The following is a 52,617-nucleotide window of genomic DNA, read 5'->3' on the forward strand; positions in this document are numbered from 1 at the left end:
TGGACCGTACCCACCGGCAGCAGGCGTTCATCTCTTCTGTCATGCGGGAACTGCAGGACTCGGGAACGTTCACCAACATCGACAAGCTCAAGGGTCTGATGGCGGTGGCGCGCAAAGATGTTGTGCTGTCGACCGGTTGGGATGAGGACCTGTTCCGCCGCATGGGTGAACTGGCGGGCGGCGGCAACGTCGAGTTCCGGACGCTGCCCGTGGTGCGCTACGACAACATCGGCGGCCAGGACGTCAACATCATCGACCAGGCCGCCATCAAAGCCGAAGTGGCCCAGGCGATCGGCGCCGCGCCAGAGACGACCACGCCCGCTACGACGGCAAGCAAGCCCAGTCCGTCCACGGTCGTCGACGTCATCAACGCGGGCAGCATGAGCGGCGCCGCCAGTGAGGTATCCCGCGCGCTGAAAAAGCGCGGCTACACCGCGGGTCAGGTCCGCGACCGCCAATCGGGCGATCCGACGTCCACCACGATCCAGTACGGCACGGGCGCCGAAACCGACGCACAGAGCCTCGCCACGCTGCTCGGCCTCGACGCCCCCAAACAACCCGATCCAAACGTGCAGCCCGGACACATCCGCGTGACCGTGGATACCACTTACTCGATGCCCGCCGCCGACGACACCAGCACTACCGACGAGACCACCACCACGACGACGACGACCACCAAGACCAATCGCTACGGGTACGCCACGAGCACCTATCCCACACCCGATCAGGGCAAGCCCATCGGCGGCGGCGGGGTGCCCTGCGTTAACTAGCCGCGATCGGGCTAGGCGTGCGTGCCGCCGTCGATGCGGATTTCGGTGCCGGTGATCCAGGCGCCGTCGTCGGAAACCAGCATGGCGATCACGCCGGCGATCGCGGAGGGCTCGGCCATCCCGGCCCCACTGGATTCGACCGTCGTGGGCAGGATCGGCATGAGGCGGGGGAACAACGACCAGTCAGCGTCTTTGGGAATGTATCCCCCAGTCGCGTCGGTGATTCCGGACTTGATGCTGCCGGGCGCCACGCAAGCCGCACGCAGACCATCCTTGGCGTATTCGAGGGCCAAAGAATGGGTGAAGGCCTGGATTCCGCCCTTGCTCGCGGCGTAGGCCGCCATGTAGGGATGGGCGAACGAGGCCGACGTGGAGCTGAAGTTGACGATCGCGCTGCGCGAGTTCCCCAGCAGCGCCGGAAGCGCCTCGCGCACCACCAGAAACGTTCCGGTGAGGTTGATACCGACGATCCGGTTCCACAGTTCCAGGCTGGTCTCGTGGGTGTGCGCGGCCCGCAGGACGCCGGCCGCGTTTACGAGCGAATCGAGGCCGTCGAGTGTCTGGACGGCCCAGCACACGCCGTCGATCACCGAATCTTCGCTACCGACGTCCATCGGCATAGTGGTGAGGCGGTCGGCCGTTCCGGCCTTCTCCGCCTGGCCCTGGGTGGCGGCCAGCCCGTCTTCGGCGACGTCTGAGGCCACGACCCTGGCCCCCTCGTCGAGCAACCGCAGCGCGGTGGCCTGACCGATGCCTGACGCCGCGCCGGTCACCAGGATCCGCTTGCCCTCGAGTCGGTTCATCTAGCACATCTTTCACCAAGTCCCTGCAAACGCGGCATGGTGGACGGTATGGAGATCGGATTCATCGGTCTGGGGAACATGGGCCACGGCATGGCGACGAACCTGCTGGAGGCCGGCCACCGGATCACCGTCTACAACCGCTCGCCGGACAAGACGGAGGCGCTCGTCCAGCGGGGCGCGACCGCGGCGCGCAGCGTGGCCGAAGCCAGCACCGGTGAGGTCGTGTTCACGATGCTCTCCGACGACGACGCCGTCGAGGAGGTCGCGTTCGGAGCGAACGGAGTCGTGGCTTCGCTGGCCCCCGGCGCCACTCACGTCTCGTCGAGCACCATCAGCGTCGCGCTGTCGGAGCGCCTGGCGGCCGCGCATGCCGAGGCCGGACAACGCTATGCCGCGGCACCGGTGTTCGGTCGGCCCGAAGCCGCTTCTGCCGCAAAGCTTTTCGTCATCGCCGCGGGCGCCCCGCAGGTTCTGGAGCCGTTGGTTCCGCTGTTCGAGACCATCGGGCAGCGGACCTTCGTGGTGTCCGATCAGCCGCACACCGCCAACCTGGTGAAGCTCAGCGGCAACTTCCTGCTTGTGTCGGCGATCGAGTCCATCAGCGAGGCCGTCGCGTTGGTCGCCAAGGCGGGGGTCGACCGGCAGCAGTACGTCGACATCCTCACCTCGACGTTGTTCACCGCGCCGGCCTATCAGACCTACGGCGGGCTGATCGCGCGTCGGGAATTCGAGCCGGCGGGGTTCGCGTCGCGTCTCGGTCTCAAGGACGTCCGGCTGGTGCTCGCCGCGGCCGAGGCCCTCCAGGTGCCGCTGCCCGTGGCCAGCGTGCTGCGCGACCGTCTGCTCACGCTCGTGGCAACCGGTGGCGGGCACCTGGACTGGTCGGCACTGGCCACCCTCGCGGACCGCGACGCGGGCCTGACGTCAGACGACTCCGCGTAGCCCGTCGGCGCCGAACGCGGGTTCCAGCATCGCGGAATAGTCGGGTCCGCGGCGCAGCATCATGCCGCCGTCGGCGTTGATGACCTGGCCGGTGATATAGCTGGCGGCATCGCTGAGCAGAAACATCGCGAGGTTGGCGATGTCCTCGACCTCACCGGGCCGAGGCAGCGGCGTGCACACGCGATAGTCCTCGCTGACCTCCGGCACAGCGAACACGGGCGCAACCAGATCCGTGCGGATCAGGCCAGGGCGGATGCTGTTGACCCGCACCCACGAGGCACCGAGTTCATCGGCGGCCAGTTGCATCATGTGGTCGATGGCGGACTTGCTGACCCCGTAGGCGCCGAACCACCGGTGGGTGTTGCTCGCCGCGATCGACGAGATCCCGACGAACGAACCCCCGCCGCCGCGCACCAGTTCACGCGCCGCGTGCTTGAGCACGTACATAGTGCCGTTGACATTGAGGTCGACCGTGCGCCGCCACGCCTCCGAGTCGATCTGGGTGATCGGCCCGATGGTCTCCGAGCCGCCGGCGCAGTGCACCACACCGTGTAGCCGGCCGTGCCAGGCCGTCGCCGCGTCCACCGCGCGGGCGGCCTCGTCCTCGCTGGTGACGTCGGTGGGTTCATATCGGATGGAGCCGTCGGCGTGGAGCGCTTCGATGTCTTCGACGGCGCCTGCCAGCCGGTCGGGATTGCGGCCGACGATCATGACCGAGGCACCGGATTTGACCAGCCCCGCCGCGACGCCCTTGCCGATTCCGCTGCCACCGCCGGTGACCAGATACGTCCGGTTTTCGAAAGAAAGCTGCACGCCGCGCCCCTTCACGCCAAAACTGAAACACGTTCTAGCAATAGAACCATGCGGGCGGACGAGCTGTCCGCTAGGGCGTATCGCGGCGGGCCAGTTTCGTCGGTTTCGCGTTGCGCCAGTCCTCGACATCGGGCGGCTGGCCGACCGCGTACCTGTTCTCGTTGTGGGCGGCCCAGTGCGCATGGCCCAGCTCGTGAATGTGGAACGCGTGCCGCAACGCCTCGGTGAATCCCATTGCGTCGGAGGCGGCGTTGACCGAGTCCTTGACGAGCAGCGCCGCCATCGTGGGCCGGTCGGCGATGCGCCGGGCGAATTCCAAAGTCTTGTCCGCTAGCTCATCGACCGGGAATACCTTCGACACCATGCCGAGTCGATAGGCGTCGTCGGCGTCCAGCGCATCACCGGTCAGCAGCAGCTCTTTGGCCTTACGGGGGCCGAATTCCCAAGGGTGACCGAAATATTCGACGCCCGGCATCCCGAGGCGCGCTGCGACCACATCGCTGAACTTCGCATTATCGGCGGCGACTATCAGATCGCACGCCCAAATCAGCATCAGGCCGGCCGAGATCGCGTTGCCCTGGACCTGGGCGATGGTGATCTTGCGCAAATCGCGCCAGCGGCAGGTGTTTTGGAAGAAGTAGTGCCACTCCTGCAGGTAGATCTTCTCCGCGATGGGGTCGCGGGTCCCGCCGTTGATGCGGAAGCTCGGCAGCTGGCTGCGCTCGGCGATGGCCAACTCCGAGCCCAGGTCGTGACCGGCGGAGAAATTTTTGCCGCGCGCCGCCAGGATCACCACCCGCACGGTGTCGTCGGCCTCGGCACGCAGGAACGCCTCGTCGAGTTGCACCAACAGGCCGCGGCTCTGTGCGTTGTGGGCCTCGGGCCGGTTGAGCCAGATCCGCGCGATGCGGCCCTCGTCGAGGGTTTCATAGGCCACCAGATCGTCGGCGCCGGCATCGGCCGCGTTGGGGCCCGCTTGCGCGTCGGCTTGATCGGAGACAGTCATTCCGCCCACCTACCTTGTCGTCGGGCTCGTTACAAGTTGGCGTGGATCCGTAAATCCCGTGCCGACCCTTTGCACATTACGTCCATTGCCGAAGGCGCTGATCACTGGGTCGATACCAGTACGAACCGGCGCCAGGCCAGTGGGCAGCATTCCGAGAGACGCCTGCGGGCGAATATTCGCGTCGCATAGAGTTATGTCATGCCTACGAAATCTGACCCTGGCGAACTCGGCGATGTGGAGCCGCTGGCTGACAGCACCGCCAGCCAGGCCAGGCGTGTCGTCGCGGCCTATGCCACCGACGCCGACGAGTGCCGCATTTTCTTGTCCATGCTCGGTATTGGACCGGCGAAACTCGACACCTAAATGGCTCCCAAGGGAGGCCAGAACTCGAAAACTAGGCACTACGGCGATTCCGACTTCGTGGTGGTCGCCAATCGGCTGCCCGTCGATCTCGAGCGGCTCCCCGATGGCACGACCTCGTGGAAACGCAGTCCCGGCGGATTGGTCACCGCGCTAGAGCCGCTCCTGCGCCGCCGGCGCGGGGCCTGGGTCGGCTGGCCGGGTGTGGTCGACGATGTCGTGGACGTGGTCGACGAGCCCGTCGCCCAGGATGAACTGCAACTTCATCCGGTACGCCTGTCCGCCGACGACGTCGCCCAGTACTACGAGGGCTTCTCCAATGCCACGCTGTGGCCGCTGTACCACGACGTCATCGTCAAGCCGATCTACCACCGCGAATGGTGGGAGCGCTACGTCGACGTCAACCGTCGCTTCGCCGAGGCGGCCTCGCGCGCCGCCGCCGAGGGCGGCACGGTCTGGGTCCAGGACTACCAACTGCAACTGGTCCCGAAAATGCTGCGCACGCTGCGGCCCGACGTGACCATCGGTTTCTTTCTGCACATCCCGTTCCCCCCGGTGGAGCTGTTCATGCAGATGCCGTGGCGCACCGAGATCATCGAAGGGCTGCTGGGCGCCGACCTGGTGGGCTTCCACCTGGCCGGCGGTGCCCAGAATTTCCTGTTCCTGTCCCGCCGGCTGGTCGGGGCCAACACCTCGCGCGGAGCGGTCGGCGTGCGGTCGCGGTTCGGTGAGGTGGAGCTGGAATCCCGTACCGTTCGCGTGGGCGCCTTCCCGATCTCCATCGACTCCGGCGCGCTCGACCACACCGCCCGCGACCGCAACATCAGGCACCGCGCCCGCGAGATCCGCGCCGAACTCGGCAACCCCCGCAAGATCCTGCTCGGCGTCGACCGGCTGGACTACACCAAGGGCATCGACGTCCGGCTCAAGGCCTTTTCCGAGCTGCTCGCCGAGGGTCGCGCCAAACGCGACGACACGGTGCTGGTGCAGCTGGCGACGCCGAGCCGCGAACGCGTGGAGAGCTACCAGATTCTGCGCAACGACATCGAACGCCAAGTTGGGCACATCAACGGCGAATACGCCGAAGTCGGCCACCCGGTGGTGCACTATCTGCACCGCCCGGTGCCGCGCGAGGAACTCGTCGCTTTCTTCGTGGCCAGCGACGTCATGCTGGTCACGCCGCTGCGCGACGGGATGAACCTGGTGGCCAAGGAATACGTCGCGTGCCGCAGCGACCTCGGCGGCGCGCTGGTGCTGTCCGAATTCACCGGAGCGGCATCCGAACTCCGGCAGGCCTACCTGGTCAACCCGCACGACCTCGAAGGGGTCAAGGATGCGATCGAGGCGGCACTGAACCAGCCGGTCGAAGATGGTCGACGCCGGATGCGCGCGTTGCGGCGCCAGGTGCTCGCCCACGACGTGGACCGCTGGGCGCGGTCGTTTCTCGATGCGCTCGCCGAGGCGAATCCCCATGACGCCAAATAGCGGCCAGGGACCCATGGTGTTGCCACCCAAACGCTGTGATACTCGATGCAGCGTGAAGGGAGGGACACTGTGAATCTGCGTCGCGGGCTGGCGGCCGGCGCCGGCATCGTCTCGGCAGTTGCAATCGGGATCGCGCTGGAGTCCGGCGACCCCGCGCACGCGGTCGGTCCACCGGCGGATGGCAACTACAGCTTCAATGAGGCCGGTGTCTCGGGGGTTACCTGGACGATCACGGCACTGTGCGATCAGCCATCCGGCACCCGGAACATGAACGACTATTCCGACCCGATCGTTTTTGCGATGAACTGTGCTCTGAATGTCGTGAGTGCGACGCCCGAACAGATCAGCCGCGCGGACAAGTTGCAGAACTTCAGCGGCAGGGCGCGCTACTCCAGCATGCTGTGGACCTTCAAGGTGGACAAGAGCGACGGCGTGTCATGTCCGGGAGGCGGCACCGCGCCGTCCACCGAAACGTATGCGTTCAGCGACGAAACCATGAGCGGCACCCACACGAGTCTGCACGGTCCCGTCTGTGGGCTGCAGCCGGAGATGAAGAAGCAACCGTTCTCGCTGCAGATGACCGGGCCGCCACCCAGCCCGATCCAACGTTATCCGTTGTACTGCAACGGCATTGCGATGTGCTACTGAGCTTTCGTCGTTAGCGGCGCGGCCGAGCGGGTGTGCTCTGTTTCAAAATTTGATAGCGCATGTGCTATCAAATTCGGGCGCGACTTGCCCGTGCCCTTCAGGACGGCCGCCCCGGCGGCCGACCGGACGTCCAGGTGACATGCATCGTGGTACGGGTGATTCGCCACCCTGCGGGAATTTGCACAAAATCGGCCTCACTCCAGGTGCCCGAGCTGAACAGATCGCCTTCGGGGTGGACGTGGTGATTGACCTGGTTCCAGCGGGCCGATGCTCCAGAGCCGCTGGGGCTCGCATCGACCAGGTAGTTCAGGCCGAGGTGTTGGGTCCGGGCGAAGCGCAGCACGCCGTGGCGTGTATTCGCCAGGATCTCGTCGATCCCCTCGGCATTCCCGATCGGAAATGCAACGGCCGCATCCTCGGTGAAAAATCGACGCGCCCAGTCCTCGTCGAAGTTGCGCTCGTCCAGTGAGCACAGGTATCGGTCGACCAATTCGGCGATCTCGCTCTTGATCCCAATGTCCATGCGCCCACGCTAAAACCTCAACAACACTTGAGGTCAAGTCGCAGCGCTAAATCGGCGTGATGTAGGCGATCAGCCATTGCTTGCCGATCTTTTTGAAGTCGACGCGCAATCGGCTGCCGTCGTACAGCGGTTGGCGTGACTTGTCATTCACGGTGCGGTTCATGTAGACCATCACCGATCCCGAGTCCCGCGTGGCGGTCATGACGCCGACGCCGACGACGTTGGCCTGGACCACCACCTCTCGCTTCTTGGCCTCGGGAATGATCTGCGTGTTGGCGCTCTTCTGAAACTCCGCGCGATATTCGGGAGTCAGCAACGGGTAAGCGGCCGAGAGGCTGCGTTCGACGGTCTGGTAGTCGTAGGCGAAGACCTCGGGTATCCGCTTGGCCGCCAGGCCGGGCAACTCCGCGCGCGCCGCCGCCTCGCCGCGGGTCTCCACCCGCTCCCAGTAGAACCACCCGGCCGCCGCGGACAAACCGACGACGAGCGCGATCGACAGCGAGACCGCGACGGCCGTCAGCCACCTCCGAAAGCGGGGCCAGGGCACCCGACGCATCTAGTTGCCCCCGTCGGGATACTTCAGGTCGTAGCCGGTCATGCGGCCCTGCTCATCCTCGTGCACGATCACCCGCAGCCGATAAGGCATGGACGGCTTGTTGTTTCCGTCGATGTCGGCCACCGTCACCCGCACCGATACGAGCACCGAGGCGTTGTCGGTGACCGCGTCGACACCTTCCAGGGCGGCGCCGTTGACGACGGCCTCCGACGTCGCGTTGGTCGAGCGGAAGATGCCCTTGAGGTTCTCGATGTTGTTGTTGGCGCCGAGCATGCCGCGCAGCGGGCCGCTGGTGCCGTTGTAGAAGCGGTTCACGCTGTCGTCGATGTTGTCCTGCTTGTAGCTGAACATGTTGACCACCGTCTGCGTGGCGGTGTCGACGAAGCGTTGGTCGCGGGCTTGTGCCGCTTCGGCGTGCCGCTGCTGGACGAGCATGAAGGCCAGGCCGCCCGCCAGCGCCGCGATCGCCAACAGCGCGGCGGCGAACGAGATCCATCCGACCAGGACGCGGTTCGGCCGCCGCCGCGGTGGCGGCTTGACCGACTTGAGGGCCCTGACGGATTTCGCTGGCCGCTTCGGCCCCTCCGGAACGTCGACCCGCGCGGTAAAGCCCTCGTCCGACGCGCCCTTCGCCGGGCCCGCTGCGCGCGATGCGCGCCGTCGAACGCGTTGAGTCGTTTCGGTCACTGCAGCCCCACTAAAGAGGCCTTGGATCAAGCATGAGGTCCACCCAATTCTCGGCGCCGGATGTGCCACTGGCGCCGGGCGCGAAGATACCAGTGCCGCCGGCCGGGTCCACGAAGGCTCCGGTGCGTTGGTCATAGGTGGCGTAGGCCGGGCCGCTGGCCTGCGGCGCCGGCTGCCCGGGCGGCGGCCCCCACGGCTTCTCCGGTCCCGGGCCCGCCGGCGGAGGATTAATCCCCTCCGGCGGTGGCGGCGGCGGCAGCCACTTCGGATACTGAAGCTGCGGCGGCACAGGCGGTATCCCGGGCGGCTGCCACGACGTGAACGGCGGCGGCGGCCCGTTGTCATTGGGCGGCGGCGGGTCGTACGCCGGCTGGTGCGGCGCCGGCCCAGGCCCGGGGACTACCCCGGGAGGGGGCGGGCCGACGATCGGAGTGCCGGGATCGGGATCTGCGCCCGGTGGGACGTACGGGAACTTGTTGGGCGGCAACGTGTTCAGCCCGTTCGTCACCGGCGTGTCGTAGGGCACCGGCGGACCGCGCCACGGGTTGCGGCCAACCGGCACGTAGCCCCTCGGGTCGCGGCAGAGCTGGATCGTCGGCGCCCGCTTGCCGGGGAATTCCTGACACGGATAGTTGCGGGCGCCGCGCACGGTGCTCGGATCGTTCTGAGCGACCTTGCAGTACATGTCCCTCGGGAGCTCCCGCAGCGTCTCGTCGGCGGGTGTGCGCATCATCGGCGGGGGCAGGAAGCCGACGGCGCACGGCGGCGGGTCGTTCAGGTCGAGCTTAAAGTCCAGCTTGGCGCCCTCGTCTTGCGGAGCGCCGCCGGCCGCGGTGGTGATCGCGGCGAACAACGGGGGCAGCACCACCAGCAGCTGCTCGATCGACTTGTGGTAGATGACGCCCACCCGGCCCAGGTTGGCGAGGCTGGCGGCCAGCGCCGGGAAGGAGGGGCGGATACCGGAGAACGCGGTGCTGGCCTCGTCGGCCGCGCTCGGGGCGTTGGCCAGCGTCGAGCGAAGCTGCGGGTCGGCCTGCCGCACATCGGAAGTGAACCGCGCCAAGCCATCCGACAGCGTCTTGATGTCGGCGCCGGCACGGATCTGCGATTGCAGGAACGGACCCGCCTGATCGATCAACTGCGACACCTGCGGATAGTTGACGTTGGCCTCGTCCACCAACAACCGGGCCGACTCGATCAGCCGGGCCAGTTCGGGTCCCGAACCGTTGGCGGCGATGAACGTCTCGTGCAGCAGCTCACGCAACCGCGTGTCGCCCAGGCTGTTGACCAGTGTCTCCGCCCGCTTCAGGAGGTCGGCGACCTCCTGGCCGATCCGGGTGTTCTGCCGCTCGATGCGAGATCCGTTGCGCAGCTTGGCTGATGACGGGCTGGCCGGCGGCACCAGGTCGATGTATTGCTCACCGACGGCCGACACGCTCTTGACGGTGGCGGTGACGTTCGACGGAATCGGCGTGCCGCTGTTGAGCCGCATCTCGGCGGTAACCCCGTTGGGGTTCAGCCCAACGGACTCCACCCGACCCACCTCGACGCCCCGGTAGGTGACGTTGGCGTTTTTGTACAGGCCGCCGCCCGCGACGAAGTCGGCGCTCACACCGTAGGTCCCGATGCCGAACGTGGCCGGGAGCCGCAGGTAGAAGATCGCCATGATGGTCAGCGTGACGGCGGTGATCACCGCGAAAATCCACAGCTGGATCCTGGTCAGTTTGTCGATCATCTGCGCCGCCCCTCAGTGCCCTTCAGAACCCGAAGCCGTGCCGGGCGGAATAGTGAACGGGTCGGCCGCCTGCCCCGACAGGTTCGCCAATTCGCCGGTCAAGAAATCGGGCGGGTTGAGGATCTCGTTCATGTGAGCCATATTCGGGTCGAAATACGCTGTGGTGAAGAACGTTTCACCGAGCCGGCGCAGGGTGAGATCGAAGGTGGTGAAGACGTTGAGGTAGTCGCCGCGGACGGCTTGCTTGATCCCGAAGTTGGGGAACGGGAACGTCAGCAGCAGCTGCAGCGAGGTGACGAAGTTCTTCCGGTTGTCGTTGAGGGCCTTGGCAACCGAATACAGCCCTTTGAGGTCCTCGGCGAAGTCGACCTTGGTTTTCGACAGCACATGGGATGTCACCGTTGCCAGCTGTTTGAGTGCGGCGAACGCATCGACGATGTGGTCCCGGTTCTTGTTGAGCACGCGAAGGGCTTCGGGCAGCGTGTCGATCGCCCGGCCCAGGTTGTCCTTGTCGCGCGCCAGGGTCGCGGAGAATCGGTTCAACCCGTCGACCGCATCGATGATGTCGTCGACCTGCCGGTTGAGTCCGGCGGTCAATTCGGCCAGCCTGGGGATCAAGTCGACGAACTGGTCTTGCCGGCCGGCGAAGGCCTGGTACGTCTCGTCGGTGATCTCTTGCAGCGCACCGAGATTGCCTTTGTTGACCACCACACCGAGCGCCGACAGCACCTCTTCGGTGGTGGGATACCGGCCCGTGTTGGACTCCGCGATCTTTGATCCGTCCTTCAGCCTGCCGGTGGCCGGTTTGCCCTTGGGGGCGGCGAGGTCGATGTGCATCGAGCCCAGCAGCGACGTCTGGGCGACCGTCGCGGTCGCGTTGGCCGGCAACACGACGTTCTTGTTCAACGCCAACTTCACTGCGGCGTAGAAGGATCCGTCGGCTCGCTGCTCGGCCGAGATGCCGGAGACGCTGCCGACGGTGACGTCGTCGACCATGACCGGCGAGTTCTGTGGGAGTGTCGCCACGTCGGGCATCTCAACGGTGATCGAATACGCGCCCGCGCCGTGGCCGGCGGTTCCGGGCATCACCAGAGAGTTCAGCCCGCTGAATTGGCAGCCGGCCAGGAGCACGCTGCCCGCCGCTAAAGCGCCCCCGCGCAACACGATCCGGTTCATCCGCCACCGCCCTGGTCGGTCGGCGCCGGCGCTTGGTTCGGCGGGGGCCCGGGCAGCGGACCGAACGCGGAGCCCGGGGCAGGTCCGGGCGCGGGACCCGCGCCGGCGGCGGCCGGTGCGGGGCCGTTCTGCGGGGCCGTCGGCAGCAGCAGGCTCTGCAGATCCGCCGGGTTCTGGGCGGGCGGCGGCGGGTGCGAGCCTTGGGCGGGTATCCAGGTCAGCTGCGGAATCGGAGTCGCGGCCTTGGCCTGGGTCTCCGGGGTGTCGTAGATGATCTGGCCCTTGTACGCGGTGATCGTGTTGAGCGGGTGGAACATCACCGGCGGGTAGTTCACGGCGAGGCGGCGCAGCACCGGCCCCAGTCGCTCACGGCAGAGCTCCGCGCGCCTGAAGTAGTCCGGCGCTTCCGGCCCGCCGGCGGTCTCGAAGGAGCCACCGCAGATGAACTGCACCGGGTTGGCGAACTCGGGTATCGACAACAGGCCGTTCAGTGTGCCCTGCGCGGGGTCATAGATGTTGTAGAAGTTCGCGATCCCGGGACCGGCGACGTGTAGCACCTGCTCGATATTGTCGCTCTGGTCACTCAGCGTCTGCGCAAAGTCGTTGAGGTTGTTGACCGTATCGACGATTGTCGAGTTGTTTTCGTGCAGGAATCCGCGGATATCCGAGAGCGCCTGGTTGAGCGTGCCCAGGGTGTTGTCCAGACGGCGCGAGCTGTCGGCGAGCACCTGCGACACCGACGCGACGTTTCCGGCGAACTGCACGATCTGTTCGTTACTCGACGACAGCGCGTTGACCAGGACCTGCAGATTCTTGACGGTGCCGAATATGTCGCTGCGCGAATCCCCAAGCCGCCCAGCGGCTTGCGAAAGTTCACGCAGCGCGTTGTGGAACGATTCGCCCTTGCCGTCGAGCGTGTCGGCGGCCTGGTTGATCGCTCGTCCCAACGGACCCTGCGCCGACGCCGCCGTGGGACCGAGCTGGACGGCCAACTGGGTCAGGGCCTGTTTCACCTCGTCCCATTCCACCGGGACCGCGGTGTGATTCAGGTCGATGCTTCCGCCATCGGGCAGCGCCGCCCCACCGGTGTATGCCGGCGCGAGCTGAATGAACCGCGCCGACACCAGGTTGGGCGAGATGATGACGGCCTTGGCGTCCTTCGGGATTTTCACGTCCTTGGACACCGACATGGTGATCTTCACGTCGGACGGCCGCGGTTCGATCGTGTCGATCGAGCCGATCGGGACGCCGAGAACGCGCACCTGATCGCCGGGATAGAGACCGACGGCAGAGGTGAAGTAGCCGACGATCGTTCGGTTATTGCCTTGCGACGAAAGGACATACACGCCCCCCACCAGCACCGCGACGAGCGCGATGACGGTGGCGTAGCGCAGCCCCCGGCTGCCAGCGATCCGAGTGGTCATGGTGACTTCGGCCTGATCACCCAGCGTTCTTGAATCAGTCCACGCAGGTAGTCCGACAGGCTGGCCGGCAGCTTGCCGGGCTGGTAGAAGAAGTCGAACACCATCGCCATCATCGGCGCGGGGAGCACGCTGTAGACGTTGACGTTGAACCCGGGCCCGGAGCCGACCACCTCACCCAGTTCGGTGGCGTAGGTGGGCAGTCGTTTGAGGGCTTCGGTGATGTAGTCGCGGCGCTCGTTGAGATTGGAGAGCACCTGGTTCAGCTTGCTTAGGGCCGGGCCGAACTCTTTTCGGTTGTCGGCGACGAAGCCGGAAATCTGTTGTGCCAACGGGCCGATACCCGCGATCAGCTGACCGATCGCGGCGCGCCGCTCGTCGAGCGCGGCGAACAACTCGTTACCGTCGTCGACCAGCCTATTGACCTGATCGGCGCGCTGCGCCAGCACCGACGTCACCGACTTCGCGTGCGCCAGCAGTCCCTGCAACGCTTCGTCACGGCGGTTCAGGGTACGGGACAGCGACGTCACCCCGTCCAGCGCGCCGCGCAGCTGCGGGGTGGCGTCGCGCAGCGTGTCGCTGAGCACGTTCAGGGACTGCTCGAACCGCGGCTTGTTCAGATCGTTCGCGTTTTGACCCAGATCCTCGAGCGCGCCGGCCAATGTGTAGGGGGTGGTCGTCCGGCTCAGCGGAATGGTGGTGCCCTTACCGGTGCCGGCCGGGGTCACGGAAATGGAGCGCTCGCCGAGGATGGTGTCGGTGCGGATGGCCGCGAGTGACTGGTCACCGACGGCGACGTGGCGGTCGACGCTGAAGGTCACCTTGGCGCTGTCCCCGGCCAGGCCGACGGACTGCACTTTGCCGACCTTCAAGCCCGAGACGTATACGGCGTTGCCGGGTGAGATGCCGCCGGCGTCACTGAAGTAGGCGTCATATGTCTTGCCCTGCGGCCAAAACGGCAGCCCGGCGTAGCCGAAGGCGAGCAACACGACGCAGACCACCAGCACCACGCCGAAGATGCCGGTGCGCAGCGGATCGCGGTCGCGCTTTCCACTACTTGACAAACGAGCACCTCCCCTTGCTGGGATCCACCTGGCCACCCATGTTTATCAAGATGTCACTGCCCGCCGGTCCGTTGATCTTGAGCGAGACCGAGCAGAAGTAGATGTTGAAGAACGACCCATAGGCGCCGAGCGCCGCCAGCCGCAGGTAGTCCTCGCCCAGCTGCTCAACGTCGTTGTTTACCTCGGCCTTTCGGTTGTCGAGCTCGGTCGCGAGCGGCCGGGTATTTTCCAGGATGCCCTGCAGGGGCCGGCGCGAATTCTTCAGCAGCTCCGTCAAATCCGTCGTGGTCGCCGCCAGCGGCGGGATGGCGCCGGCGATCACGTCCTTGTTCTTGGCCAGTCCGCTGATCAATTGCTGCAGCTGGTCGACGCTGGCGGAGAACTGTGCGCTCTTTTGGTCGACGGTTCCCAGCACCGTGTTGAGGTTGTTGATGGTGTCACCGATGAGTTGGTCGCGCTGCCCCAGCGCCGTCGAGAACGCACTGGTATCGGCCAGCACGTTCGACAACGCTCCACCCTGGCCCTGCAGCAACTGGATGACCGCGCTGCTGATGGTGTTGACCTTCTCGGCGTCCAGGCCCTTGACCAGCGGCCGCAGCCCGCCCAACAGCGCATCGAGATCCAGCGCGGGTTGGGTGTGTTGGGCATTGATCGTGCCGCCCGGCGCCAGCTTGCGCAGTTCCCCGGGCCCGGAGGTGATTTCGAGGAACCGGTCACCGACCAGGTTTTCGTACCGGATCACCGCACGCGTCGACGAATACAGGGTGTAACGCTGGTCGACACCGAATTTCACGTCAATGGTGTTGTCGGGGTTGAGCTTTACGCCGGACACCGAGCCGACTGGCACGCCGGCGATGCGCACCTTCTGGCCGGCCTTCAGCTTGGTCACGTCGATAAAGGTTGCGTGGTAGGTGTTTTCGGAACCGAACCGCAAATCACCGAAGATCACCACCAGACCCGAGGCCACGATCAGCATCGCCACGGCGAAGATGCTGACCTTGATCACCATCGACCGGTGCGACGGCATGCCCGCGGTGGCCGCCATCAGAAGTCATCCCGTTCCGCGAAGGCGCCATGGAACAAGAACTGCAGCGTCGAGGGTGCGTCGAACTGAAGTTCGGTGAACGGCTCGTACGGGACGTTCGCATTGTCGGTGACCAAGAACGGCGCGCGGTAGAACGATCCGCCGGTCTGCTTGGTCGGGATGTCGGGCAGACCGCGGCAGTTCGGGCCTCCGGAGGCGTTGACGATCGGCAGCGACTCCGGATAGGTGTACGAGGGCGCGCCCAACACGAAGCTCGAGGACGTGAACAGACCCGCCTTGCGGACACCGAGCAGCGGGGCGAATTCCTTGATACCGCGCTCGATACCGGCGAACAGGCAGCCGAATTCCGGCGAGTAGTCGTGGGCCACCTTGATCGGCGCCCGCAGCCTGTTGATGGCGTCGATCAAGTTCTGCTCGGCCGGCGCCAACGTATCGTAGGCGTTGTTTGCCAGACCGATCGTTGCCAGCAGCGTGTCGTTGAGGTCCTTCTGTTTGTCGACGACCGTCCGGTTGATCGTCGGCAGGTTGTCGAACACGGTGTTCAGGTCGGGTGCGGCGTCGGCGTAGTTGTTTGTGACGATGCCGGTCTTGCGGAAGTCCTCTTGCAGGGCGGGCAGCTTCGGGTTCGATTGCCGCGCCAGCGTATTCAGTCCGGAGAGCAGCGAGCCGAAGTCGTCACCGTGACCGCGCAAGCCTTCGGCCAGCGCGCTGAGCGTCCCGTTCAACTCGACCGGGTCGATCTTGTGCAGCAGGTTGATCAGCGACTGGAACAAGGTGTTGACTTCCAGCGACACCGCCGAGGCCTCCACATGCGCGTCGGGGCGCAGCGTCGTCGGCGAGGGCGTCTGGGGCGGAATGAATTCCACCGACTTGGCCCCGAAGATGGTGTTGCCCGCGATGTGTACCACCGCGTTGGACGGGATGAAGTGCATCTGGTCGCTGTTGATGGCCAGCGTCAGCCGGGCCTGGTCGCCGCTGTAGCTGATGTCGGAGACCTTGCCGATCTGAAGGCCCCGGTATTTGACCTTGGCGCCCTTGTCCATGACCAGTCCGGCCCGCGGCGCCGAGACGGTGACCGTGTCGATCGAGGCGAAAGCCGCCGTGTAGGAGAGGTAAGTCCCGACGGTGAACGCCACTATCAAGCCGGCCAGCAGCGCTGCTGCCAGCCGGACGGTGCTACGTCGCGATTCGCCTTCTGCCATGTCTTTTAAGCGGTCCTCTTATCCGGAGAGGTTGAAGTTACCGGACGCGCCATAAACGGCGAGCGAGATGAACAAAGTAATGACGACGACGACGATCAGCGAGGTGCGCACGGCCTGGCCGACCGCGATGCCCACGCCGACCGGTCCGCCATGGGCGTTGTAGCCGTAATAGGTATGGACGAGCATCACCGCGATGGACATCACGATCGCCTGCAGGAACGACCACAACAGGTCCGACGGGATGAGGAAGGTATTGAAGTAGTGGTCGTAGAGGCCTTTGGATTGCCCGTTGATGTACACGGTGGTGAACCGGGCGGCAAAGAACGCGGCGAGCACCGACAGCGAGTACAGCGGAACGATCGCGATGAGACCGGCGATCAAGCGTGTCGACACCAGGTAGGAAACCGAGTGCACCGCCATGCACTCGACGGCGTCGATCTCTTCGGATACCCGCATGGCACCCAGTTGCGCGGTGGCGCCGGCACCGATGGTGGCCGCCAGCGCGATGCCCGCGATCACCGGGGCGACGACGCGGACGTTGAGGAATGCCGAGAGGAAGCCGGTCAGCGCCTCGATACCGATGTTGCCCAGTGACGCATAGCCTTGCACGGCGATGACCCCACCGGAGGCCAGCGTCAGGAAGGCCGCGACGCCGACCGTGCCGCCGATCATGACGAGCGCGCCTGCGCCCATCGTCATCTCGGCAACGTTGCGGATCGTCTCCTTGCGGTAGCGGGTGAGCGCGTTAGGGACGTAACGAATGGTTTCGCCGAAGAACAGGGCCTGCTCGCCGAAGTCGTCAACCGGCCCTTGGAGCACCCGCGACACCGCATTGCGTAACCGGTAAGTGATGTCGTAGCTCATCGGTTGCCCACTCGTCTCATCACTTAGCCGTAATCCGCACGCCGATGGCGGTCATGACCACGTTGATGACGAACAGGCAGATGAACGCGTAGACGACGGTTTCGTTGACGGCATTGCCGACGCCCTTGGGCCCGCCCTTGACGGTGAGGCCGCGGTAACACCCGACGAGGCCGGCCATCACACCGAACAGCAGCGCCTTCACTTCGGCGAGCACCAGCTCGCGCAGGCCGGTGAGAACCGTCAGCCCGTTGATGAACGCGCCGGGGTTGACGCCCTGAAGAAAGACGGAGAACACATAGCCGCCGGACAAACCGATCGCGCACACCAGACCGTTGAGCAACAGCGCGACCACGGTGGACGCCAAAACCCTTGGGACGACGAGCCGTTGGATCGGGTCGATGCCCAGCACCCGCATCGCGTCGATTTCCTCGCGGATGGTGCGGGCACCCAGGTCGGCGCAGATCGCGGTGGCCCCGGCCCCGGCCACGACGAGGACCGTCACCACCGGGCCCAGCTGGGTGATGGTGCCGAATGCCGTTCCGGCGCCGGATAAGTCGGCCGCACCGATTTCGCGCAGCAGGATGTTGAGGGTGAATGCCACCAGGACGGTGAAGGGGATGGACACCAGCAGGGTGGGGACCAGTGAGACGCGGGCGATCATCCACGTCTGGTCCAGAAACTCGCCGAATTGAAACGGCCGGCGGAAAGCCGCGCGGCCCGTATCGATCATCATCTCGAAGAACCCGCCGACAGCGCGAGCGGGCACCGCAAGTTGCTCTCTCAACTCAGGCACCCCCCTCTGCTGCTCGCGGCGAAGCCTATGTTTCGCCTTAGCGCGGCCTTCGGACACAAGCGGCTCGGAGTGAGCCGGATCATATTAACTCAGAGAAAGTGCACGCTGTCAATGAACAGCATTTCTCTATCCAAAACGTTAATTTGTCCAGGTCAGGCCGTTGCGCCGTTATCAATCTGACACATGTTCTACTGGCCGATTCCCCCCCGTCGACTAGCCCTACATCGCTATTGCTCCATCAGCCCAGTCGCGGAAAAATTCTTTTCCGAATCACGTCCAGCAAAGTAATCCTGCAACGTGTTGCTCAGTGCAGCCGGGTCCCAGGCCGCTCCCTCGGCGATGAACCTGTGCTCAGCGGTCGGTGCCGCAACCAACGTCACCTGAGGACCGTAGACGATGAACACCTGCCCGTTGACCTCCGCGGCGGCGGGCGATGACAGGAACTGGACCAGGTTCACCACGTGCTCCGGCGACAGCGGGTCGACGCCGCCTTCCTCTATATCTGGTGCGTCGCCGAACACGTCGGCCGTCATGGCGGTGCGGGCCCGCGGACAGATCGCGTTGGCGCAGACCCCGTAACGGCCCAGCGCCCGGGCGGCCGTCAAGGTCAGCGAGATGATGCCCGCCTTGGCGGCCCCGTAGTTGGCCTGCCCTACGGGCCCCACCAGGCCCGCCTCTGACGCGGTGTTGACGATCCGGCCGAAGACCGATCCGCCCGCGTCCTTGGCCTTGGAGCGCCAGTAGGTGGCCGCGTTGCGCGTGAGCAGGAAATGGCCGCGCAGATGAACCGCGATGACGAGGTCCCATTCCTCGTCGGACATGTTGAACAGCATCCGGTCGCGGGTGATCCCGGCGTTGTTCACCACGATGTCCAGGCCGCCCAGGCCGTCGGCCGTGGCCACCAGCTCGTCGGCGGTCGCGCGCTGGCTGATGTCGCCGGCAACGGCGACGGCTTTGGAGCCGGCGGCGCTGATCTCGTCGATGACGTCGGAAGCGTCCAGCGCGGTGGCGATGTCGTTGACGACGACGGTGGCGCCCAGCCGGGCCAGGCCCAGCGCCTCGGCCCGTCCCAGGCCCGCGGCCGCACCGGTCACCACCGCGACCTTTCCGGATAGATCGGTCGCGTTCGTGCTGCTAGTCAATTTATGAATACCTCTAGTTTCGGGTTACCGGTGCCGGTCGCGGCCTAGCCCTCGCGCAGCAACGCAGCGCGCGGGCATTCGGCGATCGCCTGCTCGGCCAGTTGTTCTTGGTCGGAGGGAATCGGATCGGTCTTCACGACCGCATAGTCCTCATCGTCCAGGTCGAAGATATCCGGCGCGATTCCCAAGCACACCGCGTTACCTTCACACCGGTCACGATCGACGATCACCCGCACGGCACCCTCCTTGAACCTGGCCTTCAACCTGAGCACGCGCCCCATCGGTAGGTAGTTCCACCATAGGGCCCCGGTGCGTCTGGCGAAATGGTCGCTGGATTCCCAGACTAGAACGTGTTACAACCGGGAAGACGAACGGGTAGCCGTTGGTCGAGCCGCGGCCGCCAGAATGGCCGGTCACGTTGAACAAAGGACGGCTGGAATGCGCATCAGTTACACCCCTGAACAGGAGGAGCTGCGTCGCGAGCTGCGGTCGTACTTCACCACGCTGATGACCCCGGAGCGCCGCGAGGCGCTGAGCTCGACGCAGGGCGAAATCGGCGTCGGCAACGTGTACCGGGAGACGGTCGCGCAGATGGGCAAGGACGGCTGGCTCACCCTGAACTGGCCCAAGGAGTACGGCGGCCAGGACCGGTCCCCGATGGACTCGTTGATCTTCACCGACGAGGCCGCGATCGCCGGGGCGCCGGTGCCGTTCCTGACCATCAACAGCGTGGCGCCGACGATCATGGCCTTCGGCACCGACGAGCAGAAGAAGTTCTTCCTGCCCAAGATCGCGGCGGGCGACCTGCACTTCTCGATCGGTTACTCCGAGCCGGGCGCCGGCACCGACCTGGCCAACCTGCGCACCACCGCGGTCCGCGACGGCGACGACTATGTGGTCAACGGCCAGAAGATGTGGACCAGCCTGATTCAGTATGCGGACTACGTCTGGTTGGCGGTGCGCACCAACGCCGAGGCGAAAAAGCACCGGGGCATTTCGGTGCTGATCGTCCCGACGACCGCGGACGGCTTCTCCTGGACGCCGGTACACACCATGGCCGGCCCCGACACCAGCGCCACCTACTACTCCGACGTCCGAGTGCCGGTGACCAACCTGGTCGGCGAGGAGAACGGCGGCTGGAAGCTGGTGACCAACCAGCTGAACCACGAGCGGGTCGCCCTGGTGTCGGCGCAGCCCATCATCGTGGCCCTGCGCGAGGTCCGTGAGTGGGCGCAGCACACCAAGGACGCCAGCGGGGCCCGGCTCATCGACTCGGAGTGGGTGCAGCTCAACCTTGCCCGCGTGCACGCCAAGGCCGAGGTTCTCAAGCTGATCAACTGGGAGCTGGCGTCGGCGGCGAGTGAGAACCTGGGGCCGGCCGACGCGTCGGCGGCCAAGGTGTTCGGCACCGAGCTGGCCACCGAGGCCTACCGGCTGCTGATGGAGGTCCTGGGCACCGCGGCGACGCTGCGTCCGGACTCGCCGGGTGCGCTGTTGCGCGGCCGCGTCGAGCGGATGCACCGGGCGTGCCTGATCCTCACCTTCGGGGGCGGTACCAACGAAGTGCAGCGCGACATCATCGGGATGGTCGCGCTGGGATTGCCCCGAGCCAGCCGCTGAATTAAGGACGAACATTCATGGATTTCACGACTACCGAAGCGGCGAACGACCTAGGTGGGCTGGTCGACACCATCGTGGACGCGGTGTGCACACCGGAACACCAGCGCGAGCTGGACGGGCTTGACCAACGGTTCGACCGCGAGCTGTGGCGCAAGCTCGTCGATGCCGACATCTTGACCAGCGCGGCGCCGACGGCGCTGGGCGGCGACGGTTTCGGCGTGCTCGAGCAAACGGCCGTGCTGGTCGCGCTAGGCCACCAACTGGCCGCGGTGCCCTACCTGGACTCGGTCGTCCTGGCCGCCGGGGCGTTGGCCCGGTTCGGCTCCGAGGAACTGCAGCAGCAGTGGGGCGCGCCGGCGGTCAGCGGGGAGAAGATCCTCACGGTCGCCCTCGACGGCGAGATGGGTGAGGGGCCGGTCCAGGCCGTCGCCGCCGGCGATGGCTACCGCCTCACCGGCACTCGCACCCAGGTCGGCTTCGGGCCGGTCGCGGACGCATTTCTGGTTCCCGCCCAGACCGATTCCGGCGCCGCCGTCTTTCTGATCGCTGCCGACGACCCGGGCGTCACGGTGACCGCGCTGCAGACCACGGGCTTGGGCAGCGTGGGGCAGCTGACGCTGGACGGGACCGAGGTGGGCGCGGGCCGGAAGGTCGGCGGCGCCGAGGTAGTGGTCTGGCTCGAGACGCTTGCCACCCTGGGCCGCAGCGCGTTTCAGCTCGGCGCGCTCGAGCGGGGACTGCAGATGACGGCCGAATACGCGCGCACCCGCGAGCAGTTCGACCGGCCGATCGGCAGCTTCCAGGCCGTCGGACAGCGGCTGGCCGACGGATACATCGACGTCAAGGGACTGCGGCTGACGCTCACGCAGGCGGCCTGGCGCGTCTCGGAAGATCTGCCGGCCGACATCGACGTGGCCAGTGCGGCGTTCTGGGCCGCCGATGCCGGACATCGGGTGGCGCACACCATCGTGCACGTGCACGGCGGCGTCGGCGTCGACACCGATCACCCGGTGCACCGCTATTTCCTGGCCGCCAAAGAGACCGAGTTCGCGCTGGGCGGCGCGACCGGCCAGCTGCGTCGGATCGGCCGTGAGCTGGCGGAAACCCCTGCCTAGCGCCGCGGGTGACCTCACGGTCACCAACCTGCTGGTGCCGCTGGCTGAGATCGACGACCGGGGTGTCTACTTCGAGGATTCGTTCACCAGCTGGCGTGATCACATCCGGCATGGCGCCGCGATCGCGGCAACGCTGCGCGAACGTCTCGACCCCGCGCGACCGCCGCACGTCGGCGTGCTGCTGGAAAACACGCCGTTCTTCTCGGCAATGTTGGTCGCGGCCGGGATGTCGGGGATCGTGCCGGTCGGCCTCAATCCCGTGCGCCGCGGCGAGGCGCTGGCCCGCGATATCGATCGCGCCGACTGCCAGCTGGTCCTCGCCGATGCGAAATCGGCTGCCACACTGGGCGATACCGAGCACCTCAACGTCGACTCCGCCGAATGGGCCGACGAGGTGGCCGCGCACCGGGACGCCGAACCCAGCTTCCAGTCCGCCTCAGCCGCCGACCTTTTCATGCTGATCTTCACGTCGGGCACCAGCGGTGATCCCAAGGCGGTGAAGTGCAGCCACGGCAAGGTCGCGATCGCCGGCGTGACGATGACACAGCGATTCGATCTCGGCCGCGACGACGTCTGCTATGTGTCGATGCCGTTGTTCCACTCCAACGCGGTGCTGGTGGGCTGGTCGGTGGCGGCGGCGTGCCGGGGGTCAATGGCCTTGCGGCGCAAGTTCTCCGCGTCGAACTTCCTGGCCGATGTTCGCCGGTACGGCGCCACCTACGCCAACTACGTCGGCAAGCCGTTGTCGTATGTTCTTGCCACGCCCGAGCGGCCCGACGATGCGGACAATCCGCTGCGGGCGGTGTATGGCAACGAGGGCGTGCCCGCTGACGTCGAGCGCTTCGGACAACGGTTCGGCTGTGTGGTGCAGGACGGATTCGGTTCCACCGAGGGCGGGGTGGCCATCGCGCGCACGCCCGATACCCCGCCCGGCGCGTTGGGTCCGCTCACCGAGGGGCTCGACATCGTCGACCCCGACACCGGCAAGCCGTGCCCGGCAGGAGTGGTCGGCGAGCTGGTGAACACGGCCGGGTCGGGCCGTTTCGAGGGGTACTACAACGACGAGGCCGCCGAGGCCGAGCGGATGGCCGGCGGCATCTATCACAGCGGCGACCTCGCCTACCGCGACGAGTCCGGCTACGCCTACTTTGCTGGGAGACTTGGCGATTGGATGCGGGTCGACGGCGAGAACCTCGGCGCGGCGCCGATCGAGCGGGTGCTGCTGCGCTATCCTGATGCGACCGAGGTGGCGGTGTACGCGGTGCCCGATCCGGTCGTCGGTGACCAGGTGATGGCGGCGCTGGTGCTGGCGCCCGGGAGCGAGTTCGACCCCGAGAAATTCCGGGCCTTCCTGGCCGAACAACCGGACTTAGGACCCAAGCAGTGGCCGTCGTACGTCAGGGTCAGCGCGGAGCTGCCGCGGACGGTGACCTTCAAGGTGCTGAAGCGCCAGTTGTCGTCCGAGGGTGTCGACTGCGGCGAACCCGTCTGGCCGATCCGCCGGTAAGCACATGACGTCCCGCCCCCTCGAGCTCGCGCTGGAAGCGAGTTTCGAACAACTTGCCGCCGCGGTGCCCGCGAGCGTCGGCATCGCGATCGCCCGCCCGGACCGCACGTACTCGCTGGGCCGGTGGTGGTCCGGTGTCGCGTGGTCGACGATCAAAGTGCCGCTGGCGATCGCGGCGTTGCGCAGTGACTGGTTGCGCGCCAAAGACCTGGCCGTGAAGGCCATCACGGAATCCGACAATCGCGCGTCCGAGCAGTTGTGGTCCGGCCTGGGCGATCCGGCGGACGCGGCACGGCTAGTGCAGGGCGTCATCGCCGAGGGGGGCGACACCGCCACCGTGGTCGAATCGCGCCGACTTCGCCGCGGCTACACGGCATTTGGCCAAACACCGTGGACCCTGCAGCGGCAGGCGCGCTTCGCCGCCGAGCTGACGTCTATCCCCGACGCGGGCGACGTCGTCGACCTGATGCAGCGCCTTACCGCTAGCCAGCAATGGGGCCTGGCCGCCAAAGGCCTTGCGGCGAAGGGCGGTTGGGGCCCGGGGGTAAATGGTGACTATTTGGTCCGGCAGTTCGGGATCGTCCCCACACCGTCCGGGCAATGGGGCGTCGCGCTGGCGGCCGAGGTCCACGATGGGGTGTTCGAGACGGGCGTCGAGGTCCTCAACGCGCTGTCGGAATGGCTCCTCAGCCGAATCCCCGGGCTAGCGCGTTATTGACGGGACGACGGCGTCGATCAGGTGCGGCCCGGGTTCGGCGAAGGCCGCTTGCAGGGCATCGGCGAATTCCTCCACGGTGGTGACGCGGCGAGCCGGAACACCCATCCCTTCGCTGATCTTGACGAAATCCATTGTCGGACGCGATAAGTCGAGCAGGTCCAGCGCTCTGGGGCCGGGCGCAGACCCGGCGCCCACCCGGGCCAGCTCGATCCGCAGGATGTCGTAGGCGCTGTTGTCGTAGACGACGGTAGTCACGTTGAGGTTTTCCCGCGCCTGGCTCCACAGGCCCGAAATCGTGTACATGGCCGACCCGTCGGACTCCAGGCACAGCACCGGACGCTCGGGCGCGGCGACCGCGGCGCCGATCGCGGTCGGGATGCCGTAGCCGATCGCCCCACCGGTCAGCGTCAGCCAGTCATGGGCCGGCGCGCCGGCGGTAGCCTGCGGCAGCAGCACGCCCGAGGTGTTCGCCTCGTCGACGACGATCGCCCGTTCCGGCAGCAGCGCGCCGATCACGTCGGCCGCCGACGCGGAGGTCAGCTGCCCGGTTGGCAGCTGCGGGCGCGACGGGGCCGCCACTTCCGCGACGGTCCCGGGCGCGATCTCGTCGGCCAACGCGGCCAGCGCGCCGGCCGCGCCGCTGTGTGCGGCGAGCGTGTGAACCTCGCAGCCCGCCGGGACCAGGTCGCTGGGCATCCCCGGGTAGGCGAAGAAGGACACCGGCGACTTGGCGCCGGCCAGCACCAGGTGTTTGGCGCCGTCCAGCTGGGCCGCGGCGGCCTCGGCGAAGTACGCGAGCCGCTCGACGGCGGGCACGCCGGCGCCTCGTTCCAGCCGCGTCGGGAACGTCTCGCAGAGCAGGCGCGCGCCCGTCGCCGCGGCGATCCGTGCGGCCGCGGCCAGCCCGGGTCCGCGGGTGGCGTCCCCGCCCAGCATGATCACCGCGGGCTCCCCCGACCGCAGCACCTCCAGCACCCGGCGCGCCAGGAGCGGATCGGCGCCCGCGGGTTGCGCGGGCACCACCTTGGCGGGCTGGGCGCCGTCCGACCAGGACGCGTCCGCGGGCAGGATCAGGGTGGCAATGCACGAGCCCGACCGGCTGGCCGCGATGGCCTCGGCCGCGTCGGCGGCGACATCGCCGGCCCCGCCCGTCCGGCGCACCCATCCCGAGACGCTGCCGGCCAGCGCGTCGATGTCGGATTCCAATGGCGCGTCGTACTTCTTGTGATAGGTGGCGTGGTCGCCGACGACGACCACCATCGGCACCCGGGCCCGGCGCGCGTTGTGCAGGTTGGCCAGGCCGTTGCCCAATCCGGGACCCAGATGGAGCAGCACCGCCGCCGGCCGGTCGGCGATGCGCGCGTAACCGTCGGCCGCGCCGGTGGCGACGCCTTCGAAGAGGGCCAGCACACCGCGCATCCCCGCGACGTCGTCGAGAGCGGCAACGAAGTGCATTTCCGAGGTGCCCGGGTTGGCGAAGCACACGTCGACGCCCCCGTCGACCAGGGTGTTGATCAGGGCCTGGGCACCGTTCACTTGACTGCCTCCAGTTTGAAGACCCGTTCGGCATTGCCGCGCAGAAAGTCGCGGCGAGCCTCGTCGTCGAGCCCGAGTTCGTCGAGGCCCGCGAGCGCGTGGGCGTGGCCGATCATCGGGTAGTTGGTGCCGAATAGGACTTTGCGTTGTCCGGTAGGAGTTTTCATGAAGCGGACGAGCTCCTCCGGGAGCCGCTTGATCGTGTAGGCCGAGGTGTCGATGTAGACGTTCTCGTGCTTGCGGGCGACGGCGACCATCTCCTCGGTCCACGGATAGCCGACGTGCCCGCACACGATCACCAGCTCTGGAAAGTCGAGGGCCACCTGGTCGATGTATGGGATGGGGCGTCCGGTCTCCGACGGACGCAGCGGGCCGGTGTGACCGACCTGCGTGCAGAACGGCACGCCGGATTCGACACATTCGGCGAACAGCGGGTAGTAGCGCCGATCGGTGGGCGGCGCGTTCCACAGCCAGGGCACTACCCGCAGGCCCACGAATCCCTCGCTCACTCGGCGCCTCAGCTCGCGGACCGCCTCCATCGGGTGATCGAGATCGACCGCGGCCAGGCCGGCAAACCGGCTCGGGTGCAACCGAATCCATTCGGCGACCTCGTCGTTGGAGACGAGATCCAGGCCCCCGGGCCCGCGCCATGCGCTGAGCAGGCCCAGCCCCACGTCGGCGGCATCCATCGATGCGATGGTCGCGTCGATCGGGATGTCGCCGTCCGGGATGGTGCCACCGGTCCAGCGTCGCAGCGAGGCCAGCATGTCGCTGCGCAGGAACCGCGCGGTCGGATGCTGCATCCACACGTCGATCGTCATCGAGATTTGACTCTAGACCGGCGTTCAGGCGGCCAGCGCGTCGCGGGCGGCGGCGCGCGTCTGCTCCGCATATCCGCCGCCGTAGAGCACGACGTGCGCCAGCAGCGGAAAGAGCTGGTGCAACCCAATGCGGTTGCGCCAGCCGGGTTTCAGCGATCGCACCTCCTGGTAGCCCGCGAGGACGATGTCGTAGTGCGGGCAGCCGAACAGCGCAAGCATCGCCAGGTCGGTCTCGCGGTGCCCCGCGTGCGCGGCCGGATCGATCACGACCACCCCGCCGGGCGTCCACATCACGTTGCCGCTCCACAAATCACCGTGCAGCCGGGCGGGTGGGTCGTCGTCGTCGAAGTCGCCGGCACGGCAGCGCGCCGCCACGGAATCGACCGCGTCGCGCGTCGATGCGTCCAGCCGGGGCGCCGCGAGTTCGGCCATCGGGGCCAATCGCTCGTCGGCGTAGAAATCACCCCAGCGCCGGTGCCGTCGCAGCGACATCGGCAAGGGCTGGGATAGCGGCCCGAAGAACCCGGGCCCCTCCCACCCGTCGGGACCCGCGCCGAACGCCGCGCCACCCGCGTCGTGCGTGACGGCGAGCCGGTTGCCGAACACGCGCGCCGCCTCGCGGCTCGGGGCCGCCGACTCGAGCCGCCGCAGGGTCAGGCTGGTCGCGTCGACAGAAACAACCTGCGCGCTCGGCACGCCGCCGTCGACGCTCGCAAGCCAGCGCAGTCCGGCCGCTTCCCAGCCGAAGTAGCCGGCCGGCGCCGCCGGGTGGCGCTTGACGAAGTCGGTCAGGGCGTCAGGCAGTTACGTGAGCGGCATGCACGTCGTCGGCGGGCCGCGCCTCGGTCTGTTCCTTGGCCCAGCGGTAGTCGGGTTTGCCGGCCGGTGAGCGCTTGACCTCGTCGACGAGCCAAAGGCTGCGCGGCACTTTGTATCCCGCGATCTCGGAGCGCACGAAGCCGTCCAGCTCCGACAGCGTCGGCCGCGAGCCCGGCCGGGCCTGCACAACGGCGGCGACGTGCTGGCCGTAACGGGGGTCGGGAACCCCGACCACCAAGGCGTCGAAGACGTCGGGGTGGGCCTTGAGCGCCGCCTCGACCTCCTCGGGGTAGATCTTCTCGCCGCCGCTGTTGATCGACACCGATCCGCGGCCCAGCATCGTGACGGTGCCGTCCTCCTCGACCAGCGCCCAGTCTCCGGGGATGGCGTAGCGCACGCCGTTGATGGTCTTGAACGTCTCGGCGGTCTTCTTCTCGTCCTTGTAGTAGCCGACGGGAATGTTGCCCTTCTTGGCGATGAAGCCCCGCACGCCCGAGCCCGGCTTGACCTCGTTGCCCTCCTCGTCGAGGACGACGGTGCGGTGGTCGATCGTCACCCGCGGGCCGCCGCTGTGCGGCGCGTCCTTGGCGACGATGCTGGTGCCGCCGAAGCCGGTCTCCGAGGAACCGATGGAATCGGTGATCACCCGGTTGGGCAGCAGCTCCACCAGCTTCTCCTTGATGCTCGGCGAGAACAGCGCCGCGGTGCTGGCAAGCACGAACAGCGACGACAGGTCGTAGTCGTTGTCCTTCTCGAGCGCATCGAGCAACGGCCGCGCCATCGCGTCGCCGGTGAAGAACAACATGTTGACCTTGTGTTTGTGAATCGTGCGCCACACCTCGTCAGCGTTGAATTCCGGTGCGAGCACGGTGGTTTGGCCGGCGAAGAGCGCCATCCAGGTGGCCGACTGGGTGGCACCGTGGATCATCGGCGGAATCGGATACCGGACCATCGGCGGGTTCTCGGTGGCGCCCTTGGCGAGGTCGTACTCGTCCTTGACGAATTCGCCTGTGGCGAAGTCGGTTCCGCCGAGCAGCACCCGGTAGATGTCCTCGTGGCGCCACATCACGCCCTTCGGGAAGCCGGTGGTGCCGCCGGTATACAGCAGGTAGATGTCGTCGGCGCTGCGTTCGCCGAAGTCCCGCTCGGGCGCGCCCTGCGCGATCGCCGCGTAGAACTCGACGCCGCCATAGCGCTGGTAATCGTTGTCGCTGCCGTCCTCGACGACCAGGATCGTCTTGACGTTCGGCGTCTCCGGCAGCACGTTGGCCACACGGTCGGAGTACTGGCGCTCGTGCACCAGCGCGACCATGTCGGAGTTGTCGAACAGGTAGCGCAGTTCGCCCTCGACGTAGCGGTAGTTGATGTTCACCAGGATCGCGCCCGCCTTGACGATGCCGAGCATCGCGATGACGATCTCGATGCGGTTGCGGCAGTAGAGCCCGACCTTGTCGTCCTTCTTCACCCCCTGGTCGATCAGGTAGTGCGCCAGGCGGTTGGCCTTCTCCTCGAGTTGCGCGTAGGTCAGCTTCTCGTCGCCGCAGATCAGGGCGACACGGTCGGGCACAGCGTCAATGGCGTGCTCTGCGAGATCGGCAATATTCAGGGCCACGGCCACCAAATTAGAACGTGTTACATTTCTTGACAAGCTCATGCCCCATGTCGACGGAAAGGCGGTAGCCGTGGCCGACGCTCCAGCAAACGAACAGACGGGTCCCGACGCGCTGGTCGAGCAGCGCGGCCACACCCTGATCGTCACGTTGAACCGGCCGCACGCCCGTAACGCGCTGAGCACGGAAATGATGGAGATCATGGTCCAGGCCTGGGATCGCGTCGACAACGACGACGACATCCGGTGCTGCATCCTCACCGGGGCGGGTGGCTATTTCTGCGCGGGCATGGACCTCAAGACAGCAACCAAAAAGCCGCCGGGCGATTCATTCAAGGACGGCAGCTACGACCCGTCGCGGATCGACGCCCTGCTGAAGGGCCGCCGGCTGACCAAACCACTGATCGCCGCCGTCGAAGGTCCCGCGATCGCGGGCGGAACCGAGATCCTGCAGGGCACCGACATCCGCGTCGCCGGGGAAAGCGCCAAGTTCGGCATCTCGGAGGCCAAGTGGAGCCTGTACCCGATGGGCGGGTCGGCCGTGCGGCTGGTGCGGCAGATCCCGTACACGGTGGCGTGCGACCTGCTGCTGACCGGGCGCCACATCACCGCCGCCGAGGCGAAGGAGATGGGCCTGATCGGCTACCTCGTCCCCGACGGGCAGGCGCTGACGAAGGCGCTGGAGATTGCCGAGCTCATCGAGAACAACGGTCCCCTGGCCGTGCAGGCGATTCTGCGAGCGATCCGCGAGACGGAGGGCCTCAACGAGAACGACGCCTTCAAGATCGACACCCAGATCGGCATCAAGGTGTTCCTGTCCGACGACGCCAAGGAAGGGCCGCGGGCTTTCGCCGAGAAACGCAAGCCCAACTTCCAAAACCGCTAACCCGTTGCGCCGAACGTGTACTCAGGGCGGTTTTTTGGCCATTTCCTCGCCTTGAGAACACGTTCGGCGAGGTTGTCGGTGCCGATAGGCACACTTCGCGCATGCAGGGACCATTCGTCGGCAGCGAGGCGCTCGCATCGGGCGCACTGACGCGTCACCAGCTGCGCAGCCGATATGTCTCGCTGCATCCGGACATCTACGTGGCATGCGGCACAAACCTCACCGCGGTACAGCGAGCCCACGCTGCCTGGCTGTGGTCGCGGCGGCGTGGGGTCGTCGCCGGCCTCTCGGCATCGGCACTGCATGGCGCCAGGTGGGTGGATGATCGGGCGCCGGCGCAGTTGCTGTACGAGCACCGTCGTCCGCCGGCCGGCATCCACGCCTGGTCGGACACCATCGCGGACGACGAGACCCAAGCCATCGGTGAAATGCCCGCAACCACCCCGGCCCGTACCGCGTTCGACCTGGCCTGTCGTTATCCCGTCGGCAAAGCCGTGGCCGCTACCGATGCGCTGGCCCGAGCAACCGGGCTGAAGGTTGCCGATGCCGAATTGATCGCCGAACGGTACAAAGGCCACCGAAACATCCGGCGCGCGCGGCGTGCGCTGACCCTCGTCGACCCCGGAGCGCAGTCACCGCAAGAAACGTGGCTCCGACTACTGGTCATCGAGGCCGGTTACCCACCCCCGCAGACCCAGCTACCGGTCCAAGGCGAGTATGGAGAGCTTGTCGCCGTTGTCGACATGGGTTGGGACGACATGAGAATCGCGCTCGACTACGAGGGACTTCACCACTGGACCGATCCCGAGCAATTCCGCAGGGACGTCGAGCGCTTCGAAGCGCTAGCGGAGCTGGGTTGGATCGCAATCCGGGTCACGGCCGGAAACACGCGCGGCGGCATCCTGGGACGGTTGGCGGCGGCCTGGGCCCGCCGAACGTGAAGTCACGGTGAAAATTTGGCCCGATTCTCGCCCTGAGAACACGCTCGGCGCGCGGGGCTTAGCCCAGGGCTGCGCTCGGGGTGAACGCGACCGGCATCTTCTCGAGGCCGGACACGAAGTTCGCGGGCCGCAGGGGCAGCGCGGCATCGGATGCCAGCCGCAAATCCGGAAGCCGTTGCAGCAGGCGGGATTGCATGATCGACAGCTCCAGCCGGGCGAGCTGGTTGCCGAGGCAGAAGTGCGTCCCGAAGCCGAACGCGAGGTGGTTGTTCGGGTAGCGCTCGATGTCGAAGCTCTCCGGGTCGTCGAAAACCTTCTCGTCGAAGTTCGCCGACTCGAATAGCAGGATCATCTTCTCGCCCTGATGCAGCGGAGTGCCGTGGAACTCGGTGTCGGCGGTGATGGTGCGCGCCATATTCTTCACCGGCGCCGTCCAGCGCAGCATCTCTTCGATCGCGTTGGGCAGCAGCTCCAGGTCGTTGACCAGACGGCGGTGCTGATCGGGGTGCAGCAGCAGCTGCCTCGTCCCGCCGGACAGCGTGTGGCGAGTGGTCTCGTCGCCACCGATCAGCAGCAGCAGCACCTCGGTGACGATCTGGTGGTCCTCCAGGCGTGATCCCTCGACCTCCGCGTGCACCAGGACGCTGACCAGGTCGTCGGTCGGCTCCTCCTTGCGGGCGGCGATCATCCCCATCATGTATTCGGTGTAGGCGGCGAAGGCATCCATGGACACTTGGAAATCCTCTTGCGCGGCGGTGCTGCTCAAGAAGCTGACCAAGTCGTCGGACCACTTGAGGAACATCTTGCGTTCCTCCGGGCGAACTCCGAGCATGTCGCCGATGACCGCCATCGGCAGCGGCGCGGCCAGGTCCCAGACGAAGTCGCACTCGCCGCGTTCGCACACCGCGTCGATCAGCGTGTCGCACAGCGAAACGATCTTGGCCTCTTGGTCTTTGACTCGCTTGCGGGTGAAACCGGAGTTGACGAGCTTGCGGCGCAACAGATGTTGCGGATCGTCCATCTCGATCATCATCTCGACGCCGTCCTGGTCGGGTCGGATGCCACCGGCATTGGAGAACAGCTCGGGGTTGCGCTCGGCGTCGATCACGGCCTGATACGTCGACGCGGCGGCCAACCCGTTGCGGTCGCGAAAGACCGGCTCGTTCTCGCGCATCCAGCGGTAGACGGCTCGCGAGTCACCGGCGTAGAAAGCGCCGTCGGTGAGGTCGACGTCGGGTCTGGTCATCGCGGTCGTCATGAGATCTCCTGAGCGTCGCCGAATGTCATCTGTACGTTCTCCACGGAGCTGGACAGCATCGCGCGCTTCGGAAGGCCCAGCGACGCCAGCTCTTTCGCGTACGGGTGATCGCCCAGCCGGACGCGCACCCCGCCGAACCGCGTGCGCACGCCGTCAAGTGTGTGTTCGAACGCCGTCTCGCGGGTGACACCGTCGCGGTGGGAGTAGGTGCGCTGCTCCTGCTGGCGCGGGGTCAGCGAAAACGGCAGGCCGCGAGCGAATTCCATGTCGATCACCAGTTGACCATCGACGGTGCAGTCGAACCCGAACTGGCGGCCCTCGCGAACGGTGAAGTCCGCCATGACTTTCGGGTAACCCCAGATCTTCGTTCCGGCCTCCAGCGTGAACGGCTGGTCGACGGGCAGGTGGTGGATGAAGGCGCCCGCCGACTGCAGGGCGCGCGGCCCGCTCGCGTCCGATCCGGGCGGGTTGACCATGACGCTGGTCCCGAACTCGTGGTACTGGCCGAGGTCGCCGTCGATGTAGTGCATCAACATCAGGACCACGATCGCGCGCCCGGGCAGGTAACGGCAGACCCGCAGGCCGCTGTAGTCGATCATCCGCTGGGCGGCGCCGGCGTCCACCGAGAACATCGCCATGTGCTGGGTCGCCTTGCGGATCCGTACCGGCATCGTCAGTACGGTGCCCGCGATGGTGTGCTGCGAGGCTGTCATCGGGCCAATCTAGAACGCGTTCTATTCGTTCGGCAATACCCCGCTAGACCAGGGTGGCAAGCTCGCTGATCTGCGCGGCAGTGCGCCCGTTGACCACCATCATGGTCACGCCCGCGGCCTCCCACACCTTGACCTGCTCACGCACGTAGTCAATGTCGCCGACGATCGCGGCGTCGTCGACGAGTTCGTCCGGGATGATCTCCGCGGCCTTGTCCTTCTGGTTGCTGCGGAAGAGTTTCGTCACCTCGTCGACGACCTCGGCGTAGCCCATCCGGCGGTAGACGTCGGCGTGGAAGTTGGTGTCCTCGGCGCCCATGCCGCCCATGTAGAGGGCAAGATAGGGCTTCATCGCCGCGAAGGCGGCGCTGCGGTCGTCGGTGATGACGATGGTGGCCGTCGCACAGACCTCGAAGTCCTCCCGGCCGCGGCGCGCCCCGGGCCGGGCGAACCCCTCGTCGAGCCATTCGTTGTACATGCCGGCCAGCCGCGGGGTGTAGAAGATAGGCAGCCAGCCGTCGCAGATCTCGGCTGCCAGCGCGATGTTCTTCGGCCCCTCGGCGCCCAGCATGATCGGGATGTCGGCGCGCAGCGGGTGGGTGATGGGCTTCAGCGCCTTGCCCAGCCCGGTCGTGCCCTCTCCGCTCAGCGGCAGCGGGTAGTGAGGGCCGTCGCTGGTCACCGGCTTCTCCCGGGCCCAGACCTGCCGCAGGATGTCGATGTACTCCCGGGTGCGGGCCAGCGGCTTGGGGAATCGCTGGCCGTACCAGCCCTCCACCACCTGCGGGCCGGATACGCCGAGGCCGAGGATGTGCCGGCCGCCGGACAGGTGATCGAGGGTCAGCGCCGCCATCGCGCAGGCCGTCGGGGTGCGCGCGGACAGCTGGATCACCGACGTGCCCAGCCGCAGCCGCTGCGTCGACGAGCCCCACCAGGCCAGCGGGGTGTAGGCGTCGGATCCCCACGCCTCGGCGGTGAACACGGCGTCGAAGCCGGCCGACTCTGCCGCGGCGACGAGTTCCCCGGCGTTCTCCGGCGGCGAAGCGCCCCAATACCCCAGCTGCAAACCCAGCTTCATGACGTTCGCCCTTCCAGCCGACCCGATGTTGAAACCATTCTTAGAACCTGTTCTACTCGAAGGCGTGACACCCAGTTCGAGCGGCCCGACCCTGATCGATCACCCTGAGCCACCACTCTCCGCGCCACTGACGTTGTCCTTCGACTACACCCGTTCGGTCGGCCCCACGCTGAGCAAGTTCTTCACCGCCCTGCGTGAGCGCCGCATCCTCGGGGTGCGCGGATCCGATGGCCGGGTCCACGTACCTCCGGCGGAATATGACCCGGTTACCTATGAGCCGCTGGGCGAGATGGTACCGGTGTCGGCAGTCGGCACCGTCGTGTCCTGGGCCTGGCAGCCAGAGCCGCTGGAAGGCCAGCCGCTGGACCGCCCCTTCGCCTGGGCGCTGATCAAGCTCGACGGCGCCGACATCCCACTGCTACACGCAGTGGATGCGGGCGAACCCGGGGCCATCCAGCGCGGCGCCCGGGTACACGTGCACTGGGCCGACGAGCCGGTGGGTGCGATCACCGACATCGCGTACTTCGCCCTGGGCGGGGAAGCCGAGCCGGTGCCGGAGCAGCCCGAGGGCGACCGGGAACCGGTCAACGTGATCGTCACACCCATCGAGATGACGATCCAGCACACCGCCTCGCACGAGGAAAGCGCGTACCTGCGCGCCATCGCCGAGGGCAAGCTGCTGGGCGCGAAGACCGGCAAAAACGGCAAGGTCTATTTCCCGCCGCACGGCGCGGATCCCGCCACCGGCCAGCCCACCACCGAGTTCGTCGAGCTGCCCGACAAGGGCACGGTGACGACGTTCGCGATCATCAACATCCCGTTCAAGGGTCAGCGCATCAAACCGCCCTACGTGGCGGCCTATGTGCTGCTCGACGGCGCCGACATCCCGTTCCTGCATCTGGTCGCCGATATCGACGCGCACGAGGTGCGGATGGGTATGCGCGTCGAGGCGGTGTGGAAACCTCGCGAGGAGTGGGGTTTTGGCATCGACAACATCGAGTACTTCCGGCCGACCGGCGAACCCGACGCCGACTACGACACCTACAAGCACCACCTGTAAAGGGCTTACCTGCAATGAGCGCTCGCAACGTTGCGGTCGTCGGCTTCGCCCACGCCCCGCATGTCCGCCGCACCGACGGCACCACCAACGGCGTCGAGATGTTGATGCCGTGCTTCGCCGAGCTCTACGAGGAACTCGGCATCTCCCAGGCCGACATCGGCTTCTGGTGTTCAGGTTCTTCGGATTACCTTGCCGGGCGGGCCTTTTCGTTCATCTCCGCGATCGACTCGATCGGCGCGGTGCCGCCGATCAACGAATCGCACGTCGAGATGGACGCGGCCTGGGCCCTCTACGAGGCCTACATCAAGATCCTGACGGGCGAGGTCGACACCGCGCTGGTGTACGGCTTCGGCAAGTCCTCGGCCGGAACCCTGCGCCGTGTCCTGTCGCGGCAGACCGACCCCTACACCGTCGCGCCGCTCTGGCCGGACTCGGTGTCGATCGCGGGGCTACAGGCCCGCATCGGAATCGACGCCGAGAAGTGGAGTTTCGAGCAGATGGCGCGCGTCGCCCTGGATTCCTTCGCGCAGGCCAAACGGGTGGACTCCGTCGAATCCCCGATCACCATCGACGATTTGCTCGACCGGCCTTTCTTTGCCGACCCCCTGCGGCGCCACGACATCGCTCCGATCACCGACGGTGCCGCGGCGATCGTGCTCGCGGCCGACGACCGCGCCCGTGAATTGCGCGAAAACCCCGCCTGGATCACGGGAATCGAACATCGCATCGAGACGCCGGTGCTGGGCGCACGCGACCTCACCGAGTCGCCGTCGACGACGGCCGCGACCAAGGCGGCCACCGGCGGACACATCCGCAACCTCGACGTCGCCGAAATCCATGCGCCCTTCACCCATCAGCACCTGATCATCGCAGAGGCGATCCGGATTCCCGGGGCGACGAAGGTCAATCCGTCCGGCGGCACGCTGTCGGCCAACCCGATGTTCGTGGCCGGTCTTGAGCGCATCGGATTTGCGGCCCAACATATCTGGGATGGGTCGGCCGAGCGCGTGTTGGCGCATGCCACCAGCGGGCCGGCGCTGCAACAGAACCTAGTCGCGGTCATGGAAGGGAAGAACTGATGGCCGGTGCGGGAGCGGTCCTCGCCGCGGTGCTGGGTACCGGGCAGACCAAGTATGTCGCGAAGCGGCAAGACGTTTCGATGAACGGCCTGGTGCGCGAGGCCATCGACCGGGCGCTGGCCGACTCTGGATCCACCTTCGATGACATCGACGCCGTCGTGGTCGGCAAGGCGCCCGACTTCTTCGAGGGCGTGATGATGCCGGAGCTGTTCATGGCCGACGCCATGGGAGCCACCGGCAAGCCACTGATCCGGGTGCACACCGCGGGTTCGGTGGGTGGGTCCACCGGTGTGGTGGCCGCGAGCCTGGTCCAGTCGGGGAAGTACCGGCGCGTGCTGGCGATGGCCTGGGAAAAGCAGTCGGAATCAAATGCCATGTGGGCGTTGTCGATTCCGATCCCGTTTATCAAGCCGGTCGGTGCCGGCGCGGGCGGCTATTTCGCCCCGCACGTTCGGTCGTACATCCGCCGCTCGGGCGCTCCGTTGAACATCGGCGCCATGGTCGCGGTGAAGGACCGGCTCAACGGCGCCCGCAATCCGCTTGCGCACCTGCACCAGCCCGACATCACCCTGGAGAAGGTGATGGAGTCACCCATGCTGTGGGACCCGATCCGCTACGACGAGACGTGCCCGTCTTCCGACGGCGCGGCCGCGGTCGTCATCGGCGATGAGGAAATCGCAGAATCCCGGCTGGCGCAAGGACATCCGGTGGCGTGGATCCATGCGACGGCGCTGCGCACCGAACCGCTGCAGTTCTCGGGCCGCGATCAGGTCAGCCCGCAGGCTGGGCGCGACGCGGCCGCCGCGCTGTGGAAGGCGGCCGGCATCACCAGCCCAATCGACGAGATCGACGCCGCCGAGATCTACGTGCCGTTCTCGTGGTTCGAGCCGATGTGGTTGGAAAACCTCGGGTTTGCGCCCGAGGGCGAGGGCTGGAAGCTCACCGAGGCCGGCGAAACCCGGATCGGCGGACGGCTTCCGGTGAACCCGTCGGGCGGCGTGCTGTCGTCGAACCCGATCGGCGCGTCGGGCCTGATTCGCTTCGCCGAGGCGGCGATCCAGGTGATGGGCAAGGCCGGCGATCACCAGGTGCCGGGCGCGCGAAAGGCGTTGGGGCATGCCTACGGCGGCGGCTCGCAGTACTACTCGATGTGGGTGGTCGGCGCCGACAAGCCCGAAAGGGGTTGACAATGACCGAGACTCAGGAAAAGACCAAGAACCCCGCCCACGAGGCCGGCCGCCGCTCCCGCGAGGCCGTCATCGCCAGGGACAAGGAAGCGTGGCTGGCGGTGTTCGCCGACGACGCCATCGTCGAGGACCCGATCGGGCCGTCGCCGTTCGACCCGGAGGGCAAGGGTCACCGGGGCCGCGACGCGATCTCGGCGTTCTGGGACAAGGCGATCGCCCCCACCACCAAGATCGAGTTCGTCTTCCGCGACACCTACCAGTGCGGCAACGAGGAAGCCAACGTCGGGCACATCCTGATCACGACGGGCGACTACCAGACCACCGCGGAGGGCGTGTTCACCTACAAGGCCGACGACGAGGGCAAAATGCTCGCCCTGCGCGCTTACTGGGAGATCGATCGCGCGGTCGCGAACACCAAGAAGGTCTAACGCCGGACGCGAGCGTGCGGCCAGCCGCACACTCGGTTTCCACCGTGCGGCTGGCCGCGCGCTCGGCAAGGTCTAGATCGGCTCCAGCCCGGCGATATGCCGCTGCGCCAGGTCGCGATAGGCCTGCGGGTTGAGGTTGACCCACATCTCCGCGCCGGTTCCGGCGATCGGCCCCTTCACCTGGGCCGGCGATCCGACGGCGAGCATCCCGGCCGGAATCTGGGTGCCCGCCAGCACCAGCGACCCGGCCGCGATCAGGCTGCGCGCGCCGATCACCGCGCCGTCGAGAACGGTGGCGTGGTTGGCGATCAGCGCCTCGGATCCGACGTGAGCCCCATGGATGCAGCACAGGTGCGCCACTGTCGCCCCGGGACCGATGTCCACCGGGATGCCCGGCGGCGCGTGCAGCATCGACCCGTCCTGCACGTTGGCACCCTCGCGCACCACGATGGGCCCGTAGTCGCCGCGCAGCACGGCGTTGAACCACACCGACGCGCCCGCCTCGACCGTGACGTCGCCGATCAGGGTGGCCGTCGGGGCCACGAACGCGGAGGGATCGATCCGGGGCGAGCGACCCTCGAAAGAAAACAGCGGCATCGTTTACATATACCGCAGCGCGAATATCACGTGGCCAGACGCACCGTCATTGCGCATGGCGACCGCAAAACTGTAACGTGTTCTAGTTAGAGGGCTCGCAAGTTGGAGGTGACAGGTGAGTACCGATACCAAAGCGGTCGGCATCCGGGAAATCGATCCCGGTCCGTTGCCGACGAGGTACGCCCGCGGCTGGCACTGCCTGGGCGTCGCGAAAGACTTCCGGGACGGTAAGCCGCACTCGATCGAGGCGTTCGGCACCAAACTGGTCGTTTTCGCCGACTCGCATGGGGACCTGAAGGTGCTGGACGGCTATTGCCGCCACATGGGCGGTGACCTCTCCGAGGGCACCATCAAGGGCGACGAGGTCGCGTGCCCGTTCCACGACTGGCGCTGGGGCGGCGACGGCCGCTGCAAGCTGGTGCCGTATGCCAAGCGCACACCGAAGACGGCGCGCACCCGGTCCTGGACGACCGACGTGCGCGGTGGCCTGTTGTTCGTCTGGCACGACCACGAGGGCAACCCGCCGGACCCCGCGGTCCAGATCCCCGAGATTCCCGAAGCCCACAGCGACGAATGGACCGACTGGCGGTGGAACAGCGTCCTGATCGAGGGTTCCAACTGCCGCGACATCATCGACAACGTCACCGACATGGCGCACTTCTTCTACATCCATTTCGGTCTGCCGACGTACTTCAAGAACGTCTTCGAGGGCCACATCGCCTCGCAGTACCTGCACAACGTCGGCCGACCGGACGTCAACGACCTGGGCACCTCGTACGGGGAGGCGCACCTGGATTCTGAGGCGTCCTACTTCGGGCCGTCCTTCATGATCAACTGGCTGCACAACAAATACGGCGACTACAAAGCCGAGTCGATCCTGATCAACTGCCACTACCCGGTCACGCAGAATTCGTTCGTCCTGCAGTGGGGTGTCATCGTCGAAAAGCCCAAGGGCATGGACGAAAAGATGACCGACAAGCTGTCGCGGGTGTTCACCGAGGGCGTCAGCAAGGGCTTCATGCAGGACGTCGAAATCTGGAAACACAAGACCCGCATCGACAACCCGCTGCTGGTGGAGGAGGACGGCGCCGTCTATCAGTTGCGCCGCTGGTATCAGCAGTTCTACGTCGACGTCGCCGACATCCAGCCGGAAATGGTGGAGCGCTTCGAGATCGAGGTAGACACCACGCGCGCCAACGAATACTGGAACGCCGAGGTCGAAGAGAACCTGAAGGCGCGGGAATCCGAGCCCGCATCCGAAGAGGTACCCGCCGAACAACACTAGGCCCATGTCCGACGATCAGCCCGCGGTCCCCGACGTCGACCGACTCGCGCGTTCGATGTTGTTGCTGCACGGCGATCATCACGACCACGACGAGCGCGAGAGCCGGACGGGCCGGGGCGGTGGATCCTGGTCAAAGTCAAGAGATTTCGCCGACGATCCGCAGCGCGCCGCGGCGGTCGCCGACGCCACCCGCGCGGATCGCGATCGCTACCTCACCTCGGGGCTGCTGCCCGTGGATTGCCGGTTCTGTCACGTCACGGTCACCGTCAGGCGCCTTGGCCCGGGCCACACCGCGGTGCAATGGAACACCGAGGCCTCCCAGCGATGCGCGCACTTCGCCGAAATTCGCGAATCCGGCGGCGATACCGCACGCACCCGGTCCTGCCCGAAGTTGAGCGACAGCATCGAGCACGCCGTCGCCGAGGGCTATCTGGATTCGGTTTCCGACGACTACTGAGTCAATCGCCTTGCGGCAGTTTGGTGATCGCTTCGAAGGCCTCCATGAACACCGCCGCGATGTCGTCGTCAGGGGCGCTGGCCATCGGCTTCTTCTGCAACAGGACGCGCTGCACGCCGATGCCCAGCAGCAAGGCCGTCACCATGTCCGCGCGAATCCGGGCGTGGTCGGCGGTTATCCGCTTGGACAGGTTGCGGGTAAGGCCCTGCTCGAGTTGTGAGTTCAGCCGGGTCACCACCGCCGGGTCTCCGCTGGATCGGAGCAGCGCGAAGAGCGGGGCTTCGACGTCCCGTCGCGCCCCGAGGACCCGGGCGATCATTTGCCGGCCCACAGTGTCGTCGGCGGCGTTCCGGATTTCGTCGGTGTCTTCCGAGACGTCGGTGGCTTCCGCGAAAAGCCGTTGCTTCGAGCCGAAATAGCGGCGAACCAGGGTGACGTCGACGCCGGCTTTCGCGGCCACCTCGCGCAGGCCGACGGCGTTGTACCCCTGACCGAGGAACAGCTCCCGCGCCGCTGTCAGCAGTCGACTTCTGGTCGCACCGGCGTCGCGGCGCCGCGGCGCTGCATTGTCCATGCCGCTCCCTTCAGTTATGTCCACGACTGTAGACATCACCGCGGCGTTGCGCTAGCGTAGTAGCTATGTCTACGACTGTAGACATAGCAGTTACTCCAAGGAGGTCCTCATGACTGGAGTCATGCTGGTCAAGCAGCGAGTAGCCAGCGTCGACCGATGGAACGACGTGTTTCGCGACCCGGAGCTGGACGCGACGCGGCGCCGGCATGGGCTCGTGGTAACCGGGACCTACGTCGACGGCGACGATCCGAACACCGTTCTGGTCGTCATGGACATGGAAAACATCGACGCCGCACGGCAATTCGCAGCGTCGACCGAGCTCGCCGAGGCACGGGAGCGGGCGGGCGCGATCGGGTCTCCCGACGGGGTGTGGTTGGGGGCGCAGCGGATCGACGGCTGACTACAGCCCGGCGAAGCGCTCCTTGACCGCGTCGACGGTGAGCCCGTAATCGGCCAGTGAATACGTGTGTTTGGGCGCACGGGCGCCGGACTGGCTTTCGGCATGGCTTTTTTCCATCGCGGTCCGCGCCTCGTCGGTCAGCGTCAGCCCGAAGTGCCGGTAGATGTCGGCGACCGTACCCAAGGGATCGGCGATCAATTCCCGGTACTCGACGTCGTAGAACTGCGCCGGATCGTATTTGGCGCGTGCGGTGTTGAATCGTTCCAACCCACGCGACCAGGTTTCCATTGAGTCGGCGCCGATTTGGGCGCCGACGTACGTCGTCGACCAGCCCTCCGCGGTGTGCTGGGCCAGCGAGCACATCGAGGCCATGATCGTCTCGACCGGCCGATGGGTCTGGATCACCAGCGCATCGGGATAGGTCTTCATCAAGGCGTCCAGCGCGAAGAGATGGCTGGGGTTCTTCAGCACCCAACGCTTGTCGGCGTCGTTGAGCCCGATCAATTGAAGGTTCTTGCGGTGCCGACGATACGACGGAGTCCAGTCCTGCTCCGACAACCACTTTGAGTAGCTCGGCAGGTGCGCAAGGGTTTCGTAGGACACCGAATGCAACGATTGCCGCAGCAGTTGCCAGCATTCCTCCAGCTCGTATGCGGCCATGAAGTGCAGCCCGGTGTATCCGGGGTTTTCCGCGTGGTGCTGGGTGAACTGCGCATCGAGCTGGCGATACAGCGGGTTTGATTCCCAGGTTTCGCGCGGCGGGCGCGGCTGCGGGAACTCGGCCAACCACATGTGCAGGCCCTGGTGTGCCGGGTCGGCGCCGAGCAGCCGGTGCAGCGCCGTGGTGCCGGTGCGCACCAGCCCGGTGACGAAGATCGGCCGTTCGATAGCGACGTCAGCGTGCTGTGGGTGTTGCTTCCACGCGGATTCGGACAGCAGCCTGGCGACCAACGCGCCGCGCAGGAAGAACCGGTTCATCTTGCTGCCCAACACCGTTAGGCCCGCTTCGCGCCGGTACGAATCCAGCAAGACCTCCAGCGCTTCGAGGTAGTTGTCGTCGTTGGTGCCGAAGTCGTCCAGCCCGATCAGCTTGGTGGCCGATGCGTGCAACTCGTCGACGGTGCCGATATCGGTGCGATCTGACATCAGGTGTGGTACTCCCCGCAGTTGACGTCCAGGGTCTGTCCGGTGATTCCGCTGGACAGGTCGCTGGCCAGGAACAGGATCGCCGAAGCCACCTCGTCCTCGGTGGGCAACCGCTTGAGGTCGGAGTTCGCGGCGGTGGCCTGGTAGATCTGGTCCATCGTGGTGCCGTACTTGCCGGCTTGATGTTCGAAGTAAGACTGCAACGTGTCGCCCCAGATATAGCCGGGTGCAACGGAATTGACTCGGATGCCCTTCTCGCCCAGTTCGGTGGCCAGCGACTGCGACATCGACAGCAGGGCGGACTTGGCCATCTTGTACGCGCCGTATTTCGCCTGCGAGTGCCGCAGCACCATCGAGTTGACGTTCACGATCGATCCGCTCGACTTTTCCAGCGCGGGGGTGAAGGCCTGGATAAGCCGCAGCGCGCCCAGCGCGCTGAGCTCGATCGCGTCGCGGATGTGCTGAAATGTGGTGCCGGCCAACGGTTTCATCGACGGCACCCGGAAGGCGTTGTTGATCAGCACGTCCACTTTTCCGTAGGTCTCCATGGTGGCCTCGACGAGGTTGTTCACCGCGTCGTCGTCGGTGATGTCGGTGCGCACCGCGAGCGCCTGGTGTCCGGTGTCGGTGATCTCCTTGGCGACCCCCTCGATCCGTTCCACGGTGCGCGCCGCCAGTACCAGATCGGCGCCGTCGCGTGCGCACCGGTGCGCCAGCGTGGTGCCGAGACCCGGCCCGACCCCGCTGATGACCACGACCTTTCGTTTGAGCATGCCCGACATCGTCACCCCAGCATCCTGGCCGCAATTTGGCTTTGGCGCAACGCGATTCGCTCGCGCCACTGCTCCTCTGAGATCTTGTTGTGCTCGAAATGCGGCAGCGCGGCCGGTACGGCGTCGAAGTCGACCACCTCGACGGTGGGCCCGTCGGCCTCGGTGAGTTCACGAGATACCCGCTGCCAGCGGAACTGCAGAAAACCGCGTCGATGGCCGAGGGTTTCGACCCAGTTGGTCACCCCCGGATTCTGGTCGGCAACGACGATGCGGACCTTGCCGTCCGGATCCGCTTGAGCCTGGGTGTTGTTCAGCGAGGTCTGGTGGTTGATGTAGTCCAGCGAGATGTACCACAGGCTGCCCAGCTGGAAGCCGAGATACGGGGCGTCCGAAACCGGGATCGTGATCACCAGCGCCTGATCGGGCCGCAGATCGAAGTGCCCCACCGACGAGTACTGGGTTGCCAGGCCACCCGGAGTCAGCCGGGGCGGCACCATAGTGTTGACCGGGAGGTCGAGGTAGAACCACTGCGGGAACTGCAACCAGGTCTTCACACGGTTCACCAGCTGCTTACCCGCTGTGGCATAACGCTTTTCGATGAGCTGTCGGGTCAGCGGCGGGGGTGCGGTGCCGGCGGTGTCCAGCCTGGCGATGGTCAGCGTGCCGCGCTGCGCCGACCAGTCGCCATAGACCTCGCGAATCACCAACTGCCCGTTGCTGGTCGGCCGCACCCGCCACTCGAAGCTGCCGTCGGCGGCGATCTCAAGTTCCCGGTCGTCGAACGCCGCCTGGCTGGCTGGCACGTTGTCGTCGGTGTATTCGCCGCCGAGCAGCTGGAAGCTCAGGTCGGTGGTGGTGCCTCGCCGGCCGGTGACCACGTAGTCGTGGTCGGCATGCACCCGCGTGCCGAAATAGAGGGTGTCGGGGTTGTCGAGGCCCATCTTGGTGAAGGGGCCGGTGCCCGACTGCAGGAAGGGATGGTCACGCTCGTAGTCGAAGGCCAGGTGCTCACACGCGGCTATGCAGCCGGCCAGGTACTGCAGCCCTTCGAGCAGGTCGGCTTCGGATTCGATGTGCGGCGCGGCGGCGACGAGTTTCTCGGCTTCGGCGATCGCTTCGGTGAGGGGATCAGAGAACACGCCTAGACGCTAGAACGTGTTCTACTTTTTCGTCAATGGCGAACATTCTCGCGCGTCGTCGACGGCGCGCGACGACGACTGCCGCTCACTACGGCACGCACTGCTGGGACAGGTCGATCAGATGCTGCCGCACGTCCGGATGCCGATTCAGGTAGTCCAGAACGGTGCCGTTACCGCCCTCGGCCCGCGACCTGGCTTCCAGCTGCTGGTGAAGATCGGGATGGCGCTGCAGATAAGAGTCGATCGAATTACCCACGGTCTGATTGCACGGGGGATCAGCGTTGGCCACCGGCAGGGCGATCACCGCCGACGCCGCGGCAGCTAGCAGACCACCGGCGAGCACACCGCAGATTCCGCGGCGAGAACGGCTCGCTGTGTTGGATGTCATGCGCGCCAGGTTACTCGCGCAAAATTGACCGCGTCGTCGTCGTCAGTGCGTGACGGCGGCGCCGCTCTCCTGCTCGCGCTTGATTTCCAGCGCGATGTCGATGAGTTGGTCTTCCTGGCCGCCGATGAGCTTGCGCTGACCGGCCCGGTGCAACAGCGCCGCCGCGGGCACCCCGTAGCGTTCGGCCTGGCGCACCGCGTGCTTGAGGAAGCTCGAGTACACCCCGGAGTAGCCCATGATCAGCGCGTTGCGGTCGAGCAGGCACTCGGCCGGCATCGCCGGCCGCACCACGTCCTCGGCGGCGTCGGCGATGTCGAAGAAGTCGATGCCGGTCTTGACGCCGATCTTGTCGAACACCCCGATGAGGGCCTCCACGGGGGCATTGCCCGCGCCGGCCCCGAAACGGCGCACGCTGCCGTCGATCTGCTTGGCGCCGGCCCGGACGGCCTCGACCGAGTTGGCCACCCCCAAGCCGAGGTTTTCGTGCCCGTGGAAGCCGACCTGGCCGTCGTCCCCGAGTTCGGCGACCAGCGCGGCCACCCGGTCGCGCACCCCTTCGAGGACCAGCGCCCCGGCCGAATCGACCACGTAGACGCACTGGCATCCGGCGTCGGCCATGATGCGGGCCTGCGCGGCCAGCTTCTCCGGCGGGATGGTGTGGGACATCATCAGGAACCCGACGGTCTCCAGGCCCAGCTCGCGGGCCAGGCCGAAGTGCTGGATCGACACGTCGGCTTCGGTGCAGTGAGTGGCGATGCGGCAGATCGACCCGCCGTTGTCCTGCGCTTCCTTGATGTCGTCTTTGGTGCCCACTCCGGGCAGCATCAGGAACGCGATCCTGGCCTCTTTGGCGGTCTCGGCCGCGAGCTTGATCAGCTCCTGCTCGGGCGTCTTCGAGAATCCGTAGTTGAAGCTCGAGCCGCCCAGTCCGTCGCCGTGCGTCACTTCGATGACCGGAACGCCGGCCGCATCCAGGGCGGCCACGATGGCGTGGACCTCGTCCTTGGTGAACTGATGCCGTTTGTGGTGCGACCCGTCGCGCAGTGAAGTGTCCGTGATCCGGACGTCCCAAATGCCGGTCATCGTGTACCTCCCGCAACGGAAAGCGTTTCCTTGGCGATCTCCTCGCCGACCTTGGTGGCCGCCGCGGTCATGATGTCGAGGTTTCCCGCATACGGGGGCAGGTAATCGCCCGCGCCCTCGACCTCGATGAACGTGGTGACCAGCGCCCGGCCGCCGGAGTTCATCGACGGCTCGTCGAACTGCGGCTCGTTGAGCAGCCGGTAGCCCGGCACATAGGTCTGCACCTCTGCCACCACGTCGTGGATGGACTTGGCGATCGCGTCGCGGTCGGCATCCTCGGGGATGGCGCAGAAGATGGTGTCGCGCATGATCATCGGCGGGTCGGCCGGGTTCAGGATGATGATCGCCTTGCCGCGTTCGGCGCCGCCGATGGTTTCCACGCCCTTGCTGGTGGTCTTGGTGAACTCATCGATATTCGCGCGGGTGCCGGGCCCGGCCGACACCGAAGCCACCGACGCGACGATCTCGGCGTAGGGCACGTCGACAACCCGGGACACGGCGTAGACGATCGGGATGGTTGCCTGCCCGCCGCAGGTGATCATGTTGACGTTGGGCGCATCCAGATGTTCGCGCAGGTTGGCCGGCGGGATCACCGCGGGGCCGACCGCGGCGGGCGTCAGGTCGATGGCCCGGATCCCCGCGGCCGCGTACTTCGGGGCGGCGTCCCGGTGCACGTACGCGCTCGTCGCCTCGAACACCAGGTCGGGCTTTTCAGACTGCGCCAGCAGCCAGTCGACGCCTTCGTGGGTGGTCTCCAGACCCAGCTTGCGGGCCCGGGCCAGGCCCTCGCTTTCCGGGTCGATCCCCACCATCCAGCGCGGCTCCAGCCAGTCCGATCTCAGCAGCTTGTAGAGCAGATCCGTGCTGATATTTCCGGACCCGACGATGGCCACGCTTGCCTTAGACGGCATGTCGACTCTCCTGGTATTTGGACTAGTTCAAAAGTAATCCGGCGCTATTCGAAGGACAACCGCACCGAACCGAGACCCGTGAAGTCTGCGACGAACTCGTCTCCGGCGCGTGCATCGATCGCGCGGGTGCACGATCCGGGTAACACGATGTCACCTTTTCGCAGCCGGACGCCGAAGCTTTCCACCTTGCGGGACAACCACGCGACCGCGGTGACCGGGTTACCGAGCACGGCGTCGCTGCGGCCCTCCGCAATCACCTCGCCGTTACGGGTGAGCACCGCATCGATCGCCTTGACGTCGATATCGCCCGGCGCCACCCGCGCCTGCCCCAGCACGAAGCCCGCGGACGAGGCGTTGTCGGCGATGGTGTCGCACAGCGCGATCTTCCAGTCGGTGATCCTGGTGTCGATCAGTTCGATCGACGGAGCCAGGGCTTCGGTGGCCGCCAGCACGTCATCCTCGGTGCAACCGGCCCCCGGGAGGTCGGCGCCCAGGATGAAAGCGACTTCCACCTCCACCCGCGGCAGCAGATAGCGGCCCGCCTTGACCGGGGTGTCCTCGAACACCTGCATCTCGTCGAGCAGATGCCCGTAGTCCGGCTCGTCGACACCCATCATCTGCTGCATCGCCTTCGACGAGAGCCCGACTTTGTGGCCCAGGACCCGGGCCCCCTCGGCCACGCGCTGCCGGATATTGATCAGTTGGATCTCATAGGCGTCGACGACGTCGATGTCTGGGTAGGCGGCGGTGAGCGGACTGATCGCCTCTCGACTTCGCTCGGCCTGCGCCAGGTCGGCTGCCAGCTCGTCGCGCGTGGCAACACTGAGCATTTACCGAAGTCCCCTCGTCCGTGTGACCGGGCCAGTAGCGCCCGACCCGGGCAATTCTATAACGTGTTCTACATGACAGCGCAGGAGTACGACGTCGTCGTGGTCGGGAGCGGCGGAGCCGGCATGGTTGCTGCCCTCGCCGCCGCGCACCGAGGCCTTTCGACAGTAGTCATCGAAAAGGCCCCCCACTTCGGCGGCTCCACCGCGCGGTCCGGGGGCGGGGTCTGGATTCCGAACAACGAGGTGCTACGGCGCGACGGCGTCAAAGACACGCCCGAAGCCGCCCGCACCTACCTACGCGGAATCATCGGCGACATCGTCGAGCCCGAACGCATCGACGCCTACCTCGAACGCGGGCCCGAGATGCTGTCGTTCGTGCTCAAGCACACGCCGCTGAAGATGTGCTGGGTGCCGCGCTACTCCGACTACTACCCCGAAGCGCCGGGCGGCCGCGCCGGAGGACGCTCGATCGAGCCGAAGCCGTTCAACGCCCGCAAGCTCGGCGCCGACGAGTCGGGGCTGGAGCCCGCGTATGGCAAGGTGCCGCTGAATGTGGTTGTGATGCAACAGGACTACGTGCGGCTGAATCAGCTGAAGCGACACCCGCGGGGGGTGCTGCGCAGCCTGAAGGTCGGCGCGCGCACGATGTGGGCCAAGGCGACCGGAAAGAACCTGGTCGGTATGGGCCGGGCCCTGATCGGACCGCTGCGGATCGGTCTACAACGTGCCGGCGTCCCCGTCCTGCTCAACACCGCACTCACCGACCTGTACGTCGAGGACGGGGTGGTGCGTGGGGTGTATGTCCTCGATACGAGAGCTTCGGAATCGGCTGAGCCCCAGCTGATCCGGGCCCGGCGCGGCGTGATACTGGCCAGCGGCGGATTCGAGCACAACGAACAGATGCGGGTGAAATATCAGCGTGCGCCGATCACCACCGAATGGACCGTGGGCGCCAAGGCCAATACTGGCGACGGCATCCTCGCCGGCGAAAAGCTCGGTGCCGCCTTGGATCTCATGGAAGACGCGTGGTGGGGACCGACCGTGCCGCTTGTCGGTGCGCCGTGGTTCGCCCTGTCGGAGCGCAATTCGCCGGGATCGATCATCGTCAACATGTCCGGCAAGCGGTTCATGAACGAATCGATGCCGTATGTCGAGGCCTGCCACCACATGTACGGCGGGGAATTCGGCCAGGGGCCGGGGCCGGGCGAGAACATCCCGGCGTGGCTGGTGTTCGACCAGCGATACCGCGACCGCTACATCTTCGCGGGTTTGCAGCCCGGGCAACGCATTCCGCGCAAATGGCTGGAATCCGGCGTGATCATCCAGGCCGCCACACTGGAGGAGCTGGCATCCAAGGCCGGTTTGCCCGTGACCGAATTCGCCGCGACGGTAGAGCGGTTCAACGACTTTGCGCGGTCGGGGGTTGACGAGGACTACCACCGCGGCGAAAGCGCCTACGACCAGTATTACGGCGACCCGACCAACAAGCCGAATCCCAATCTCGGCGAGATCAGCCAGCCGCCGTACTACGCCGCCAAGATGGTGCCAGGGGACCTCGGTACGAAGGGCGGCATCCGCACCGACGTCCACGGCCGTGCCCTGCGCGACGACGGGACGATCATCGAAGGCCTTTACGCCGCAGGCAATGTCAGTGCCCCAGTGATGGGACACACCTATCCCGGCCCCGGCGGCACGATCGGACCGGCGATGACCTTCGGATATCTGGCGGCGCTGCACATTGCTGATCAGGGCGGGAGCAACTGATATGCCTATTGACGTGGACGTCGCACTGGCGGCGGAGCTGGACCCTATTGAATTCTCTTGGGTCAGCAGCGATATCCAGCTCTACCACCTCGGGCTGGGTGCCGGCGCCGATCCGATGGACCCCCGCGAGCTTCGTTACCTGATCGACGACACGCCCCAGGTGCTACCGACGTTCGGCAACGTGGCCGCGACTTTTCACGCCACCAAACCGCCGACCGTGAAGTTTCCCGGGATCGACATCGAGCTGGGCAAGGTACTGCACGCCAGCGAGCGGGTGGAAGTGCCCGGGCCGCTGCCGCCGTCCGGTTCCGCGCGCGCCGTCACGCGGTTCACCGACATCTGGGACAAGGGCAAGGCCGCCGTGATCTGGAGCGAGACGACGGTCAGCGCACCCGACGGCACCCTGCTGTGGACCCAGAAGCGATCGATCTTCGCCCGCGGCGAGGGCGGATTCGGTGGGGAACGCGGGCCGTCTTCGGCCGACGCGGCGCCGGACCGAGCTCCCGACCTGGAGGTCGACATGCCGATCCTGCCGCAGCAGGCGCTGCTCTACCGGCTGTGCGGCGATCGCAACCCGCTGCACTCGGATCCGGAATTCGCAGCCGCCGCAGGCTTTTCCCGGCCCATCCTGCACGGTCTGTGCACCTACGGCATGACCTGCAAGGCGATCACCGACGCCCTGCTGGACGGCGATGCCGGCGCCGTAGCCGCCTACGGCGCGCGTTTCGCCGGTGTGGCGTTTCCCGGTGAAACGCTCAGGGTTGGCATCTGGAAGGAGAACGGCCGATTCCTGGCCAGCGTCGTTGCGCCTTCGCGTGACGACGCCGTCGTGCTTAGCGGCGTCGAACTTCTGCCCGCATAGCGCCTTTGCGCGCGGCGGGTTACCGCTAAACTGCGGAACATGCTTTCCGTCCTTGGGCCGGGACACCAATAGCAGTACCTCATGAGCCCCAAACGGGAGTCACCCGTACCGCGTGCGGTCGATGAGCGAACCGCACTGCGGAATATTCCGATATTCGCTGAGATCGACGACGAGCAACTCGATCGACTCTCGAGCGCGGTAGCTCGCCAGTACATCCCCGCCAACGAGTGGCTATTTCGCATGGGAGACCCGCCTGACGCCTTCTATGTCATCGCCTCGGGGCGATTCGCTGCGGTCGGTCCTGATGGACAGGTGTTTCGTGAGATGGCAGCCGGCGAGTCGGTCGGAGACCTGGGCGTGATCACCGGTGCCGCTCGCTCGGCCGGAATACGAGCCCTTCGGGACGGCGTCGTCTGGAAGATCGCCGCCGACACGTTCACCGAAGTGCTCGCGAAGGCTCCGTCACTGCAGTATGCGATGTTCCGCGCGATGGCAGGGATGCTTCGCGAGTCACGATCGGCCAACGTCTCTCGGGGTCGCCGGGTGGTCGGCGTGCTGTCGACCGGGGATGTGGCCGCGGCCCCGATCGTCGACACGGTCGTGACTCGCCTGGGACCGCACGGTGACGCCGCGGTGGTCGCGCCGCCCGTCGACACGACGGCTGGCGCGAATCACTACGGCGAGCTCGTCGAAGCGTTCAGCGAGACCGTTGACCGGATGGAGCGAAGCAACGATTGGGTCTTGCTGGTGGCCGATCGAGGCTCGGGCGACAACTGGCGACGATATGTCGTCGCGCAAAGCGACCGACTCGTGGTCCTCGCGGATCAAGCCCATCCGCCGGAAGCGCTCGATCCACCCGTTACGCAAAAGCCGGTCCACCTGGTCACGTGTGACGTGGTGCCGGATCCCAGCTGGTGGGACTTGCTGCAGCCGGTCTCCCATCACCAGGCCGACGACGGCGGAATCGGTGCCCTGGCGCGCAGGATCGCCGGCCGATCGCTGGGTCTGGTGCTAGGCGGCGGTGGCGCCCGGGGGCTCGCGCATTACGGCGTCTACGAAGAGCTCACCCGGGCGGGCATCGTCATCGACAGGTTCGGCGGCACGAGCGCCGGTGCTCTCGCCGCGGCAACCTTCGCGCTGGGGCTGGACGCCCCCGATGCGACCGCCGCGGCACGAGAGTTCATCGCGGAAACTCGGCCGGTTAGCGACTACACGATCCCCGCGGTAGCCCTCACGCGAGGCCGGCGCGTCGATCGCCTGGTAGAGGGATTCTTCGGCAGCGGGACCCTGATCGAGCATCTGCCAAGGGAGTTCTTCTCCGTGTCGACGGACATGATCACGGGCGACCAGGTCATCCATCGGCGTGGACTTTTGTGGGTCGCCGTGCGCGCGTCGATCTCGATCCCCGGTCTCATGCCGCCGGTGCAACGCGGCGAGCAGCTCCTCGTCGACGGTGGACTGTTGAACATCCTCCCGGCCGACTTGATGTGCGCCGACCCGGACGGCGAGGTCATCTGCGTCGATCTGCGCACGACGTACGTGCCATCGAAGGGCTTTGGTCCGCTGCCGGCAATGCTTCAGCCTCCCGCATTCGTCCGGCGGCTGCTGACCGGGACGGATGTGGCCCTACCACCGCTGCAAGAGACATTGCTTCGCAGCGTTGAACTTGCGGCCCCCAAAGGAAATCTGCGCGAGTTCCCCCGAGTGGCGGCGATCATCGAGCCGGACGTCTCGGCGATCGGTCCGCTGGACTTCAAAAACATCGATGCCGCCCTGGAAGCCGGGCGGATCGCGACCCGGGCGGCCCTGGAAGCACAGCCGGCGCTTGTTCGCTGAGCGTCGGCCCTGCTTGTAGCATTAGCTCTGCAACCAACGGCTCTTCAGATGGACGCTTCGTGTGTGCACCAGGTCGTCAAGCCGGGCGGGGCAGACAACACGGGGTCTCGCTCGCGACATCGCACGCGGCCGTTCCAGCGCGGCTAGGTTGGTAATTCATGCGCTCCGATTGGTGGGACAAGCCACAGGCCCATCTCGACATGCGCATAAACGGCGCCGACGTGAGTGTGCCGATTTTCGATCAACTCTTCGTCGGCCGTCAGTGCGCGGGGATCGACGAACAACGCCGGCTGGTTATCCCCGATCCGAACATCTCACGTAACCACCTCGAGATCCGCTTGGACGTCAGCACCGACCGGGCATACCTCATCGACACCAGCACCAACGGGACGTTGCTCAACGGCATGCCGCTGGAGCGCGCCGTGCAGGTCCCTCTCAAGCCCGACGACCGGATCTCGGTGGGCGACGTCGTGCTCACCTTCCGGTCGGACCGGTTCAACGCAGTCGGGGTGACCAACACCAGCCCGACGCTGACGCGGATCGTCGAGGAGACCATGGTGATGGTGGTCGGGGATATCACCAACTACTCGACGATCTCCGAAGTCACCGACAACCAGGTTATCGCCCGGAGCCTGAACTACCTTTGGCACGAGCTCGGCCGCGTCCTGCGCGCCCACCGCGGCACGCTCAACCATTACGCCGGTGATGCGCTGTACGCGGTGTGGGAACTGCGGACGATTCCGGCGGCGAACGAGCTCGCGATCGACTTCGCGCTCGCCGCGAACCGAAGGGTCGAGGAGCTCGGGCCCTCGCTTCCGCTGCGCGCCCCGGACGGCTCGCCGATTCGCATGGGTTGGGGCGTGGTGCAGGGCCGGGCCGCGATCGCGGCGATGACACGAACGGTCACGGCCGTCATCGGCGACGCGACCAACGTGGCGTTCCGGCTGGCCGGCATTGCCGGGCGCGCGGGTTATGCCGACGTGATGGTCAGCGCCGGCGTGCATGCTGCCGTCGAGGCGCAATACGTGTGGGGCCACCCCGAGCAGGTAGAGATCAAGGGCCGGCGCGGGACGGAGACCGTCTTTCCGGTTGTCGGCCGCTGCTAGCCGGCCGTTGCCTCCCCTTGTGCCGAACGTGCGGCTAGCCGCACACTCGACGCCCAACG

General features: G+C 66.4%; 54 protein-coding genes (1 of these 54 cut by a window edge). 22 read left to right on the forward strand and 32 right to left on the reverse strand.

Annotated features, from left to right (window positions below):
- On the forward strand, positions 1-770 hold the end of the coding sequence (locus A5747_RS05885) for an LCP family protein (RefSeq protein ID WP_076122700.1). 787 nt of this gene lie to the left of the window's left edge; 770 of the gene's 1,557 nt are visible here — the last part of the coding sequence; its start codon lies off the left edge, out of view; it ends in the stop codon at positions 768-770.
- Positions 771-781: 11 nt separating this feature from the next.
- Here the strand turns inward: A5747_RS05885 and A5747_RS05890 are convergent, their stop codons facing one another.
- On the reverse strand, positions 782-1,573 hold the full coding sequence (locus A5747_RS05890) for an SDR family NAD(P)-dependent oxidoreductase (protein ID WP_076122701.1): 792 nt from the start codon (positions 1,571-1,573) through the stop codon (positions 782-784).
- A gap of 48 nt (positions 1,574-1,621) precedes the next feature.
- Between A5747_RS05890 and A5747_RS05895 the strand changes: the two genes are divergently transcribed.
- Positions 1,622-2,515, forward strand: a complete 894-nt coding sequence (locus tag A5747_RS05895; RefSeq protein WP_076122776.1) for an NAD(P)-dependent oxidoreductase — start codon at positions 1,622-1,624, stop codon at positions 2,513-2,515.
- On the opposite strand, the gene A5747_RS05900 is transcribed toward A5747_RS05895, so the two are convergent.
- The gene (locus A5747_RS05900) at positions 2,498-3,328 is read right to left on the reverse strand and encodes an SDR family oxidoreductase (protein ID WP_076122775.1); all 831 of its coding nucleotides are present in this window, start codon (positions 3,326-3,328) and stop codon (positions 2,498-2,500) included. The genes A5747_RS05895 and A5747_RS05900 overlap by 18 nt on opposite strands.
- A gap of 70 nt (positions 3,329-3,398) precedes the next feature.
- Positions 3,399-4,334 (reverse strand): enoyl-CoA hydratase, encoded by a 936-nt coding sequence (locus tag A5747_RS05905; protein ID WP_076122702.1) that lies wholly within the window; start codon positions 4,332-4,334, stop codon positions 3,399-3,401.
- A gap of 198 nt (positions 4,335-4,532) precedes the next feature.
- Between A5747_RS05905 and A5747_RS24755 the strand changes: the two genes are divergently transcribed.
- From A5747_RS24755 to A5747_RS05915, 3 genes are all read left to right on the forward strand, one after another.
- Positions 4,533-4,697: a hypothetical protein gene (locus tag A5747_RS24755; RefSeq protein ID WP_139333140.1), complete on the forward strand. Its 165-nt coding sequence runs from the start codon at positions 4,533-4,535 to the stop codon at positions 4,695-4,697.
- Entirely contained in the window at positions 4,698-6,179 is a 1,482-nt protein-coding gene (locus A5747_RS05910; RefSeq protein WP_076122703.1) for a trehalose-6-phosphate synthase, read from the forward strand.
- Between the two features lie 69 nt (positions 6,180-6,248).
- Entirely contained in the window at positions 6,249-6,827 is a 579-nt protein-coding gene (locus A5747_RS05915) for a hypothetical protein (RefSeq protein WP_076122704.1), read from the forward strand.
- 97 nt (positions 6,828-6,924) lie between these two features.
- Here A5747_RS05915 and A5747_RS05920 read toward each other — a convergent pair whose 3' ends face one another.
- From A5747_RS05920 to A5747_RS05980, 13 genes are all read right to left on the reverse strand, one after another.
- Complete coding sequence (locus A5747_RS05920) at positions 6,925-7,350, reverse strand: nuclear transport factor 2 family protein (RefSeq protein WP_076122705.1); 426 nt, start codon at positions 7,348-7,350, stop codon at positions 6,925-6,927.
- A gap of 46 nt (positions 7,351-7,396) precedes the next feature.
- Positions 7,397-7,897, reverse strand: a complete 501-nt coding sequence (locus A5747_RS05925) for a mammalian cell entry protein (RefSeq protein WP_369805006.1) — start codon at positions 7,895-7,897, stop codon at positions 7,397-7,399.
- A gap of 9 nt (positions 7,898-7,906) precedes the next feature.
- On the reverse strand, positions 7,907-8,623 hold the full coding sequence (locus A5747_RS05930; protein ID WP_076122707.1) for a mammalian cell entry protein: 717 nt from the start codon (positions 8,621-8,623) through the stop codon (positions 7,907-7,909).
- A complete protein-coding gene (locus A5747_RS05935) occupies positions 8,604-10,328 on the reverse strand; it encodes a virulence factor Mce family protein (protein WP_076122708.1) in 1,725 nt (574 codons plus the stop codon). Before A5747_RS05935 ends, A5747_RS05930 begins: the two co-directional genes overlap by 20 nt.
- A gap of 12 nt (positions 10,329-10,340) precedes the next feature.
- Positions 10,341-11,504: a virulence factor Mce family protein gene (locus A5747_RS05940; protein ID WP_076122709.1), complete on the reverse strand. Its 1,164-nt coding sequence runs from the start codon at positions 11,502-11,504 to the stop codon at positions 10,341-10,343.
- Positions 11,501-12,928 (reverse strand): virulence factor Mce family protein, encoded by a 1,428-nt coding sequence (locus A5747_RS05945; protein WP_076122710.1) that lies wholly within the window; start codon positions 12,926-12,928, stop codon positions 11,501-11,503. The genes A5747_RS05940 and A5747_RS05945 overlap by 4 nt, the downstream gene beginning before the upstream one ends.
- The gene (locus tag A5747_RS05950) at positions 12,925-13,989 is read right to left on the reverse strand and encodes a virulence factor Mce family protein (RefSeq protein WP_076122711.1); all 1,065 of its coding nucleotides are present in this window, start codon (positions 13,987-13,989) and stop codon (positions 12,925-12,927) included. Before A5747_RS05950 ends, A5747_RS05945 begins: the two co-directional genes overlap by 4 nt.
- Positions 13,979-15,034, reverse strand: coding sequence for an MCE family protein (locus A5747_RS05955; protein ID WP_076122712.1), 1,056 nt, complete (start codon positions 15,032-15,034; stop codon positions 13,979-13,981). Before A5747_RS05955 ends, A5747_RS05950 begins: the two co-directional genes overlap by 11 nt.
- Positions 15,034-16,236 (reverse strand): MCE family protein, encoded by a 1,203-nt coding sequence (locus A5747_RS05960; protein WP_076122713.1) that lies wholly within the window; start codon positions 16,234-16,236, stop codon positions 15,034-15,036. Before A5747_RS05960 ends, A5747_RS05955 begins: the two co-directional genes overlap by 1 nt.
- Positions 16,237-16,254: 18 nt before the next feature.
- Positions 16,255-17,100, reverse strand: coding sequence for an ABC transporter permease (locus A5747_RS05965; RefSeq protein WP_076122714.1), 846 nt, complete (start codon positions 17,098-17,100; stop codon positions 16,255-16,257).
- 19 nt (positions 17,101-17,119) lie between these two features.
- Entirely contained in the window at positions 17,120-17,884 is a 765-nt protein-coding gene (locus tag A5747_RS05970; protein ID WP_076064244.1) for an ABC transporter permease, read from the reverse strand.
- A gap of 236 nt (positions 17,885-18,120) precedes the next feature.
- A complete protein-coding gene (locus A5747_RS05975; RefSeq protein WP_076122715.1) occupies positions 18,121-19,035 on the reverse strand; it encodes a 3-oxoacyl-ACP reductase in 915 nt (304 codons plus the stop codon).
- A gap of 44 nt (positions 19,036-19,079) precedes the next feature.
- On the reverse strand, positions 19,080-19,271 hold the full coding sequence (locus A5747_RS05980; protein WP_076122777.1) for a ferredoxin: 192 nt from the start codon (positions 19,269-19,271) through the stop codon (positions 19,080-19,082).
- Positions 19,272-19,473: 202 nt separating this feature from the next.
- Here A5747_RS05980 and A5747_RS05985 point away from each other — a divergent pair, with 202 nt between their 5' ends.
- The 4 genes from A5747_RS05985 to A5747_RS06000 are packed head-to-tail and all read left to right on the forward strand — an operon-like array spanning position 19,474 to position 23,995.
- Positions 19,474-20,655 carry an acyl-CoA dehydrogenase gene (locus A5747_RS05985; protein WP_076122716.1) on the forward strand — a complete coding sequence of 394 codons (1,182 nt, stop codon included), beginning with the start codon at positions 19,474-19,476 and terminating at the stop codon, positions 20,653-20,655.
- A gap of 17 nt (positions 20,656-20,672) precedes the next feature.
- A complete protein-coding gene (locus A5747_RS05990; RefSeq protein WP_076116178.1) occupies positions 20,673-21,770 on the forward strand; it encodes an acyl-CoA dehydrogenase family protein in 1,098 nt (365 codons plus the stop codon).
- Entirely contained in the window at positions 21,763-23,277 is a 1,515-nt protein-coding gene (gene fadD17, locus A5747_RS05995) for a long-chain-fatty-acid--CoA ligase FadD17 (RefSeq protein ID WP_076122778.1), read from the forward strand. Before A5747_RS05990 ends, fadD17 begins: the two co-directional genes overlap by 8 nt.
- 4 nt (positions 23,278-23,281) lie before the next feature.
- The gene (locus A5747_RS06000) at positions 23,282-23,995 is read left to right on the forward strand and encodes a serine hydrolase (RefSeq protein WP_076122717.1); all 714 of its coding nucleotides are present in this window, start codon (positions 23,282-23,284) and stop codon (positions 23,993-23,995) included.
- Here the strand turns inward: A5747_RS06000 and A5747_RS06005 are convergent.
- From A5747_RS06005 to A5747_RS06020, 4 genes are read right to left on the reverse strand one after another with little or no spacing between them, the layout of a single operon-like run.
- Positions 23,981-25,531, reverse strand: a complete 1,551-nt coding sequence (locus A5747_RS06005) for an acetolactate synthase large subunit (protein ID WP_076122718.1) — start codon at positions 25,529-25,531, stop codon at positions 23,981-23,983. The two genes, A5747_RS06000 and A5747_RS06005, sit on opposite strands and share 15 nt — an antisense overlap.
- The gene (locus A5747_RS06010) at positions 25,528-26,352 is read right to left on the reverse strand and encodes an amidohydrolase family protein (RefSeq protein ID WP_076122719.1); all 825 of its coding nucleotides are present in this window, start codon (positions 26,350-26,352) and stop codon (positions 25,528-25,530) included. The genes A5747_RS06005 and A5747_RS06010 overlap by 4 nt, the downstream gene beginning before the upstream one ends.
- 24 nt (positions 26,353-26,376) lie before the next feature.
- Positions 26,377-27,144, reverse strand: a complete 768-nt coding sequence (locus A5747_RS06015; protein WP_076122720.1) for a fructosamine kinase family protein — start codon at positions 27,142-27,144, stop codon at positions 26,377-26,379.
- Positions 27,145-27,148: 4 nt separating this feature from the next.
- Entirely contained in the window at positions 27,149-28,789 is a 1,641-nt protein-coding gene (locus tag A5747_RS06020) for an acyl-CoA synthetase (protein WP_076064237.1), read from the reverse strand.
- 34 nt (positions 28,790-28,823) lie between these two features.
- Between A5747_RS06020 and A5747_RS06025 the strand changes: the two genes are divergently transcribed.
- Together A5747_RS06025 and A5747_RS06030 are read left to right on the forward strand one after the other, a co-directional pair.
- Positions 28,824-29,666, forward strand: a complete 843-nt coding sequence (locus A5747_RS06025; RefSeq protein WP_142245456.1) for a crotonase/enoyl-CoA hydratase family protein — start codon at positions 28,824-28,826, stop codon at positions 29,664-29,666.
- Positions 29,667-29,767: 101 nt separating this feature from the next.
- Positions 29,768-30,607, forward strand: a complete 840-nt coding sequence (locus A5747_RS06030) for a hypothetical protein (protein ID WP_076122721.1) — start codon at positions 29,768-29,770, stop codon at positions 30,605-30,607.
- A gap of 58 nt (positions 30,608-30,665) precedes the next feature.
- On the opposite strand, the gene A5747_RS06035 is transcribed toward A5747_RS06030, so the two are convergent.
- Genes A5747_RS06035 through A5747_RS06045 form a run of 3 tightly spaced genes read right to left on the reverse strand, consistent with a single transcriptional unit; the run spans position 30,666 to position 33,653 of the window.
- Positions 30,666-31,853 carry a cytochrome P450 gene (locus A5747_RS06035; RefSeq protein WP_369805008.1) on the reverse strand — a complete coding sequence of 396 codons (1,188 nt, stop codon included), beginning with the start codon at positions 31,851-31,853 and terminating at the stop codon, positions 30,666-30,668.
- 8 nt (positions 31,854-31,861) lie between these two features.
- Positions 31,862-32,578, reverse strand: coding sequence for an acetoacetate decarboxylase family protein (locus A5747_RS06040; RefSeq protein ID WP_076122723.1), 717 nt, complete (start codon positions 32,576-32,578; stop codon positions 31,862-31,864).
- Between the two features lie 43 nt (positions 32,579-32,621).
- Positions 32,622-33,653, reverse strand: coding sequence for an LLM class F420-dependent oxidoreductase (locus A5747_RS06045; protein WP_076122724.1), 1,032 nt, complete (start codon positions 33,651-33,653; stop codon positions 32,622-32,624).
- 64 nt (positions 33,654-33,717) lie between these two features.
- Here A5747_RS06045 and A5747_RS06050 point away from each other — a divergent pair, with 64 nt between their 5' ends.
- The 4 genes from A5747_RS06050 to A5747_RS06065 are packed head-to-tail and all read left to right on the forward strand — an operon-like array spanning position 33,718 to position 37,407.
- Positions 33,718-34,713: a Zn-ribbon domain-containing OB-fold protein gene (locus tag A5747_RS06050; protein WP_076122725.1), complete on the forward strand. Its 996-nt coding sequence runs from the start codon at positions 33,718-33,720 to the stop codon at positions 34,711-34,713.
- Positions 34,714-34,727: 14 nt separating this feature from the next.
- Positions 34,728-35,792, forward strand: coding sequence for a thiolase domain-containing protein (locus A5747_RS06055; RefSeq protein ID WP_076122726.1), 1,065 nt, complete (start codon positions 34,728-34,730; stop codon positions 35,790-35,792).
- Positions 35,792-36,979 carry a thiolase domain-containing protein gene (locus A5747_RS06060; RefSeq protein ID WP_076122727.1) on the forward strand — a complete coding sequence of 396 codons (1,188 nt, stop codon included), beginning with the start codon at positions 35,792-35,794 and terminating at the stop codon, positions 36,977-36,979. Before A5747_RS06055 ends, A5747_RS06060 begins: the two co-directional genes overlap by 1 nt.
- A gap of 2 nt (positions 36,980-36,981) precedes the next feature.
- Positions 36,982-37,407, forward strand: a complete 426-nt coding sequence (locus A5747_RS06065) for a nuclear transport factor 2 family protein (protein ID WP_076122728.1) — start codon at positions 36,982-36,984, stop codon at positions 37,405-37,407.
- A 72-nt stretch (positions 37,408-37,479) separates the two neighbouring features.
- Here the strand turns inward: A5747_RS06065 and A5747_RS06070 are convergent, their stop codons facing one another.
- The gene (locus A5747_RS06070) at positions 37,480-38,004 is read right to left on the reverse strand and encodes a gamma carbonic anhydrase family protein (protein ID WP_076122729.1); all 525 of its coding nucleotides are present in this window, start codon (positions 38,002-38,004) and stop codon (positions 37,480-37,482) included.
- 115 nt (positions 38,005-38,119) lie between these two features.
- On the opposite strand from A5747_RS06070, the gene A5747_RS06075 reads away from it, so the two are divergent.
- Both A5747_RS06075 and A5747_RS06080 read left to right on the forward strand, forming a co-directional pair.
- Entirely contained in the window at positions 38,120-39,289 is a 1,170-nt protein-coding gene (locus A5747_RS06075) for a Rieske 2Fe-2S domain-containing protein (RefSeq protein ID WP_076122730.1), read from the forward strand.
- A 4-nt stretch (positions 39,290-39,293) separates the two neighbouring features.
- Positions 39,294-39,746, forward strand: coding sequence for a hypothetical protein (locus tag A5747_RS06080; protein ID WP_076122731.1), 453 nt, complete (start codon positions 39,294-39,296; stop codon positions 39,744-39,746).
- Between the two features lies 1 nt (position 39,747).
- Here the strand turns inward: A5747_RS06080 and A5747_RS06085 are convergent, their stop codons facing one another.
- Entirely contained in the window at positions 39,748-40,320 is a 573-nt protein-coding gene (locus A5747_RS06085; RefSeq protein ID WP_233147962.1) for a TetR/AcrR family transcriptional regulator, read from the reverse strand.
- 109 nt (positions 40,321-40,429) lie between these two features.
- On the opposite strand from A5747_RS06085, the gene A5747_RS06090 reads away from it, so the two are divergent.
- A complete protein-coding gene (locus tag A5747_RS06090) occupies positions 40,430-40,720 on the forward strand; it encodes a hypothetical protein (RefSeq protein ID WP_233147963.1) in 291 nt (96 codons plus the stop codon).
- On the opposite strand, the gene A5747_RS06095 is transcribed toward A5747_RS06090, so the two are convergent.
- The 7 genes from A5747_RS06095 to A5747_RS06125 form a co-directional block, all read right to left on the reverse strand.
- Complete coding sequence (locus A5747_RS06095; protein ID WP_076122734.1) at positions 40,721-41,866, reverse strand: sulfotransferase; 1,146 nt, start codon at positions 41,864-41,866, stop codon at positions 40,721-40,723.
- Positions 41,866-42,648, reverse strand: coding sequence for an SDR family oxidoreductase (locus tag A5747_RS06100; protein ID WP_076122735.1), 783 nt, complete (start codon positions 42,646-42,648; stop codon positions 41,866-41,868). Before A5747_RS06100 ends, A5747_RS06095 begins: the two co-directional genes overlap by 1 nt.
- A 2-nt stretch (positions 42,649-42,650) precedes the next feature.
- Positions 42,651-43,778, reverse strand: coding sequence for a hypothetical protein (locus A5747_RS06105; protein WP_076122736.1), 1,128 nt, complete (start codon positions 43,776-43,778; stop codon positions 42,651-42,653).
- Between the two features lie 88 nt (positions 43,779-43,866).
- Positions 43,867-44,166, reverse strand: a complete 300-nt coding sequence (locus tag A5747_RS06110; protein ID WP_076122737.1) for a hypothetical protein — start codon at positions 44,164-44,166, stop codon at positions 43,867-43,869.
- Positions 44,167-44,208: 42 nt separating this feature from the next.
- A complete protein-coding gene (gene dmpG / locus A5747_RS06115; protein WP_076122738.1) occupies positions 44,209-45,249 on the reverse strand; it encodes a 4-hydroxy-2-oxovalerate aldolase in 1,041 nt (346 codons plus the stop codon).
- Entirely contained in the window at positions 45,246-46,160 is a 915-nt protein-coding gene (locus A5747_RS06120; RefSeq protein WP_076122739.1) for an acetaldehyde dehydrogenase (acetylating), read from the reverse strand. Before A5747_RS06120 ends, dmpG begins: the two co-directional genes overlap by 4 nt.
- Before the next feature lie 44 nt (positions 46,161-46,204).
- A complete protein-coding gene (locus A5747_RS06125; protein WP_076122740.1) occupies positions 46,205-46,990 on the reverse strand; it encodes a 2-keto-4-pentenoate hydratase in 786 nt (261 codons plus the stop codon).
- Between the two features lie 72 nt (positions 46,991-47,062).
- On the opposite strand from A5747_RS06125, the gene kstD reads away from it, so the two are divergent.
- The 4 genes from kstD (at position 47,063) to A5747_RS06145 (ending at position 52,558) form a co-directional block, all read left to right on the forward strand.
- Entirely contained in the window at positions 47,063-48,754 is a 1,692-nt protein-coding gene (gene kstD, locus A5747_RS06130) for a 3-oxosteroid 1-dehydrogenase (RefSeq protein WP_076122780.1), read from the forward strand.
- Between the two features lies 1 nt (position 48,755).
- Positions 48,756-49,616, forward strand: a complete 861-nt coding sequence (locus A5747_RS06135) for a MaoC family dehydratase (RefSeq protein ID WP_076116196.1) — start codon at positions 48,756-48,758, stop codon at positions 49,614-49,616.
- Between the two features lie 81 nt (positions 49,617-49,697).
- Positions 49,698-51,452: a cyclic nucleotide-binding and patatin-like phospholipase domain-containing protein gene (locus A5747_RS06140; RefSeq protein ID WP_076122741.1), complete on the forward strand. Its 1,755-nt coding sequence runs from the start codon at positions 49,698-49,700 to the stop codon at positions 51,450-51,452.
- Positions 51,453-51,610: 158 nt separating this feature from the next.
- The gene (locus A5747_RS06145; protein ID WP_076122742.1) at positions 51,611-52,558 is read left to right on the forward strand and encodes an adenylate/guanylate cyclase domain-containing protein; all 948 of its coding nucleotides are present in this window, start codon (positions 51,611-51,613) and stop codon (positions 52,556-52,558) included.
- Positions 52,559-52,617 lie beyond the last annotated feature (59 nt).

The sequence above is a fragment of the Mycobacterium sp. IS-836 genome (assembly GCF_001954275.1).
Taxonomy (GTDB): Bacteria; Actinomycetota; Actinomycetes; order Mycobacteriales; family Mycobacteriaceae; genus Mycobacterium.

Coding starts and splice junctions, on each gene's coding strand:
- A5747_RS06085 (WP_233147962.1), bottom strand. CDS start 40,320: ATGGACAATGCAGCGCCGCGGCGCCGCGACGCCGGTGCGACCAGAAGT.
- A5747_RS05895 (WP_076122776.1), top strand. CDS start 1,622: ATGGAGATCGGATTCATCGGTCTGGGGAACATGGGCCACGGCATGGCG.
- A5747_RS06080 (WP_076122731.1), top strand. CDS start 39,294: ATGTCCGACGATCAGCCCGCGGTCCCCGACGTCGACCGACTCGCGCGT.
- A5747_RS05955 (WP_076122712.1), bottom strand. CDS start 15,034: ATGGCGGCCACCGCGGGCATGCCGTCGCACCGGTCGATGGTGATCAAG.
- A5747_RS05985 (WP_076122716.1), top strand. CDS start 19,474: ATGCGCATCAGTTACACCCCTGAACAGGAGGAGCTGCGTCGCGAGCTG.
- A5747_RS06025 (WP_142245456.1), top strand. CDS start 28,824: ATGCCCCATGTCGACGGAAAGGCGGTAGCCGTGGCCGACGCTCCAGCA.
- A5747_RS05920 (WP_076122705.1), bottom strand. CDS start 7,350: ATGGACATTGGGATCAAGAGCGAGATCGCCGAATTGGTCGACCGATAC.
- A5747_RS06145 (WP_076122742.1), top strand. CDS start 51,611: ATGCGCTCCGATTGGTGGGACAAGCCACAGGCCCATCTCGACATGCGC.
- A5747_RS05945 (WP_076122710.1), bottom strand. CDS start 12,928: ATGACCACTCGGATCGCTGGCAGCCGGGGGCTGCGCTACGCCACCGTC.
- A5747_RS06135 (WP_076116196.1), top strand. CDS start 48,756: ATGCCTATTGACGTGGACGTCGCACTGGCGGCGGAGCTGGACCCTATT.
- A5747_RS05935 (WP_076122708.1), bottom strand. CDS start 10,328: ATGATCGACAAACTGACCAGGATCCAGCTGTGGATTTTCGCGGTGATC.
- A5747_RS05905 (WP_076122702.1), bottom strand. CDS start 4,334: ATGACTGTCTCCGATCAAGCCGACGCGCAAGCGGGCCCCAACGCGGCC.
- A5747_RS05940 (WP_076122709.1), bottom strand. CDS start 11,504: ATGAACCGGATCGTGTTGCGCGGGGGCGCTTTAGCGGCGGGCAGCGTG.
- dmpG (WP_076122738.1), bottom strand. CDS start 45,249: ATGACCGGCATTTGGGACGTCCGGATCACGGACACTTCACTGCGCGAC.
- A5747_RS05990 (WP_076116178.1), top strand. CDS start 20,673: ATGGATTTCACGACTACCGAAGCGGCGAACGACCTAGGTGGGCTGGTC.
- A5747_RS06070 (WP_076122729.1), bottom strand. CDS start 38,004: ATGCCGCTGTTTTCTTTCGAGGGTCGCTCGCCCCGGATCGATCCCTCC.
- A5747_RS06030 (WP_076122721.1), top strand. CDS start 29,768: ATGCAGGGACCATTCGTCGGCAGCGAGGCGCTCGCATCGGGCGCACTG.
- A5747_RS06125 (WP_076122740.1), bottom strand. CDS start 46,990: ATGCTCAGTGTTGCCACGCGCGACGAGCTGGCAGCCGACCTGGCGCAG.
- A5747_RS05960 (WP_076122713.1), bottom strand. CDS start 16,236: ATGGCAGAAGGCGAATCGCGACGTAGCACCGTCCGGCTGGCAGCAGCG.
- A5747_RS05890 (WP_076122701.1), bottom strand. CDS start 1,573: ATGAACCGACTCGAGGGCAAGCGGATCCTGGTGACCGGCGCGGCGTCA.
- A5747_RS05910 (WP_076122703.1), top strand. CDS start 4,698: ATGGCTCCCAAGGGAGGCCAGAACTCGAAAACTAGGCACTACGGCGAT.
- A5747_RS06095 (WP_076122734.1), bottom strand. CDS start 41,866: ATGTCAGATCGCACCGATATCGGCACCGTCGACGAGTTGCACGCATCG.
- A5747_RS06110 (WP_076122737.1), bottom strand. CDS start 44,166: ATGACATCCAACACAGCGAGCCGTTCTCGCCGCGGAATCTGCGGTGTG.
- A5747_RS06040 (WP_076122723.1), bottom strand. CDS start 32,578: ATGACAGCCTCGCAGCACACCATCGCGGGCACCGTACTGACGATGCCG.
- A5747_RS06120 (WP_076122739.1), bottom strand. CDS start 46,160: ATGCCGTCTAAGGCAAGCGTGGCCATCGTCGGGTCCGGAAATATCAGC.
- A5747_RS06000 (WP_076122717.1), top strand. CDS start 23,282: ATGACGTCCCGCCCCCTCGAGCTCGCGCTGGAAGCGAGTTTCGAACAA.
- A5747_RS06035 (WP_369805008.1), bottom strand. CDS start 31,853: ATGACCAGACCCGACGTCGACCTCACCGACGGCGCTTTCTACGCCGGT.
- A5747_RS06090 (WP_233147963.1), top strand. CDS start 40,430: ATGACTGGAGTCATGCTGGTCAAGCAGCGAGTAGCCAGCGTCGACCGA.
- A5747_RS05965 (WP_076122714.1), bottom strand. CDS start 17,100: ATGAGCTACGACATCACTTACCGGTTACGCAATGCGGTGTCGCGGGTG.
- A5747_RS06060 (WP_076122727.1), top strand. CDS start 35,792: ATGGCCGGTGCGGGAGCGGTCCTCGCCGCGGTGCTGGGTACCGGGCAG.
- A5747_RS06100 (WP_076122735.1), bottom strand. CDS start 42,648: ATGTCGGGCATGCTCAAACGAAAGGTCGTGGTCATCAGCGGGGTCGGG.
- A5747_RS06065 (WP_076122728.1), top strand. CDS start 36,982: ATGACCGAGACTCAGGAAAAGACCAAGAACCCCGCCCACGAGGCCGGC.
- A5747_RS06010 (WP_076122719.1), bottom strand. CDS start 26,352: ATGACGATCGACGTGTGGATGCAGCATCCGACCGCGCGGTTCCTGCGC.
- kstD (WP_076122780.1), top strand. CDS start 47,063: ATGACAGCGCAGGAGTACGACGTCGTCGTGGTCGGGAGCGGCGGAGCC.
- A5747_RS06045 (WP_076122724.1), bottom strand. CDS start 33,653: ATGAAGCTGGGTTTGCAGCTGGGGTATTGGGGCGCTTCGCCGCCGGAG.
- A5747_RS06140 (WP_076122741.1), top strand. CDS start 49,698: ATGAGCCCCAAACGGGAGTCACCCGTACCGCGTGCGGTCGATGAGCGA.
- A5747_RS06055 (WP_076122726.1), top strand. CDS start 34,728: ATGAGCGCTCGCAACGTTGCGGTCGTCGGCTTCGCCCACGCCCCGCAT.
- A5747_RS24755 (WP_139333140.1), top strand. CDS start 4,533: ATGCCTACGAAATCTGACCCTGGCGAACTCGGCGATGTGGAGCCGCTG.